This is a genomic window from Mycolicibacterium houstonense (assembly GCF_900078665.2).
In the GTDB taxonomy this organism is placed as follows: domain Bacteria; phylum Actinomycetota; class Actinomycetes; order Mycobacteriales; family Mycobacteriaceae; genus Mycobacterium; species Mycobacterium houstonense.
Genome location: NZ_LT546207.1, coordinates 1710691 through 1765589 on the forward strand (window position 1 = coordinate 1710691; position 54899 = coordinate 1765589).

Consider the following 54899-nt stretch of genomic DNA (forward strand, 5'->3'; position numbering starts at 1 on the left):
GGCCGGTCGCGCCGGGTCCCGACGGCCCGGTCGTCGCACCGCCGTCGTTCAGCGGGCCTCTGGCTCAGCCGCCCGCCGTCGCCGATTTCGCGACGCCCTACCGCGACCTGTCCACCGATGCCCTGCTCGGGCAGCGCAAGAACCCGCCCACCTCGGGCTGGCGCAAGGCCCTGTACGTGGCGTCGTTCAAGCAGATCAACGTCGGCGAGAGTCCCAAGATCACGCACCACAACAGCCTGGTGTCCGAGGTGAGCCAGCCGTTGCAGGGGTGCTATCGGATCGCGCTGATGTCGCTGAAGGGCGGCGTCGGCAAGACCACGATCACCGCGACGCTGGGTGCCACCTTCGCCTCGATCCGTGGGGACCGGGTGGTGGCGGTGGACGCGAACCCGGACCGGGGCACGCTCAGCCAGAAGGTGCCGCTGGAGACGGCGGCGACGGTGCGGCACCTGCTGCGCGACGCCGAGGGCATCGAGCGCTACAGCGACGTGCGGGCCTATACGTCACAGGGGCCCAGCCGGCTGGAGGTGCTGGCGTCCGAGAGCGATCCGGCGGTGTCGGAGGCGTTCAGCTCCGACGATTACCTGCGGGCACTCGAGGTGCTCGAGCGGTTCTACAGCCTGGTGCTCACGGACTGCGGGACGGGGCTGATGCACTCGGCGATGTCGGCGGTGCTGTCCAAGGCCGACGTGCTGGTGGTGATCAGCTCGGGTTCGGTCGACGGGGCCCGCAGCGCGTCGGCAACGCTGGACTGGCTCGACGCCCACGGCCATCAGGACCTGGTGCGCAATTCCATCGCGGTGATCAACGCGGTCCGGCCACGGTCGGGAAAGGTCGACCTGTCGAAGGTCGTCGATCACTTCTCCCGGCGTTGCCGTGCGGTCCGGCTGGTGCCGTTCGACCCGCATCTGGAGGAGGGCGCCGAGATCAGCCTTGACCGGCTCAAGCCCGGTACCCGCGAGGCGCTCATCGAATTGGCGGCCGTCGTGGCGTCGGACTTCGCCGGGGCACGCCGGTCGGGGACCCGCGCCTGAGCTGACTAGGGGCGGGGATTGTCGCCGTGCCCGAGGCGACGCAGGAAATCCGGGTCGTCGTCGGGGCCGATCACCCGGGTCCTGGGTTGACTGCCCCCGGCACGTGTCAGCCGCCAGCCGATGTACACCAGGGTTGCCGCGACGATGAACAGGAGAAGATACGCCACTCGAGAAACCTCCTTGATCCGAATATACGCGCCGTCGGTAGGCTCGGAGCGTGTCAGGAAGTGGTTCGACCTCCCGCATGGTCACCGATGTCGCGGTCTATCTCGTCGCCCGGCTGGTGCTCGTCGCCGTGCTGACCGCGGCGATCTACGGCGTGGGGCATCTGGTGACCGGAGATTTCCCGGTCGTGGTGGCGTTGTTGTTCGCGATCGTGATCGCGCTGCCGGTTGGGATCTGGTTGTTCCGGCCGTTGCGTGAGCGGGCGACGGCCTCGATCGCGCAGGTCGACGAGCGGCGGCGCAAGGACCGTGAACAGCTGCAGGCGCGGCTGCGTGGTGACGAACCGCCGAAAGCTCAATAGCGGCAACAGATCCGGGCCCGCGGCTAGCGGACGAAGGCGGAACCCTTCTCCTGGTCCAGGTACGTCTCGGACTTGTTCTTGAGGAAGAACACGTACACGAGCAGCGACAGCGCGATACACACCGTGACGTAGGTGATGAACAGCGGCACCTGATCACGTTCCTTGAGCGCCTGATAAATCACCGGTGCGGTACCGCCGAATATCGAATTGGCCAGGGCGTAGCCAACTCCCACGCCGAGGGCGCGCACGTGTGACGGGAACAGTTCGGATTTCACCAGGGCGTTGATCGAGGTGTAGCCGGTCAGGATCACGTAGCCGACGGCCACCAGCAGGAACGACAGGATCGGCGAATGTGTCTGGGGCAGATAGGTGAACAGGACGTAGGTGTAGAGCACGCCGCCGATACCGAACCAGATCAGCAGGGGTTTGCGGCCCACCTTGTCGCTGATCATGCCGCCGACCGGCTGGATCGACATCAGGAAGATCAGCCCGATCAGGTTGACCCAGGTGGCGGTCATCGCCTGGTCCTTGTAGGTGGACTTGACGATGGCCGGTGCGTTGACGCTGTAGGCGTAGAAGGCCAGGGTGCCGCCCATGGTGATCAGGAAGCACAGCAGCAGGGGCTTCGGGTACCGGGTGAGCAGTTCGCGCAGCGAGCCGGAGCTCTTGTCGGTGCCGGCCTTGACCGCGTCGAGTTGTTCCTCGGACAGTGATTCGTCCATGGTCCGCCGCAGCCAGAACACCACGATCGCGGCCACACCGCCGATGGCGAAGCCGATGCGCCAACCGAATTCGTGAACCTGCTCGGTGCTGAACGCCGTGAGAATGATCAGCAGGGTGAACTGCGCCAGCACGTGACCGCCCACGAGCGTCACGTACTGGAATGAAGAGAAGAAGCCGCGGCGTTCCCGGGTGGCGGCCTCGGACATGTAGGTGGCCGAGGTGCCGTATTCGCCGCCGGTGGCGAAGCCCTGGACCAGCCGGCACAGGATCAGGATGATCGGCGCCGCGACGCCGATGGTTTCGCGCGAGGGCACGAGGGCGATCACCAACGAACACGCCGCCATCAGCGAGACGCTGACGGTCAGCGCGGCGCGGCGGCCGCGCCGGTCGGCGAACCGGCCGAAGAACCACGAACCGATCGGGCGGGTGAGGAACGTGATCGCGAAGATCGCGTACACGTAGACCGTGGCGTTCTTGTCGGCCTTGTCGAAGAACTGCGCTTCGAAGTACGTGGCGAACACCGTGTAGACGTAGACGTCGTACCACTCGACGAGGTTGCCCGACGAGCCCCGGATGGTGTTCCAGATGGCCCGGCGGGTTTCGGCGGGGCCCGATGGTGCGGGCTGATGCGCCTCGGTCGACGTGGTCATGCGCGTCCCCCAGATGGTCGGCGTGGTTGGCCGACGGCCACGTTAGTGCAATCCCGGTGGTGCCGGGGCGAGCTTCGAGGGCCCGATGAGTCGCTGGAATGTCAACTTTGCTTGACGCAAACCGGATGTCAAGTTACCTTGACAGAGTGAGCGATGTGAGTGAGCTGATCGCCGACGGCGTCAGCAGCCCGGACCCGGCGGTCGGCCTGCGGGCGGTCCGTGCCCTGCAGCGGTTACAGGAGCGGCTGGAGGCCATCCACGTTGCGAACGCCCGTGAGCAGGGGTGGAGCTGGCAGGCGATCGCCGATGCCCTGGAGGTCAGCCGCCAGGCGGTTCATCAGAAGCACAACCGGAAGGGATGACATGTTCGAACGGTTCAGTCGTCAGGCGCGCGTCGCGGTGGTACTCGCCCAGGAGGAGGCGCGCGAACTACAGGCCAACGACATTCGTCCGGAACACATTCTGGTCGGCGTGCTGCAGAGCTCGGGCCGCGAATTGTCGGCCCTGCTGGCCGGTTTCGGTCTGACTTCAGAGGTGGTCCGTGCCGAGCTGGTGGCCGCCGACGCGCCCGGTGACGAGTCGTTCGACGGCGATGCCGAGGCATTGCAGTCGATCGGGATCGATCTGCGTGCGGTGCGGGCCAACGTCGACCACACCTTCGGCGCGGGCGCTTTCGACAACGCGCTGCGCAGCACCGGCCGGCGCCGCAGGCGTCGCGGGCACCTGCCCTTCACCAAACCGGCCAAGAAGGTGCTCGAGCTGGCGCTGCGGGAATCGTTGGCGCACAAGGACGGCTACATCGGATGCGAGCACATCCTGCTGGGAATCCTGCGCGGCGGAGACGACCGCGCGGTCGGCCTGATCACCGAGCACGTGGGCGCCCACCAGTTGCGCGACGGCGTTATCGGGCTCTTGGACGACGCCGCGTAGCCGCACCCTCACCGATTTCCACGTCTGGGTCGTGGGTGCCGACGAACCGCAACCCGCAGGTAGAAACCGGCGGGAGGTTGCCCCGCGGACGCGGGCTCGGCTCAGCCCAGGAACAAGGCCGCCGATACCGCGATCGACCACACCAGCATGGCCAGCCCGGTGTCGCGCAGCACGGGAATCAGCTGGGCGCCGGTGCTGCCGTCGCGCACCGGCCGCAGGGCGCGCCACGCCGNTGGCCACGACGGTCATCGTATGAGCTGACCCGGTGCCGAGCCGCGTCGACTCTTACACTGAGCCTCATGAAGGAGCAGCTCAGCAGGACCGAAATCGGCAAGGACGTGCTGCAGGAATCCGTCGAGGCAGTGGCCTCCACGGTCGGGCAGGTCACGTCGATCATCACCACGGCGGTCAAGGACGTCGCGACGGCGATCGGTGGCCTGGCCACCGATGTCTTCGAGATCGCCGACGGTGCCCGTAAGGCCAACGAGGACTTCGACGACTTCGACGACGACCTCGATGTCGATGTCGACGTCCCGGCGGAGGCCGTGAAACCGGACGAGGCTGAATAGCACTGCATGCTCGGCGTCATCGGCGGTAGCGGTTTCTATTCGTTCTTCGGGCCCGAGGCCCGCACCATCGGCCTGGACACCCCGTACGGGGCTCCGAGTGCGCCCATCACGGTCGGCACCGTCGGCGGGCAGGAGGTGGCCTTCCTGCCCCGGCACGGGGTCAGCCACGAGTACTCGCCGCACACGGTCCCGTACCGGGCCAACATGTGGGCGCTGCGTTCCCTCGGGGTGCGGCGCATCTTCGCGCCGTGTGCGGTGGGCAGTCTGACCACCGACCTGGGGCCGGGGTCGATCGTGGTGCCCGATCAGCTCGTGGACCGCACCCGCGGCCGCGCGGACACCTACTTCGATTCCGGAGGCATCCACGTCAGCTTCGCCGATCCGTACTGCCCGGCGCTGCGGTCCGTCGCCGCCGGGCTGCCCGGCGTGGTGGACGGCGCCACAATGGTGGTGATCCAGGGGCCGCGGTTCTCCACCCGGGCCGAGAGCCGGTGGTTCGCCGGCCAGGGTTTCACGCTGGTCAACATGACGGGCTACCCGGAGGCGGTGCTGGCCCGCGAGCTCGAGATGTGTTATGCGTCAATCGCTTTGGTGACGGATCTGGATGCCGGTATCGAGGCCGGGTCCGGGGTGACGACGGTGGACGTGATGGCCGAGTTCGAGCGCAACCTGGTGCCGTTCAAGAAGCTGGTCCGCGAGGCTTTGGAAGGGGTAGCGTCGGTCGATGCCCGGACGTGTACGCACTGCCTGGCGCACGACGGGGTGAAGCTGCCGTTCGCACTGCCGTGATCGGTCGACCACTTGACACCCGTCAAGTTGAGGGGTCAATACTGACGGGGTGAAACCCGCGATCTGTGAGCAGTTCGGTATCGACTTTCCGCTCTTCGCCTTCAGTCACTGCCGTGACGTGGTGGCCGCCGTCACCAACGCCGGCGGTTTCGGTGTGCTGGGTGCCACCGCCTATACCCCGGAGCAGCTGGACCAGGAGCTGTCCTGGATCGACGAACAGGTCGGGGGCAAGCCCTACGGCGCCGACATCATCGTGCCCGCGAAGTTCGAGGGCAAGGGCGAGAAGCTGTCCCGGGGAGAGCTCACCGACCGCATCCCCGCCGAGTACCGCGAGTTCGTGGCGCGACTGTTGGCCGATCACGGCATCGAGCCGGAGGCCAAGCAGCGGTTCGGCGGATCCTCGTTGTCCGGTGACACCGGCCGGGAGCTGCTGGACGTGGCGATGAACCATCCGATCAAGTTGATCGCCAACGCCCTCGGGGTGCCGCCGGATTACATGATCGAGGCCGGCCGCGAGCGGGGCGTCCCGGTCGCGGCCCTGGTGGGTGCCCGCGAGCACGCCCTCAAACAGGTGCATGCCGGGGTGGATCTGATCATCGCGCAGGGCACCGAGGCCGGCGGACACTGCGGTGAGGTGTCGACGCTGGTTCTCGTCCCGGAGGTGCTGGAGACGCTGGAGCAGGCGGGCAGCGACATTCCGGTGCTGGCCGCAGGCGGCATCGTGACCGGCCGGCAGATGGCCGCCGCGGTGGCGATGGGTGCGGCCGGGGCCTGGACCGGTTCGGTGTGGCTGACCACCGAGGAGGCCGAGACCGCGCCGCACACCGTGCAGAAGATGCTGGCGGCGACCTCGCGGGACACCGTGCGCTCGACCGGACGGACCGGCAAGCCGGCCCGTCAGCTGCGCTCGGAATGGACCGACGCGTGGCAGCCGAATCCCGGTGGCCACCAGACACTTCCGTTGCCGCTGCAGAACATGCTGGCCGAGCCGGTCATCCGTCGCGTGGATGTTCTTGCCGCCCAGGGACATCCGGGTGCGCAGGCCCTGGCCACCTACTTCGTCGGCCAGGGCGTGGGCTTGATGAACAAGGTCAAGCCGGCCCGCGAGGTGGTCCGCGAGTTCATCGAGGACTACCTGGCGGCCACCGAGCGGTTGAGCAACTCGCTACCGGACTGACGCGCTCGCGTCAGTGCCAGTTCCACACCGACATGTCGTTGGGCGGGTAGTTCATGCAGACGTCGGTGGTGTTGGCCGCCACGCCCTTGTTGTTGAAGAACAGCTTGGCCCAGTTCGGCCAGCGCCACGACATGTTCTCGAAGAAGGCGTTGGTGGCCATGTTCTCCGAGTACTGGCGGCGGCCGGCGTAGTCCATCGAGAAGAACCAGTGGATGCGGTCCTGGGCGCCCTGCTGGTCGGCGACCGGCTTGTTGTTGTAGTCGATCATGTACCGCTCGTAGTACACCGGTTCGACGTCGCGGGCGGCGGCCATGATCTGCTCGGCCGTGCACGGGGTCTTCAGGATCCGGTTGGGGATCGGGTAGTCGTCGGTGGCATCGGCGTTTGCGATGCCGGCGCCGGCCAGTGCTCCGGCCACCGCGCACCCGGCCAGGCCGGTGCGGATCAGTTTTTTGAGATTCTTGCGCTTCACCCTCGCTCCAAAGTCGTTCAGTGCGCGGCTTGTTCGTAGACGAACCGCTGATCGGGGCAGTAGTAGTTGATGGCGGTACCCAGGAACTGCCACGACTGGGCGTCGGTGCTGTCCTTGTCCAGCTGCTTCTTGACGAACTTCACCGAGTCCTGGGCGGTGTGGTCGACCCCGTTGTGCAATCGCTTGCACATGATCTTGCCGATCCAGGCGTTGTAGTCCTTCTGCCCGTAGATCCCGAACGTGTGCAACTCATGGGCGAAGTTGGTGTCGGGATCCCGATCGTAAGACGGATCGGCGTAGGCCGGTGCGGACAGGGCGACACTGGTTGCGGCGCAGAACGATAGGCCGATCAGCAGGCGTCTCATCAGGTCAAGGCCTCCTCGGGATCGCGCTGGATGGGTTTGGGCCAGGGCTGCGGCAGCGGGCGCTGGCGGACTCGTTGTGGCCACCAGAACCAGCGTCCGAGCAGTGTGGCGATGGACGGGGTCATCAGCGACCGGACCACCAGGGTGTCGAACAACAGGCCCAGGCCGATGGTCGTGCCGACCTGGCCGATCACGATCAGGCTGCTGACCGCCATCGATCCCATGGTGAAGGCGAACACCAAGCCTGCGGAGGTGACCACGGCACCGGTGCCGACCATGGCCCGGATGATCCCGGTCTTCAGCCCGGCGTGAATCTCTTCCTTTATTCGCGCGACGAGCAGCAGGTTGTAGTCCGCGCCGACGGCCAGCAGGACGATGATCGACATCGGCATCACCATCCAGTGCAACGGGATACCCACGATGTGTTGCCACAGCAGCACCGACAGCCCGAAGGCCGAGGCAAGACTCAGCACCACGGTGCCGACGATCACTGCCGAGGCCACCACGGCACGGGTGAGCACCAACATGATGATGAAGATCAGGATCAGTGCCGCCGCCCCGACGATGATCAGGTCGTAATCGGCGCCCTTCTGCATGTCGTGGTACGTCGCCGAGCTGCCGCCGAGGTAGATCTTGGCCCCCTCGAACGGCGTCCCCTTGATGGCGTCGGCCGCCGCGACCTTGAGCGGTTCGATGCGTGCGGTGCCCTCCGGGGTCAGCGGGTCACCCTGGTGAATGATGGTGAACCGCACCGCATGTCCGTCCGGAGACATGAACAGCTTGAGGCCGCGCTGGAAATCGTCGGTCTCGAACGCCTCGGGCGGCAGGTAGAACGAATCGTCGTTCTTGGCGGTGTCGAATGCCTCGCTCATGGCGGTGGCGGTGTTCTGCATCGCCATCGTCTGGTCCTGTTGGGCCTTCTGCACCTGATACTGGTTCAGCAGTATCTGCTTCTGGTTCTTCATGGTTTGGATCTGCGCAGGCAATACGGCGACCATGCGGGGCATCAGGTCGGCCATGCGCTGCATCTCGGGAACCAGTTCCTGGAAGTCGTCGGACATCGTGTTGATGCCGTCGAGGCTTTCGAAGATCGACCGCATGGACCAGCAGACCGGGATGTCGAAGCAGTGCGGTTCCCAGTAGAAGTAGTTGCGGATCGGCCGGAAGAAATCATCGAAATCTGCCAGGTGATCCCGTACTTCGGACATGTCGCCGGACGTCTTCTTCATCTTGTCGGCCATGCTCTGCGACACCGCGGCCAGTTCGGTCTGGATGTTCATCATCTCGGTCATCGAGTCGATGCTGGTCTGCAGATCGTTGGCCTGCTTGAGGATGTTGTCGAGATTGGTCTGCAGGTAGTCGTTGTTCATCAACTGGGTCGTGCCGCTCTGGCCCAGCGTGTACGGGATCGTCGAGTGCTTGATCGGATCACCGTCGGGACGGGTGATGGTCTGCACCTGGGCGATGCCGTGCACGTTCTTGAGGGCCTTGGCGATCTTGTCGATGACCAGGAAATCGGCCGGGTTCCGCAGATCACGGTCGGACTCGATCATCATCAGGTCCGGGTTCATCTTGGCCTGCGAGAAGTGCCGGAATGCGGCGTCGTATCCGACGTTCGTCCCGACGTCTTCGGGCAGGAAGATGCGGTCGTTGTAGGTGGTGTGGTAGCCGGGCAGGGCGAGCAGGCCGACCAACGCGGCGACGATGGCGCACACCAGGATTCCGCCGGGCCACCGCACGGTGGCGGTGCCGACGCGGTGCCATCCGCGGGACTTGGAGTGCCGCTTGGGCTCGAGGATCTTGCCGAACCGGCTGAACACCGAGATGACGGCAGGCCCGAGAGTCAGGGCCATGGCGACCACCATCGTCATGCCGATCGCCAGGGGGATGCCCATGGTCTGGAAGTACGGCAGGCGGGTGAAGTGCAGGCAGAACGTCGCGCCTGCGATGGTCAGACCCGACGCGAGCACGACATGGGCCGTGCCGTGGAACATGTCGTAGTAGGCCGCTTCCTTGTCCTCGCCGGATCTTCGCGCTTCCTGATATCGGCCGATCAGGAAGATCGCGTAGTCGGTGGCCGCGGCGATGGCCAAGGTCACCAGCATGTTGGTCGCGAACGTCGTGAGACCGAAGAAGTTGTGATAGCCCAGCAACGAGACAAGCCCACGGGCGCCGGACAATTCGAGTACGACCATGACCAGCACGATCAGCGTGGTGATGATCGATCGGTAGACACCGAGCAGCATCACCGCGATGACGCCGAAGGTCACGAACTCGATCATCTTCATGCTCTCGTCACCGACGATGTTCTGGTCGGTGCTGGAGGCCGCTGATCCTGTTACGTAGGCCTTGACGCCATCGGGTGCGGGGCTTTCGGTGGCGATGCGCCGCACCGCCTCGACCGACTCGTTGGCCAGCGTCTCGCCCTGGTCGCCGGCGATGTAGACCTGCACGTAGGCGGCCTTGCCGTCGCGGCTCTGCGCGCCCTTGGCGGTCAGGGTGTCGCCCCAGAAGTCCTGCACATGCTGCACGTGGGTGGTGTCAGCGCGCAGGTCACGGACCATCTGGTCGTAGAACATGTGCGCCTCGAGGCCCAACGGCTTGTCGCCTTCGAGCACGACCATCACCGAGCTGCTGGTGTCGTACTCCTGGAACTTCTTGCCGACCTCTTTGATGGCGATCATCGAGGGCGCGTCGTTGGGACTCATCGACACCGCGCGCATCTTGCCGACGACCTCGAGCTGCGGGACGACGGTGTTGAGCAGTGCGACGATCACGATCCACGCCAGAATGATCGGCAGGGCGAACGCCCGGATGAATCGCGGGATCAGTGGGCGCGGGGGTGCCGCGTGGCGCCCGGTGGCGATGGCGTCGGTCGGGGTCTCGTCGGTCTGGGTTTCTTCCCTGGGGCTGCTCATGCTGCCTTCACAAAGCAGAAGGTTTGTGCGTTCAATCCAGTAGCCGTTCTCTCTTCTTTGACCTTGTCATCGACCGTGACCCGGCACCCGATGCTGTCGCCGTCGCCCTGGGCCATGATGTTCGGCTGAACCGACGGCAACGTGGTCTGCAATGTCAAAGTCCATGGCAGCGGCACAGTTCCGGTGCGCTGAGGCCGGCCTTCGAGGTCCATGTAGTTGATGACCGCGGTGTTGCCCGACCCGAAGATCTCGTACTTCACGAACTTGGGGTTGAAGTCCTCGGCGTTATCCGACGTGGTGTCGGTGATGAGGACCGGATGCGCGCCGAAGACCTGGCGCACGTTCATCACGATCAGGACGCCGGCTCCCATGGCGACGACGATCAGTACGGGGAGCCATATTCGCTGCAGCGCCTTGATCATTCGGGCCGTCCCGTAGCCAGGACCGCGGTGGACGTAACGCTGACGGCTGTCATTGTGAGCCTCCCCGACGTTCGATGCGTTCGCGACGACCTGGCTGTTAGGCGGCCTACGCAGTTCGAGGGGTAAGTTAACCTAATAAGTGGATAAGATCAATCCACTTATGACGCCGCTCACTTAGGCTGGGAGATATGACCGAGGAGACTCGCCCCGCGCTGCGCAAGGACGCCGAGCGCAACCGGCAGCGTGTCCTCGAGGCCGCGCGGGAACTGTTTGCCGAGAAGGGCCTGGAGGCGACGCTCAATGACGTGGCGCGGCACGCCAATGTCGGGGTGGGCACGGTCTACCGCCGGTTCGCCACGAAGGAAGAGCTGATCGCGGCCATCTTCGTGGACGGCATGGAGCAGCTCACCGCGCTGGCGGAAACTGCGCTGCAACATGAAAATTCATGGCAGGGTTTCGCGTGGTACGTCGAGCGCATGTGCGAGATCACCGCGACGGACCGCGGCTTGCGGGAAATCGCGTTCAGCAAGGCTTATGGGTGCGACCGGGTCAAGGCCTGCCAGGAGAAGCTCGTCCCCGTGCTGACCAAGGTCGTCGAGCGGGCTCAGGGCGACGGTTATCTGCGGCCCGAAGTGTCGTCGACGGATATGCCCCTGTTGGGCCTGTTGGCCGGCACGGTGAGCGAGTTCGCCGGCAATGTCGACGCCGAGCTCTGGCGCCGCTACGTCGCCCTCCTGTTGGAGGGCATGCGGTCGCGCGACGACCAGTCGCCCATTCCGGTGGACGCGCTCGACAAGGACGCGCTCGACACCGCGATGAATGCGTGGGAGCCCGCCGGGCCGCCTCGGTGAGACACGCTCGCCGGTGTGCCGGACGTTTCGGAATCGCCTGTGTGGGCACAATATCGGCGTGGGCATCAACCGTGACTCAGACGTGGGCTCGAATCAGCTGTTCGGCGGCGTGGATCTGGCCCGGCGGATCGAGAAGGCCGAGGCGGACCTGATCGTCGCGGCGACGCGAGCCGCCCGGAACCGGGGCGCCGAAGGGTTGGTGCTGCCCGTCGCCGGAGGGTTCGCCTGCTTCGCCGAGACCGGTTCGCCGATGAACAAGGTCGTCGGCCTCGGCTTCGACGGGCTGCCCGACGAGGCGGTGCTGGGGGAGGTCGAGCGGGCGTTGGCCGCTCGGGGCAGTGATGCCCGGGTCGAGCTGTCCAACCTGGCCGACCCCGAGATCGCTGCCGTGTTGTCCGGCCGGGGCTATCGCCTCCTCGAGTTCGAGAACGTGCTGGGCCGGCCCGTCGGCATCGATCCGCCGGTGGAAACGGACGTGCAGGTGCGACCCGCCGACGATCTCGCCGCCTGGGTGGCGGTCCTGGTGGATGGCTTCGGCCATCCCGACGGTGAGGGCCTGGCCGCCCACGAGGAATTCCCCGCCGATATTCTCGAACGCGCTGAGCGGGACATGGAAAAGGCCGGTGCCACAGCATATGTCGCGCTCTACGACGGCGCCGTGGCCGGCGGGGGCAGCATGCGGATCGCCGACGGGATCGCCCAGTTGGCCGGGGCGGCGACGGCACCGGCCTACCGGCGCCGCGGGGTCCAGGCAGCGTTGCTGGCGGCCCGGCTGCGCGAGGCCGCCGACGCCGGATGTGACATCGCGGTGGTGACGACGGCGCCCGGATCCAGATCGCAGCGCAACGTTCAGCGGCGCGGGTTCCAGTTGCTCTACACCCGAGCTGTTCTGGTGAAACCGACTTCAACTTGACGGTTGGCGCCGGGCAGTTGAGCTCTGGGCGGGAAGTGCCCGCTTGAGGATCTTGCCGGTGGGGTTGCGCGGCAATGCCTCGAGAAAGACCACGTCTCTGGGGACTTTGAAACGGGCGAGATTCGCCTTGACGTGGTCGCGGAGGTGTTCGGCGGTGAGATTTGCCCCGGGTGCGGGCACGACATAGGCGCGCAGTCGCTGTCCGTAACTGTCGTCGTCGACGCCGATGACAGCGGCTTCGACCACATCAGGGTGGGCGCTGATGGTCTCCTCTACTTCGGCAGGGTAGATGTTCTCCCCGCCGGAGACGATCATGTCGTCATCGCGGCCGTCGATGAACAAGAGGCCGTCCGAATCCAGGTAGCCGACATCGCCACTGGACATGAGTCCGTTGATGGTCTGTTTGTTGCGTCCGTCGGTGTATCCCCGGAACTGGAACGAATTCGCGACGAAGATGCGCCCGGTTTCATTCGGACCCAGCAGTTCGCCGTTGTCCCCGCGGATCTCCACGCGCGCACCACGAACGACAGAGCCGACGCTGCCGGGCTCCCGCTGCAGTTCGTCGGGCGTGGCGATGGTCGCGTACGCCACTTCGGTGGAGCCATAGAGGTTGTAGATCACGGGTCCGAAGGCCTCCATCGCCTCTCTACACAGCGATGCGCCGAGCTGCGAGCCGGCTACGAAGATGATGCGCAGGTGCGAAAGATCGTGTGTTCGGAGAGGGTTCGGGTCAGCGTCGAGCATTCGCCGGAGCATGATCGGGGCAATGATCATCGCGGTTGCGCGGTGCTCGACGAGGCTGGTCAGTGTGGCGCGGGCGTCGAAACGGCGGCGGATGATCAAGGTGGATCCGAGCATCATCGCGAGTATCGCGTGCGTGAATCCGAGGGCGTGGAACATCGGTACACAACATTCGGTGACTTCCCGGCCGCGGAACGGCACTTTGTTCAGCAGGCCGCCGATAGGGCTCAATGACCGTGGGTCGGGCCGCTGTGCGCCTTTCGGGGTGCCGGTGGTGCCGCTGGTCAGGATGACAACGCTGGCGTGTTTGTCGGGTGCGGGCACGCTACCCGGGTCGCCGGATTCGATGAGAGCATCGAGCGTGTCTGGTCGGCCATCGTCTGCCCAGGTCCGCCACCTGCCGAAGGCGAATCGGTCGAGGACGTCAACACTGTCGCTGTACTCGTCGTCGTGTACGAGCAGGTCGACCTTTTCCCGCTCGGCGACGGCGGCGAGCTGCGGACCGGCGAAATCGTAGTTGAGTAGCACAATCCGGACACCGCATTTGGCCGCGGCGAACACGGAATCCAGTAACCCGCGGTGGTTACGGCACATGATGCCGACACAGTGTTCGGAGCTGAGCCCTTGCGATCTCCACGCGTTGGCGATGGCATTGGATCGCCTGTCCATCTCGGTGTAGGTCAGCGGGCCGCGTTCGTCGATGAGCGCGTTTCGTTCGCCGTGCCGCAGGGCGGACACGGTGGCGATGGCACCGGTGGTGCCGTAACTGCGAAGGGCGTTCACGGCGCTGACGGCGGCACGCGGCGGTATCGGACCGAGGATGCCGGCCTGCAGGCACGCGAAGAGAGCTCGCGATTCGTCGACTGCCCGGATAGCTATGTCAGACAGCGTCATCGAGGCTCCCGCTCAGTCGCTGGTGGTACCGCGCCCGGGCGGCCGGGTCGGCTTGGGTAAAGGCGGAGTCGAGTCCGACGAGGCGATCGAGTCGCCAGCTCAGAGAATTCGGCAGCAGGTTCCTGACCGCGACGACAGTCTCGAGGGACCGTGGCACGGACACCCGCGTTCGTTCCACTGTCACGGCAGCCCTGATCGCGTGTGCCACGTCGTCCGGCTCGACAGCTGCGACGCGCTCCATCCACCGAGGATAGTGCGCACCTCCAGACAGCTCGGTGCGAACGACACCGGGCAGCACCACGCAGACATGGATACCACTGCCGGAGAACTCTTTTGCCAGTGATTCGGTGAGCGTCACCACGGCGGCCTTGGTCGCCGTATACGTGGCGATCGCCGGAGCCCCGAACAGCCCGGCGAGTGAGGCGACGTTGACGATGCTGCCGCCCTGCCCCTGCTGCCGGAAGCGGTTGGCCGCAAGCCGTGTCCCGGTGATCACGCCGCGCAGGTTGATGGCGATCAGCCGATCCGTCATCGCTTCGTCTTCATCGAGGAATGCGCCCGTCGGCATGATACCGGCGTTGTTGACCAGGACGTCGAGTCCGCCCATCGCGACACGGGCGGCATCGAGGAAGTCTGCGAACGATGCGGGGTCGGTGACATCCAGCGGCAGCCCTGTCACCGAGGAACCGAGCTGTGCGGCAACCTCACCGCAATGGTCGCCGTCGAGGTCTCCTATCGCGACGTCGGCTCCCACGGCTTGGAATATCGCTGCGGTGGCACGTCCGATCCCGCGGGCGCCACCGGTGATGGCGACTTTTCGTGGATTCATGTGGTGCGCCTTTCATCTCATGCCGACATGGTGCCCCGGACAACCCGGACCAGATTCTGCAGAGCCGCGAAAACCAAGTCAGGAGCGTCGAGTTGGGGGCAGTGGCCGGCGTTGTCGAGCACGTTCAGTTGTGCTCCGTCGATCGCGGTCGCGAGTCGGCGTGACGCCGCCAGCGACACAATGGGGTCGACGCGGCCGTGCACCACCGTGGTCGGGCATCTCACCACAGGGACGACGCGGACCGAGTTCACCTCGGTGACGATTTCTCGGGCGAGCGCCAAGATGTGCCTGCGTTGGGCCGGCAGCTGAAGCTGGTCGGTCAGCAGGTGGATCATCGCCGGGTCGACCGCCGCCTGCTTGTCTCCGTAGAGGCCGTACCTGGCGATTCTGTCCGACAGATGACGCAGCACCGGCGCCGGGGCGGGAGCAGCACCAAGCCAGCCCAAGCGTCGGCCGGCCGCGCAGGCAAGCACCCGGCCCGCGGGAGTCCAGCCGAAACCAGCGGCATTCACCGGCATCACCGCTCCGACTCGGTCGTCGCCGGATCTGGCGGCCGCACGCACGGCCAGCAATCCGCCGAGTGAGTTGCCCACGACCACTGCCGAGGAAGGAATGCCATGCCGGTCGACCATCTCCTCGACAAATCGGTCAAGCTGCGGTAGCCGCGGACCCGGGTGAAACGGGTCTGCGGCACCGAAACCAGGCAGGTCTGCTGCCACCGCGGGGATACCGGCCGCTGTGCAGCGTTGCAGGATTGCCTGCCACGAATCTGCAGGATGCGCAAAGCCGTGCAACAGGATGACTTTTGGGCCGTCTCCGGTGACCGAAAGTTCTCGTGTCTCATATCCCGCATAGGCGGCCCTGCCTACCGTCACCATCGTCCTAAGCCCCGATACCCCAGTCGTCGAAGTGGCCGGGTAGTTCGTCGAGTACCCAAGGACCGTCAACCTCGACCGTCTCCTCGATCGTCCAGCCTCGCAGTCGCGACACTGCGCCGCCCTGCACCGCGAGCACCTGACCGGTCAGCGGGCATTTCTCGCTCGCCAGGTAGGCCATGATCGGGGCGATGTTCGCCGGGCTGAAGGCATCGAACTCACCCTCGGGAACCTCTTCGGCGAAGATCGCGCCCATTCCCGGGGTGGCCAGCGTCAGTCGGGTGCGTGCCACCGGTGCAATGGCATTGACCCGCACGCCGTAGCGCCCGAGCTCCTCCGCGGCCACCAGGGTCAGGGCGGCGATGCCGGCCTTGGCCGCACCATAGTTGGACTGTCCGGCGAGTACCGAGAACGTCCCGGATGCCGAGGCGGTGTTGATCACCGCGGCGTTGGGCTGGTCACCGGCCTTGGACTGGGCCTTCCAGTGGACGGCCGCGTGGTGCAGCGTGTTGAAATGCCCCTTGAGGTGCACGGCGATGACGGCGTCGAACTGGTTCTCGTCCAGCCCGGCGATAAAGCCGTCCCGCAGGATCCCGGCGTTGTTCACCAGGATGTCCAGGCCACCGAACTCCGAGACTGCCTGATCGACAAGTTCTTTAGCCCCGGTCCAGTCGGCGACGCTGCCGGTATTGGCCACCGCGTGGCCGCCACCGGCTCTGATCTCGTCGACGACAGCCTGCGCCGGTCCGCTGTCGGTACCGCTGCCGTCGTTGGCTCCGCCGGCATCGTTGACAACGACGCTTGCTCCTTCCGATGCGAGCAGGAGGGCGTGCTCACGCCCGATCCCACGCCCGGCGCCGGTGACGACCGCCACCCGATTATCGAAGCGCCCCATCTCAACTGACCAATCCGGCGAGGTTGTCCAGCGATGCCTCGAGTTCCTTCTTGGAGGCTCGTTCGATGGCACCACCGATTGCGCCGACCATCATCTGGCTGATGAACTCGGCCTCGATGCTGACCAGTGAGGCGTCGCCCTTGGGCTCGACCGTCGCGGTCAGGCTGACCTTGGCGCCGGCCATGCCATTGCCCGATACGGTGAATGACGTTGGGGGATCGTACTTGTCGACAGTCTGAGTGATGGTGTTGGCCATCCCCATGATGGTCAGCACCGCCGTCATCTGAGCGCCCTGAGCCATTTCGGCCGGGGGCTCGTCCTTCCAACGCGTGTGCAGGGTGTTCCATTCCTCGTTGCGCCGTGGGTCGGCGAGTACCGCCCAGACCTTCTCCGGTGGTGCGGCGATCTCCTTGGACGCTGTCGTACGTGCCATGTTGGTTCTCCTTATCTTGTGGGTTTCAGCGGTTGGCGGGCCGGTATGCGGTGACCACCGCCGAACCGCCGAGGCCGATGTTGTGTTGCAGCGCGACCTTCGCGCCGGGCACCTGGCGCTGCTCGGCCTCGCCGCGCAACTGCCAGGTGAGTTCACTGCACTGCGCCAGTCCGGTGGCGCCGAGCGGATGTCCTTTCGAGATGAGGCCGCCCGACGGGTTGACCACCCACCGTCCGCCGTATGTGGTGTCGTCGGCGTCGACGAGCTTGTGACCGCTACCGACGTCACACAACCCCAGTGCTTCGTACGTCAGCAGTTCGTTGGGCGCGAAGCAGTCATGCAGCTCGATGACGTCGACGTCGTCGGGACCAAACTGCGCCTGCTCGTAAACGCGCTGAGCGGCAATGCGGCTCATATCCGCACCGACCAGTGTGGCCAAGCTGCCGGAATCGAAGGTTCCGGCGACATCGGTGACCAGTGCCTGGCCCACGATCTCGACGGCACGGTGGCCGAGACCATGGTCATCGACGAACCGCTCACTGGCCAGGATCACCGCGGCCGACCCGTCCGAGGTCGGTGAGCACATCGGCCTGGTCAGTCCTGCTGCGGGATAGACCATCTTGTCGGACTTGATCTGCTCTTCCGAGTACGGTTCCCGGAACTGCGCGTAGGGATTGTTGACCGAGTGCCTGTGGTTTTTCGCCGCGATCTTCACGAAGTGGTCCGGAGTCGATCCGAACTTCTCGTTGTGTTCCAGACCGGCCGCGCCGAACATCCATGGGGCGGGCGGAAAATAGATCTCGTGCAGCTCGGCCATCGCCATGAGATGGCGCTGCATGGGCTGTTCGCGATCCTGATATCCGTCGGTGCCGAGTGACCCGGGGTTCATCTTCTCGAAACCCAGGGCCAGGGTGCAGTCGGCAAGGCCGCCCCGGATCGCCTGTGCGGCAAGGAACAAAGCGCTGGATCCGGTCGAGCAATTGCTGTTGACATTGAAAATCGGGATGGCGGTCAGGCCGAGTTCGTAGACCGCGCGATGGCCTGACGTCGACTCGCCGTAGCAGTATCCGGCGTAGGCCTGCTCGACCAGGTCGTAGGGAATGCCCGCATCGGTCAGCGCCTTGTTTCCTGACTCGTTGGCCATGGCCGGATAGTCCCAATCGGCCTTGCGGCCCGGCTTTTCGAACTTCGTCATACCCACGCCGATGACGAACACTTTGTTGCTCACGCGAACTCTGCCCTTCCGTCGGTGATCACGTACTTGCCCGGCTTCTCGTCGCCGGCGGTTTCGAACGCGTAGTGCTCGCCGTGGCGCCACACCGAGGTGGTGATCGTTTCCTTCGGGAGGGCGGGCTTGGACAGGCGTACTGCCAGTCGTTTCAGTCGGCTCGGATCGTCGGGGCTCACGGTGGTCAGCAACGCATGCGATATGAAGGCGATCGTGCACAGCCCGTGGATGATGATCCCGGGAAGGCCCATAGCCCTGGCGAAGTCGTCGTCGAGGTGGATAGGCATTGGATCGCCGGCGGGTTCGGCGTACCGGAATGTCTGGTCCTCGTCGAACTGCTGCACCGCAACGAAGTCCGGCGGGCGGGGCCGCGGCACTTCGGGGAATCCGTGCTCCGGACTGGAATCTCCTACGGTGCCGTCAAATTCGCCGCCCCGGAAGAACCCGACGAAGTATTGCTCGTTGACCAGATCGCCACGGTCGCTGCGGGTCTCGACCAGAGTGGTCACGACGACACCGGACTGCTTGCCGGTGACCCCGATCGGTTTGGCTCGGACGGTGAGCAGTTCGCCCGGCTCGATCGGGCGGTGCAGACGAAAATCATGCTCCCCGTGCAGGAGTCGCATCATCAGATCGTCTGGGACCACCGCCAGCGTCGCGTCGGCCATCATCGCGGTGACCGGAACGACCGCGAACACCGGCGGCGCGTAGGTGCCGTCCAGGTGGGCGGCAATCGGATCGTTGGTCGCCTCGGCGTACGCGATGGTGCGCTCGGCTTCGACTTTGAATTCCTGTTCTTCGCCCCATCGGCCGAGGCGGTCCAGGTTGAACCCTTCAGGTGCTGACATGCCGACGACGTTATGGACGGCGGACAACGTTTCCGATGACCGAACTACTCGGATCAATTGACCCAAACGCGCACGGCTATCGTTCCAGACGTGACCGGAATACCGGCGAACACTGTCCAGCACACGGTGCCGATCGGCCGCATCCAGGCGTTCGTCCGGTTTGCGCTGGCCAATGGCTGGGATGTCGCCGCGATCATGCACCGTGCCGGAATCTCACCGATGCTGTTGGCCGAAGGCCGCTCCCGGGTCACGGTCGATCAGGCCGCGATCTTCGTGCGTGAGCTGTGGCGGATCACCGATGACGAACTGCTCGGCTTCGGCGCCACCCCGGTGCCGCGCGGTACGTTCCGCCTGGTCTGCCACGCGCTGATCGGCAGCGCAGCCGACCTGCGTGAGGGTTTGCAGCGCTTCGTGGAGTTCAACGACGCGCTGCCCGGTACTCCGCCCATGCACGTCGCGTTCGGTCCCGGGGAGACGACGCTGTCGATCGATCTGAGTGTGGTCGACGGCCCCGTCGACGTTCTCGTCGACACGCTGTTGGCGATTGCGCACAGGTTCCTCGGGTGGTCGATCAATGCGGCACTACCGCTGCGCCGGGTCGAAGTGCCGTACCGCCAACCGGACGGCATCGACGACTACGATCTGGTTTTCGGCGCCCCGGTGGTCTTCTCTGCACCGGTGCCCGCGTTGGTGATCGACAGCAAGATCCTCAGTGCGCCGATCGTGCGCACTCAGGAGGAGGTCGAGGCGTTCGTCCGCAATGCTCCGGCGGATTTCCTGGTCCAACGCGATTACGCCACGTCACTGGCCGACCGGGTGCGGCGCATGCTCCAGCGTGGGCTCAATGGTCCGGGGCCGACCACCGACAACATCGCTCAAGCGCTGGCGCTGAGCCCGCAGAGTGTGCGCCGCAAATTGCGCGAGGAGGGCACCTCGATCCGGGAGCTGCGCGAGACGGTGCTGCGCGACGCCGCGATCGCCGGCCTGGCCCGCGGCGATGAGTCCATCGCGGAGCTGTCCGCGAGGTTGGGTTTTTCCGAGCCGAGTGCGTTCACACGGGCCTTCCGCCGGTGGACGGGCAGCGCGCCGCGGTCATACCAGCCCCGGTAGCGCGTTTCGGTCAAGCCTCGTGATCGCTGCGGTCATGTTTGTGCTGCCGGGCGGGCCATAGCGTCCCTGTTCATGGCACAACAACATCGTTCCCCGTGGATGGACAAGGACCTCGACGCGCTCGCCGACCTGGCCCGGCGCTTCTTCGAATCCGAATGCGCACCGCATGAGGCTCGTTGGGCCGAACAGCAACACGTCGACCGTGAGGTCTGGGTGCGGGCCGGCGAACTCGGGTTGCTCTGCATGAGCATTCCCGAGGAATACGGCGGGGGCGGTGGCACTTTCGCGCATGACGCGGTGGTGTCGATCGAACAGGTCCGTGCTCTCGCACCCAGCTTCGGGGGCATGTTGCACAGCGGCATCATCTCCCACTACATCAACTCCTATGGCACGGAGGATCAGAAGCAGCAGTGGCTGCCCAAGATGGCCACCGGCGAACTCATCACGGCGATCGCCATGACAGAACCGGGCACCGGGTCCGATCTGCAGGCCATCAAGACCAAGGTGGTCAAACACGGCGACAACTACCGGATCAGCGGTGCCAAGACCTTCATTTCGAACGGGCTGCTCGCTGATCTGGTCATCGTCGCAGCCAAGACCGACCCGGAGAGCACCGGCGTGGACAGCGTCTCGCTCGTCGCCGTCGAGACCGATCGGCCAGGGTTTCGTCGTGGCCGAAACCTGCACAAGATCGGCCAACATGGCCAGGACACCTGCGAATTGTTCTTCGACGATGTCGAGGTACCGCAGACGAACCTGATCGGGGACACTGAGGGCCTCGGGTTCATCCAGCTGATGCAGCAGTTGGCGCAGGAGCGGCTCTTCCTGGCGATCGCGGCCGCCGCATCGATCGAGAAAGCGGTCGACCTCACGGTCGAGTACACCAAGGACCGGGAAGCGTTCGGGCGTCCGGTGTTCGGCTTCCAGAACAGCCAGTTCGAGCTCGCCGAATGCGACACGATCAAATCCGTGGCGTGGGCCTTCCTCGATGACTGCATCACCAAGCATCTTGCCGGCGAACTCGACATCCCCACGGCCGCCAAGGCCAAGTGGTGGCTCACCGAACAGCAGTGCCAGGTGATCGACAGGTGCATGCAGCTCTTCGGCGGCTACGGCTACATGGCTGAATATCCCATCGCGCGGATGTACGCCGATGCCCGCATCCAGAAGGTGTACGGCGGTACCAACGAGATCATGAAGACGATCATCGCGAAGGCACTGTGATGGCAGGACCACTCACCGGACTGCGGGTCGTCGAGATTGCCGGGCTCGCGCCCGCACCGTTCGGCTGCATGATTCTCGCCGATCTCGGAGCCGAAGTATTGCGTGTCGACCGTGCCACCGCCTCCGATGGACTGACGCCGCCGGCCGGGCCGCTGGATCGCGGCAAATACAGTCTGGCCCTTGACCTGAAGAAGCCGAGTGACCGCGACCGGCTGTACGCGATCACGGACAACGCCGACGTCTTCGTCGAAGGATTCCGGCCTGGCGTCGCCGAACGCCTGGGAATCGGCCCCGCCGACATCCGGGACCGCAATCCGCGCATCGTGTATGCGCGGATGACCGGCTGGGGACAGGACGGTCCGCTGGCCCACACCGCCGGGCACGACATCAACTACATCGCCCTGTCCGGTGTCCTCGATCTGATCGGACGTGCCGACCAACGCCCCATCCCACCTGGCAACATCATCGGCGACTTCGCCGGTGGCGGAATGCTTCTGGCCCTCGGTGTGATCGCCGCGCTGTACGAGCGGGAACGATCCGGCATCGGACAGGTCATCGACGCGGCAATGGTCGACGGTGCGGCCCTCTACACGGCGTTCATGCACGGTCTGCATGCCAACGGCCTCTGGAATCAACCGCGGGGCCGCAACATGCTCGACGGCGGTGCACCGTTCTACGACACCTATGAATGCGCAGACGGGCGCCACGTCGCGGTTGGCTGTGTCGAGTACCCGTTCTATCTGCAGATGCTCGAGCGTCTCGGGATCAACGACCCCGATCTACCGTTCCAGCTCGACACCACCGGATGGGCAGAGCTCAGGCAGCGAATCGGCGCGAAGTTCAAGGAGCGCACCCGCGATGAGTGGGCCCACCACTTTGCCGACTCCGATGCGTGCGTCACGCCGGTCCTCCCGCCCTGGGAGGCCCACGAACATCCACACAATCGGTCACGGGACGCCTACCTCGACATCGACGGCATCCGCCAACCTGCGCCGGCGCCGCGATTCAGCCGGACACCGGCCGCCGTTCCCGAACCGCTGTCACCTGAGCCGGCTGACGTTGAACGGCTTCTCCATAGCTGGGACCGCGAACCCCCTGGTCAGTAGAGCATCTTCCGCAGGTTGTCCTCGCGGTAGTACTCGTCGAGCTGCTGTTCGCTCAGGTCGGGTTTGAACGCCTTGGCCAGCTGCGCGACCGAGGGGACCGCGGTGGGGTTCCACGTTTCCGGCTTCCATGCGTCCGACCGCAGGAACGCCTTGGCGCAGTGGAAGAACACCTCTTCGATGGCGACCTCCAGTGCCAGGATCGGCCGCTTGCCGTCGACCACGAGTGCGTCGAAATAGTCCGCGTCCGACAGGATTCGGGCGGTCCCGTTGATCCGCAGCGTGTCGCCGCGGCCGGGGATGAGGAACACGGTGCCGACGTGCGGCTGCTGCAACACGTTGAGGTAACCGTCGACGCGCTTGTTGCCCGGGCGTTCCGGGATGGCGATCGTGGTGTCGTCGATCACGTGGACGAACCCCGGCGGGTCACCCTTGGGCGAGACGTCGACTCGGCCGTCGCTGTCGGTGGTGGCCACGAAACACAGCGGGGAAGCCGCCAGCCAGTCCTGCTGTACCGGGGACAGCCGGGCCGTCACCTTGTTGGCGACGTACTTGTTCGGCTCTCCGACGATGGCACGCAGTTGCTCCACGGTGGTGACTTCTTGACCCATGCCTCCATGATGCCCAACCCGCAGGCGTGCCCGCATCCGCTTTCTGGTGCGTCTTGCCGACGGCGCAGCCTCAGCCCGCGTATCGGACGGCCAGCTCGCGGCGGTCGAGCTTGCCGATGCCGCGGCGCGGCAACTCCTCGACGATGTGCACCTCCCGCGGCGCCGCGGTGGCATCCAGGGTCTGGGCCACCCAGGCCCGTAGTTCGGCCACATCGGGGGCCGGCGAATCCGGGGCCAGAACGAGGGCGGCCACCACCCGCTGCCCGAGCCGTTCGTCGGGGACCCCGAACACCGCGCACTCGGCGATCGCCGGATGGCTCGCCAACGCCGATTCCACCAGCTGGGGGAGCACCGTCAGCCCGCCGGTGCTGACCGCGTCGTCGACGCGTCCCAGCACCCGCAACACGCCCGAATCATCCATCGTGCCAAGGTCATCGGTGCGGAACCAGCCCGGGTCGGCGAACGGGTCCGGCGTGACCGGGTTGCGGTATCCCTTCGCCACGGTGGCACCGCCCAGCACGATCCGCGAATCGTCGATGCGTACCTTCACTCCGTCTAGGGCGACGCCGTCGTACACGCATCCGCCCGCGGTCTCGCTCATGCCGTAGGTGCGTACCACGTTCACCCCGGCGGCCCGTGCGCGTTCGGCGACTCCGGCCGGCATCGGCCCGCCGCCGATCAGCACGGCGTCCAGGTCGGCCAGCGCCGCGGCGGCATCCGGGTCGCGCAAGGACTTGTCCAGCTGGACCGCCACCAGCGAGGCGTAGCGCCGACCAGCGCCCAAATCGGCTACCGCAGAGGGCAACTCGTGCGGATCGAACGACGCCGGGAGGCTGACGGGTGTGGTGCCGGCCAGTGCGCTGCGCACCAGGACCTGCAGGCCGGCGATGTGGTACGCGGGCAGGGCCAGCAGCCAGCGACCGGTACCGCCCAACCGCGCATGGGTGGATTCGGCGCTGGCCCGCAACGCGTCCGCGGTCAACATCGCGCCCTTGGGCCGGCCCGTGGTGCCCGAGGTCGAGACCACCACCGCGACGTCGTCGTCGACCTCCTCTCCGGTGCGCAAAGTGCTTGTCAACAGCGAACTTTGGCGTTCGTCATCGGCAGGCACCGGCAGAATCGCCGACTCGTGGCCGGTCAGGAGACCGTCGAGGATCGTCAGGAGATCGTCGGTGGCGGAACCGACGGGGACGGGGCGCAGGACGGCTATTGCTGGCTCCCTGGTTCATCGGGGGTATCCCCGTCGCCGGCTTCCTCGCCGTCGCGCGGATCGTCGAGTGGCCAGCCCTTGGCCGCCAAGCGCTCACGCACCCGCTCGACATCCTCGGCGCGGGGGAGTTCGTCGGTGATCTGGGTGATCAGGACCCCGATGTCGATGTGATCGAAGTCACCGCGTTCGATGAGATCTCGTGCGACGGCCTTGACTTCGTCGTTGGTCAGCCGACGGGTCAGCAGCGCCAACAGTGGCACCCGGTCCGGCCCCGGCACTCCTTCGGGGTACCCGGCGTTCAGCCAGGCCGCGATCTTGGCGAGAAATGCGTTCACTGCGTCTACTCCTGATGGTGCACCCGAGTGAGGTTCCCGGTCATGCGACGGTGACCTGGAAGACGGCATCGATGGTAATGCTGTCCGCCGACTCTGGCCCGCAGTGAACTTATCGGCCGCGCAGGGATCGGCAAATGGTCCTGGCCAACAATGTGGGTTGCCAAGATGAACACTGGATGAACTCATCCGCAGCGTATCCGAATTGCCTGTTCACAGGGGTGGTTTCGGCTGGTCAAAATCGCCTGCGGTCCGACAGAATTACCGCCATGAGCGCTGAGCTGATCGTCCTGGTGCTGTTGATAGCAACGGCACTGGCTTTTGACTTCACAAACGGCTTTCACGACACCGGCAACGCCATGGCCACCTCGATCGCCACCCGCGCTCTCAAGCCCAAGACGGCGGTGCTGCTGGCCGGTGTGCTGAACCTGGTCGGCGCGTTCCTCTCGGTGGAGGTCGCCATCACGGTCACGAGCTCGGTGCTCAAGATCCAGGATTCCAAGTCTGGGGCGTTGATCCCGTCGATCGACCCCTCCACCGGGCTGACGATCATCTTCGCCGGTCTGATCGGCGGCATCCTGTGGAACCTGCTGACGTGGCTGTTCGGCATCCCGTCGAGTTCCTCGCACGCACTGTTCGGCGGACTGATCGGCGCCGGCCTGGCCGCGATCGGCCTGGCCGGGGTGAACTGGTCCGGCGTCACCCAGAAGGTGCTCATCCCCGCGGTCGCCGCTCCGGTGATCGCGTGCCTGGTGGCCGCCTGCGGAACCTGGCTGGTCTACCGGATCACCCGCAACGTCGCGCAGAAGCGTCGCGAGGCCGGCTTCCGCTGGGGGCAGATCGCCACCGCATCGCTCGTCGCGCTCTCGCACGGAACCAACGACGCGCAGAAGACCATGGGCGTCATCGCGCTCGCGCTGATCACCACCGGCCACCTCAGCGGGGACGTCAAGAACAACGGTCTGCCGTTCTGGATCATCGCCTCCTGCGCCTTGGCCATCGGCCTGGGCACCTACATCGGTGGCTGGCGGGTCATCCGCACCCTGGGCAAGGGCCTCGTCGAGATCGAGTCCCCGCAGGGCCTGGCCGCCGAGGCGTCGTCGGCCGCGATCATCCTGAGCTCCAGCGCCGCCGGCATGGCCCTGTCCACCACCCACGTCGCGACCGGCTCGATCCTGGGCAGCGGTGTCGGCAAGCCCGGCGCCGAGGTGCGCTGGGCGGTCGCCGGCCGCATGGCCGTGGCCTGGCTGATCACCCTGCCGGCCGCAGGCCTGGTGGGCGCCCTGGCGTTCTGGCTGTCGCACGGTATCGAGGCACTGACCTCCTCGGCGCTGGCCGGTGACGGGGTGATCTTCCTGCTGCTGGTCGGCCTGTCCGCCTACATGTGGTGGCGCGCCCAGCAGCAGAAGGTGGACCACAGCAACGTCAACGCCGATTGGGACCACTCCACCAACTCGGTGGTGCCCGCCGAACTGCGCGAGGCGACCAAGCCCGGCGCCGACAACCCCGACAACAAGCCCAACAAGGCCGCGGTCTGACCACGTTCAGCGGACACAAGGAATCGCAATGACTTATCTGGAAGCCATTTTCAAGGTGCTCGTGGTCGGATTGATCCTCGGCGCCGGTCTGCCCGCGGTGTTCGCCGCCGGACTGGTGGCGTACTCGAACGGCAGTGGCGGCACCAACGCCGACGGCACCACCCATGCCCCCAACCCGGCGCTGAAGTTTCTCGGCATGGCGCTGTTCGTGTTGGTGGCGTTCGTGATCCTGGTGGCCATCGCGTGGATCACGCGGACGACGATCATCCACCACACCGGCGTCGACCTGTTCCCGTTCCTGCCCAAGAAGTGAGTTTGACCGCGTGACCGAATCGACGAGCTTCCTGGACAACGTGCTGAGCTGGCTGCGTGCCGGCTACCCCGAAGGCGTGCCGCACACCGACCAGTTCGCCCTGCTGGCGCTGCTGACCCGGTCGCTGACCGAGGACGAGGTGGTCCAGGCCACCCACAACATCCTGCGGTCGAGCACCGGGGACAGCCCGGTCACCGATGACGAGATCCGGGCCGCGGTGCAGGACATCATCGACAAGGAACCCAACCCCGAGGAGATCCATCAGGTCGCCGCGCGACTGGCCTCGGTGGGCTGGCCCCTGGCCACCCCGGCGCGCTGAGGTTGGAACCCGGCTGTTGACTTTGAACCCACGCACACCGCTACTCGCACAAGTGCAGCGTCAGTTCTAAGTCAACGCATGTCCCGGCGCAGCGGGTGCGTCTCGGGTACCTGCACGAAAATCAGGGTGATGCCGTCGGGGTCGGTCACGTGCATCTCGTGCAGCCCCCACGGTTCCTGCGTCGCGGCCCGGGCGATCGCCACCCCGCGGCTTTCGAGTTCGGCCTGGGTGGCGTAGACGTCACGCACCTGCAGCCACAGTGCTCCGGGGAATGTCCCGGATTCGGTGGGGCTGTGATGGCCCGCCAGCTCGATCAGCGACTGCCCGGCGTAAAAGACTGTGCCTGCACCGTATTCACGGGCGATGGCCAGGCCGATCCCGTCCCGGTAGAACTCCACCGACTTCGGGTAATCGACCGGCCGGATCAGCATCCGGCTGGCCAGGATCTCCATAGCCCTTGTCTACCACCGTCGGGTCGCCGCGCGAATCCGCGACACGGGTCAGCGCCGTGATTGGTTCAGGTACGCGCTCAGTGTCCGATTTGCCAGGGCGTCATCGAGGCCGAGCTCGAAGCGAGGTTTGTCCGCGTCGGTCGACCAGGCGTGGTGGTCTTCCAGCAATGAGACGGTGCCGAGCACCAGACGCTCGGCGGCAGCCGCGATGTCATCGGAGTGAGAAGTGTCGCCCGAAAGGCCGAGGCAGCGCAGGAAATCCTCCCGATAACCCTGTGGTGCAACAGGAAATGACACGGCGGCGTCGAGGGCCGCCCGCGCGCTGGTTATCGGATCGGCCGGATGGCCGGGATTGACCACTGCCAGCACCGAGGGGCACAGCTGTGCGGCCGCCCGGGCGGCCAGCCGGACGCCCAACTCGTCACCCGCTCTGCGGGCATTGCGCAGCTTGCCAAGGTCGGAGAAGAAGTCCTCCAGTTCGGGGTCGCCGGCAGGACGGTGGAGCCCGGTGCCGCCATACCGCTCCGCCTCCTGCGGATCCTCCGCCCACAGCAAGCGGAACACCTCAAGTACTGCGAAGCCAAACGACCATTCCGCCGGTTCCTCGGCCTCATCCCACCACACGTCGTGAGGATGAACCGCTACCGAAACATGATGCAAGCGACCACCTTCGCCGTCGAACCATGCGGCATAACTGCTTTCGTCGGTGCCACTCACCAAGACATCCAGGTCGATATCGCTGTACGGTCCGGCGTCGCCGCGGACCAGGCTGCCCTTGAGGAGGATGGCCCGGGTGCCTGGGTAGTCGCGTCGAATGCGAACGACCGCGCGCCCGACGACGGCCTCGATTGCCGGATCGTACGAAGCGTGCTCGGGCATGGGCCTCCCCATCAGGAGCTCTCTATCTCACGGCAGAACCGGTGCATGCCGTCGTCGTCGAGGCCCTCGTGGCGCCAGCCGATCGCGGAGAAGAAACTGAACGCGGCGGGATTGTCCACGTCGACGTACGCGATCCAACACTTCGCCGCGGGATGCCCAGCCCAGGCCAGCGTCGCGGTGACAGCCTCCCGCCCGATGCCGGAACGCCGAAGTCGCGGGTTGACCGCGAGATCGGTGATCGTATGCTCATCGCTCGATCGATCCCACACACATCCCACCAGTGCCGCTGGTTGGCCTTCGTTGTCCTCGACGACGAGTTCCACGCCGCCGTGGTCGGAGAGAACATGCTCCAGCCACTCGTCATCGATCGGCCCCAACTGGTCATCAAGCTCGGCGTCGCGGAACCACTCAGATATCCAATGCCAATCGGAGCGCACCATCGGCCGGACGTGAAACCGTTTCTCGAACAACGCCGCGAGATGCGGCAGCGCAACACGTGTCGCCGTGGTCAGCGGCTCGGGGAGTCGGCGAAGGGGGAACCAACCCCACTCGGCGTGCTTGTCGGGCTCGACGATCCTCGGTTCCCCGCTGAACTGCCGCGCCAGGTAGACCGGAGCCACCCAGTGTTCGGGCTTGACGGGGTCGATCTGATCGACGACACACAGCAGCTCGACGGTTTCCAGTTCGATGCCGAGTTCTTCGCCAATCTCGCGAACCACCGCCGCCTGGACCGGCTCCAGCCAGTCCACTTTCCCGCCAGGGAGTCCCCAGTGGCCGGCCTCCGGGTCACAACGACGCCGAACCAGCAGCAGGGCACCGTCTCGCATGATCGCCGCCCCGCAGCCCAACCGTGGTTCCTGGGTCATTCGGTATCTGTATCTCCATCACGTGCGGTGCGGAAAAGGGTGCCCAAATCTCGTGCCGCACCGAAGTATTCACAAACGCCGCGGACTTGCCAACCGATTTTCGCGTACCCGCAATGGTCACCCGGGCTGCCCCGGCATCCGGCGGGCCCGGTCGCTGGCCCGTAATCCGATGGCGAAGGCGGCCTGGTCCTCGAAACTCATCGGATTGCGCCCGGTGATCTCGTGGATACGACTCAACCGGTGACGCACGGTATTGGTGTGCAGGAACAGTTCGCGGGCGGTGTCGATGAGGGAGCCGTTGGTGGCCAGGAAGGCCCGAAGCGTCCGCACGTGCTGGGTGCCCCGATCGTGGTCCAGGCGCTCGAGCGGGTCGATGAGCTGATTCTTGAACGGGGCCAACCGGTTCAGCGGCAAGCCCTCGAGCAGGCTGTCGAAGGTGCTCAGTTGATCGGGTCCGATGCTTCCGCCGTGCTGCTGCGCCAGGTCGAGGGCGATACGGGCTTGGGTGATCGCCGCGCCCAGCTCGGCCAGCGGTGTGGCCGCGGCGTGCCCCGAGGGCAGCGAGAGCTCGGTGACGGCCTGAGCGCGGGCACCGGCCTCGACGACCAGACATACCTCGGGCGCGTCGCCGACCAGGGCGTCGGGAAACGCCATCGACAGCACGGCGCCCGCCCCGGCCGGCCAGGCCGAGCAGGTCAGCTCCGGTGAGCTCAAACCCGCCCAGTCCAGCAGTTGATTGAGCGCATCGGGCAGCAGCATGCGTCGCTCGATCAGTGACAACAGCTGCCCGACCCGTTCGCGGGTCAGCGCGGATTCGATGTCGCGATCGCCTTGGGCGGCCTGGGCGAATCGCGCGATCAGCTCCAGCACAGCGCTTTCGGGCGGGTCCCCGCTGCCCACCCAGGTCAGGGCGCCCAACCCGTCGACGACGGTGGTGGCACCGGTCTCCTCGGATGTTCCGGCGGGATCCAGCAGCAGGTAGCCGCCCAGCACCTCGCCGGCCCGGTCCAGCAGCTGCCGTACCGACTCGCGCCGTCGTTGTGACGAAAGTAGTTCGGGCATCAGCGAATTGGTGGCTCGTGCGACCAGGATCTCGCCGCCGACCTGGAAGTCGGCGACGTAGCGGCTCACCGACGAGAACGGCACGTTGGGTGGGGCGACGAGGATCGGCAGGCCGTCTCGGCCGGCCGCGGCGATCAGCGCGTCGGGGACGGTGTCGTGCACATCGCCGATGCCGAAGCACAGCCCGGCGGCCCCGGCCCGGGTCAACGATTCGACGAAGGCCGCGCAGTCCTGAGCGGTCTGCAGACTGATGCCGACCGTGCAGACCAGTTCGCCACCCCGCAGGTACCGCGACGGGTCCCGTAGTTCGGTGGTGTGCACCCAGTTGATCCGGCGGTCCAGGTCACCCGTGGGTTCGTCGGGGGTGAGCAACCCGCGATGGGATTCGAGGAGATCGCGCAGTGTCGGTATGACGTCGCTGCGGTCCGACATGGGCTGAGCGTAACGCCGTCGTCACACCCATGGCGGCCGGCATTGTCGGATCCTCCAATGCCGGCGTGGTCCAACAGTGGGTTTGCAGCGTGTTCGGCGGGATCGCTTGGCGGTTGCACCACCCCGGCGTGATAGTTCCTGCAACCACGTGAGAGGGAGCACACGATGACTGCATCGCCGATCTCGTTACCCGCGCATGACAGCGACGGGCCCCAGGTTCTACGGCGTGAATTCTCGCTGTGGTCGGCCTTTGCCTTTGCTTTCGCCTTCATCTCGCCGATCGTCGCGCTCTACGGAATCTTCGGTCTGGCGCTGGCCGCGGCCGGCCCCAGCTTCTGGTGGGGCTTCGGATTGGTGTTCGGCGGCCAGCTGCTGGTGGCCCTGGTCTTCGCGATGCTGGTGTCCCGGTGGCCGTTGGAGGGTTCCATATATCAATGGTCGCGGCGGCTGCTCGGCACGACCTACGGCTGGTTCGCCGGCTGGGTGTACATGTGGACGCTGGTGATCGCGATGGCGACCGTGGCGCTCGGTGCCGCCGGGTTCGTGGCCAACATCGCCGGGGTCGAATCTCCATCGGGCGGCTTGCGGGCCGTCATCGCACTGGTGATCCTGCTCGGCGGCACGGCGATCAATCTGATCGGCCGCGGCGCGCTCAAGGTGTTCATGACCGCCAGCATCGTGGCCGAGGTCATCGGTTCGATCGGGCTGGGCACCTGGCTGCTGCTGTTCCACCGCAACAACCCGTTGTCGGTGCTGTTCGACGGCGCCGGCCCCGGGGTGGACACCTGGAGCTACCTGAGCGGCCCGTTCCTGATCGCGGTGGCGTTCATCGGCTTCTCGTTCGTCGGGTTCGAAAGCGCCGGCGCCATTGCCGAAGAGGTGCACGAGCCGCGGCGCGATCTGCCCAAGGCCGTGCTCTTCTCGCTGGGGTTCATCGCGCTGGTGGTGGCCTATTCGAGCTTGGCGATCATCCTGGCGATCCCGGACCTCGATGCCGTGGTGTCCGGTTCGGTGGCCGACCCGGTGTACGAAACCCTTACGGCCGCACTGGGACACGGCATCGCCAAACCGGTCGAGGTGCTGTTCGTGATCGGCTTCCTGGCCAGCTTCCTGGCCCTGCAGACCTCCGCGTCCCGCGTGATCTGGGCCTACGCCCGTGACGGTGCGCTGCCGGCCGCGGCCGTGCTGGCCCGGTTGCGCGGCAAGGCCCGGATCCCGGTGGTGGCGATCCTGGTCACCACGGTGGTCGGCGGGGCACTGTTCCTGCTGTCCATCGTGGCCGGCGACATCTATTCGCTCATGGTCAATTTCACCGCAGGCGGCTTCTATCTGGCCTTCCTGTTCCCGTTGATCGGCTTCGCGGTGGTGCTGGCCCGCCGCGGCTGGAATGACGGCGCGTTCAGCCTGGGCCGGGCCACGGTTCCGGTCGCCGCGGTGGCCGTGGTGTGGGCGGTTCTGCAGACCCTCAACATCGCCTGGCCCAGGCCGGTTTTCGAGCAGCGCTACCTGGACTGGTCGGTGTGGATCGGAGTCGCGGTGCTGGGGGTGATCGGCCTCGGGATCCTGCTCAGTGTGCGCGACCGGATCGTGAGCGTGGCGGTGATCGACGACGCCGAGATCCTCGACGAGCGCGCCGACGCCAAGGCGGTGGCCGATGACTGAGGCACCGGTGGCGGTCGTGACCGGCGGCGCCAGCGGGATCGGCGCCGCAGTGGTCACCGCGTTGCGCGAGCGCGGCTATGCCGTCGGGACCCTCGACCTGTCCGGGGAAACGCGGGCCGACCATGCCGTGGCGGCCGATGTTTCCGACGGCGCCGCGGTGGCCGGCGCGGTCACCGAGATCCGCGCGGAACTCGGGCCGATCACCGCGCTGGTGACCTCTGCCGGTCACTACGAGATGGCTCCGGTCAGCCAGATCAGCACCCAGGCCTGGCACCGCATGCTGCGGGTCCATGTGGGCGGGCTGTTCCACGCCGCCCGGGCCTGCCTGCCCGACATGGTCGAGCGGGGCTCCGGCGCGGTGGTCGCGGTGGCCAGTGAGCTGGCAGTCGGTGGCGGTGACGGTGACGCTCACTACGCGGCGGCCAAGGGCGCCATCCTCGGGGTGGTGCGCAGCCTGGCCGCCGAGGTGGCCGATCGCGGTGTGCGGGTCAATGCGGTGGCGCCGGGCCCGACCGATACCCCGCTGCTGGCCGACGATTCTCCTTGGCGCGCAGCCGATTACCTGGACACCCTGCCGTTGCGGCGGCTGGTCACCCCGGCCGAGGTGGCGCGTTGTGTGCAATACCTGGTGTGCGACGCCACGTTCAGTACCGGAGATGTTGTCAACGTCAACGCGGGAGCGGTGATATGAGTTCGCTGTCGGGCCGGGTCGCCTTGGTCACCGGGGCCGCTCAAGGTATGGGCGCGGCGCACGCGCGCCGGCTGGCCGCCGCAGGAGCGACGGTGGCGGTCAACGATATTCGCGGTGGCGCCGCACTGGAGGAGCTGGCCACCGAGATCGGTGGTGTGGCCGTCCCCGGCGACGTCAGTGACCCGCGTGCCTGCGCTCAGATCGCCGACAAGGTGGTGGCCGGGGCGGGCCGGCTCGACGTACTGGTCGCCAATCACGCGTACATGACCATGGCGCCGCTGCTGGAGCACGACGAGGCGGACTGGTGGCGGGTCATCGACACCAACCTGGGTGGCACCTTTCACCTGGTGCAGGCGGTGTTGCCGCACATGCGCCGCAACCGTGGGGGCCGGATCGTGGTGCTCGCCAGCGAATGGGGTGTCACCGGCTGGCCGGAGGCCACGGCCTATGCGGCGTCCAAGGCGGGGCTCATCTCGCTGGTCAAGACCCTGGGCCGGGAGCTGGCGCCGGAGGGCATCATCGTCAACGCCGTCGCGCCCGGGGTGACCGATACCCCGCAGTTGCAGGTCGACGCCGACGCTGCCGGGGTCACGCTGTCGGCCATGCACGCGCGTTATGCCGAGTCGATTCCGTTGGGCCGCATCGGTTCTGTCAATGAGATCGCGGCGGCGGTGCAGTTCCTGGCCGATTTCGACATGTCGGCCGTGGTCGGACAGGTGGTCTCCTGCAACGGCGGGGCCACCCGGACGAGAGTGTGAAGTGATGACGGAAGGGAATCAGGTGACGGGCCAGCCGTATGTGCGGTCGGAGACGGGCAACGTCGGTCAGATCGATGCGATGGCGGTGCCGCGGTACGCCGGCATCGCCACGTTCGCTCGGCTGCCGCAGCGTCACGAGGTCTCCGACTACGACATCGCGGTGGTCGGGGTGCCGTTCGATACCGGCGTCACCTACCGGCCGGGTGCCCGGTTCGGCCCGGCCGCCATCAGGCAGGCCTCACGTCTGCTCAAGCCGTATCACCCGGCGTTGGACGTGAGCCCGTTCGCGCAGGCGCAAGTGGTCGACGCCGGCGACATCGCGGCCAATCCGTTCGACATCGAGGCGGCGGTGGACCAGATCCGGGAGGGCATCGCCGGCCTGCTGACCACACCGCGGCAGCGGGTGGTGCTGCTCGGCGGAGACCACACCATCGCCCTGCCTGCCCTGCAGGCGATGCATGCGGTGCACGGCCCGGTGGCGCTGGTGCATTTCGATGCCCACCTCGACACCTGGGACACCTACTTCGGCGCGCCCTGCACGCACGGCACCCCGTTCCGCCGGGCCTCCGAGCAGGGCCTGATCGTCAAGGGTCACTCCGCGCACATCGGAATCCGCGGCTCGCTCTACGACCGCGCCGACCTGCTCGACGACGAGTCGCTGGGCTTCACCGTGGTGCACTGCCGCGATATCGACCGCATCGGTGTGGACGGTGTGATCGACCGGATTCGCGAGCGGGTGGGCGATCATCCGGTGTACGTGTCGATCGACATCGACGTGCTGGACCCGGCATTCGCGCCGGGCACGGGAACCCCCGAGATCGGCGGCATGACCAGCCGCGAGCTGGTGGCGGTGTTGCGGGCCATGCGCGGGCTGCCGATTGTCGGTGCGGACGTGGTGGAGGTCGCCCCGGCCTACGACAGCGGTGACGTCACCGCCGTCGCGGCGGCCAATCTGGCCTACGAGCTGGTTACGCTGATGGCTGACGATGACTGAATTCCATTGGCCGGAAGGCAAAACCGCGGCCGCCGCGTTCACCTTCGACGTCGATGCCGAATCGGCGGTGTTGTGGGGCAATGACCACGCCGCGGCGCGGATGAGCGTGATGTCGCACCAGGCGTACGGACCGCTGGTGGGAATTCCCCGGATCCTGGATCTACTGGAGCGCCACCAGATTCCGTCGACGTTCTTCGTCCCCGGTCATACCGCACACCGGTACCCCGAGGCGGTGCGGGCGATCGTGGCGGCCGGGCACGAGATCGCCCATCACGGTTACCTGCACGAGCAGCCCACCGCGCTGACGCTCCAGGAGGAGGTCGACGCGCTGGACCGCGGGCTGGAGGCGTTGGCCGAGGTGGCCGGGGTCCGGCCGGTCGGCTACCGCGCGCCGATGTGGGACCTGTCCTGGCATACCCCGTCGCTGTTGGCCGAACGGGGATTTCTGTACGACTCCAGCCTGATGGACGCCGATACCCCTTACGAGCTGGCGGTCGGCGACTCCTCGCTGGTGGAGATTCCGATCCAGTGGGCGCTCGACGACTGGGAGCAGTACTGCTACCTGCCCGACATCTCCGGATCCGGTCTGATCGAAAGCCCGCGCAAGGCCCGCGAGATCTGGCAGCTGGAGTTCGACGCGCTGCGCCGCGCCGGGGCCTGCTGGGTGCTGACCAACCACCCGTTCCTGAGCGGACGGGCTTCGCGGGCAGCCGAACTCGACGATCTGATGCGATACGTGCGCGACCATACCGATGTCTGGACCACGAACCTCGCGGCGATCGCCGAGCATGTCCGCACGCTTGGGCTGCGGCCGCGCAGCATCACCAAGCCGTGATCAGACCGGTTGCACCCGTTGCCGTTTCATCACCGCGTCGACCAACGCGGGGGCCACGGTGTTGATGGCCTTGGCGGTCACCGCCATCCGCGGCGCGATCTGTACCGGCCGGGTGCGCACCGCGGTCAGCATCCAGTCCGCGGCCTCGCCGGCCGTCAGCCCGGGCAGGCCGTCGTACGCGCGGGTCGGGGCGATCATCGGGGTCTTCACCAGCGGGTAGTACAGCGTCGTGGAATGCACGCCCACGGTGGCCCATTCGGTTTCGATGACCCGGCTGACCGCGCTGAGGGCGGCCTTGGAGGCGTTGTACACCGCGAACAACGGTGAGGATTCGTTCATCACGCCCCACGTGGAGACGTTGATGATGTGCCCGTCGCGGCGGTCGCGCATACCGGGGGCCAGGCCGCGGATGAGCCGCAGCGGGGCGTAGTAGTTGAGCGTCATGGTGCGCTCGACGTCGTGCCAGCGTTCCAGCGATTCGGCCAGCGGGCGTCGAATCGAGCGACCGGCATTGTTGATCAGGATGTCGACGCCGCCCAGGTCGGCCTCGACGCGGGCCACCAACTCGTCCACGGCATCCATGTCCGACAGGTCCACCGCGTGGGCACGGGCGTCGCCGCCCTTGGCGGTGATCCGCTCGACCAGGTCGTCGAGCAGCTCCCGACGGCGGGCCACCACGATCACGGTGGCGCCCTTCGCGGCGAACTTCTCGGCTGCGGCCTCGCCGATGCCCGACGAGGCCCCTGTCAGCAGGATGCGCTTGCCGGCGACGTCGATGTCACCACGGGCCTGAAGCCGCTCGGTCAGCGGCGGACGCATGCTGGTCAGCAACAGCTGTTCGGACAGCCGGCGCAGCGGGCTCTTGCTCATGGGCCGAGTTTAGGAGGCCTAGCTTCCGCGATGACTTGTGGGCGGCTGCCGAGTCGGTACCGGTATGACCATCACCGGCACGCTCGACCACCGCTTCAGCGAGGCAACCGAACCAACCGGATGGCGGGCCGCCGCCGGCGCGCTCGATGCGGCCCAGCTGTACTGGCTCACCACTGTCCGCGGTGACGGTCGGCCACACGTCACGCCGTTGGTGGGGGTCTGGGTCGACGATGCGTTCGTGTTCTGCACCGGGCCGGCCGAACAGAAGGCCCGCAATCTGCAGACCTCGGCGGCCGTCGTCGTCACCACCGGAACCAACACGTGGAACGCGGGACTCGACGTCGTGGTCGAGGGCACCGCCGCGCGGGTCACCGGGCGGGACCGGTTGACCGCGCTGGCCGACGCCTACCGGGCCAAGTACGGCGGCGACTGGGATTTCGACTGCGACGACGAGGTTTTCGACCCGGCCGGCGAGGCCGCGATCGTGTATCGGGTGCGCCCGGCGAAGGTGATCGCCTTCGCGAAGTCACCGCACGGCCAGACCACCTTCCGTTTCTGGTGATTTCGGTGCGTCTGGTAACGCCTACCGTTACCAAACGCACCCAAATCACTCAGAAGTAGCGCGGGAACGCGCTCCAGTCCGGATCGCGCTTCTGCAGGAACGCGTCGCGGCCCTCGACGGCCTCGTCGGTCATGTACGCCAGGCGGGTCGCCTCCCCGGCGAACACCTGCTGACCCACCAGACCGTCATCGATCAGGTTGAACGAGAACTTGAGCATCCGGATCGCCTGGGGCGACTTGCCGTTGATCTCGGCAGCCCACTGCAGCCCGACCGTCTCCAGTTCACCGTGGTCGACGACCTCGTTCACCGCGCCCATCTGGTACATGGTCTCGGCGTCGTAGGCCCGCCCCAGGAAGAAGATCTCGCGGGCGAACTTCTGCCCGGTCTGGCGGGCCAGGTAGGCACTGCCGAACCCGCCGTCGAAGCTGCCGACGTCGGCGTCGGTCTGCTTGAACCGGGCGTGCTGGCGGCTGGCCAGGGTCAGGTCGCAGGTGACGTGCAGGCTGTGTCCGCCGCCGGCCGCCCAGCCGTTGACCAGGCAGATCACCACCTTGGGCATGAACCGGATCAGCCGCTGCACCTCGAGGATGTGCAACCGTCCGGCCCGCGCCGGATCGACCGTCTCGGCGGTTTCCCCTGCCGCGTACTGGTAGCCGGAGCGGCCGCGGATGCGCTGATCCCCGCCCGAGCAGAACGCCCAACCACCGTCCTTGGCCGACGGGCCGTTGCCGGTCAGCAACACCACCCCGACGTCCGGCGACATCCGGGCGTGGTCGAGGACGCGGTACAGCTCGTCGACCGTGTGTGGCCGGAATGCGTTGCGCACCTCGGGCCGGTCGAATGCGACTCGCACCGTGGGCTGCTTGGCGCCGTCGGCGACATGGCGGTGATAGGTGATGTCGGTCAGGTCGTCGAAGCCGGGCACCGGCTCCCAGACGGTCGGGTCGAACGGGTTGTCTGCGCTCACCTGCTCGACTGTAGAGCGGCGGAGGGGTGAGGTTTCACCGGTACCGTCGCGGGGTACAAAACGTGGCGCGATGATGCGTACCGCGCATCACCAGATCAGAGGGAGAGACTGCGTTGACCACGATGCAGAAGTCGGCGGGTGTGTTGTTCTCGGGGTTGGTTGCGGGATTGGTGCTGGCCGGGTGCTCACCCGCGGTCACCGGTGGTGACACCAAGTGCAAGGACTTCATCGGGCAGGACGAGAAGACGCAGAACGAGGCGGTGGCCAAGATGCTGAAGGACGAGAAGGGCACCGACGCGGCACAGCTGGAGATCACCGGTACCCGGTTGGCGGTGCAGACGTTCTGTCAGACGATGGGCAAGCAGGACTCCAAGATCAAGGAGGCCCCGCACCTCTGGCCTCGCTCAGATGGGGTCCAGCCGGAACACCGGGCAGCGCCCGGCGAGGGCTTCGAACTCGTCGGGATTGGGCCCGGTGACCAGGCCGGCGTTGCGCATGAATCCCACTCCGGTGGGAACCAGGATCGGGAATTCACGTAGCAGCGGCCGTGCCTGGTCGGCGGGGATCTCCACCATCCGGACCCGCTGATCCCGGCGGCCCTGGTGGATGGTGGCCTCGCCGGCCGCGCGGGCGTTGGCCGCCCAGTCACCGCCGGGCAGGCCGCCGACGATGTAGCGGTGGCCGTCGACGGTCATCGGGGTGACCGGGGTCGATCGGAGTTTCCCGGTCTTGCGGCCCGGCAGGGTCAGCACCACCGGCCCCTTGTCGCCGCCGACGCCGAGCTTGTTGAGCCCGATCATCACCTTGTTGACGTATTTCAGCCACCACGGTGGCCGGATGCGCTCGTCAGCCATGGCCCCAGCCTAGGTGTCGATGCCGATACCGCCCAGGGCTGCGATCAGCCCCTCGGGCCGGTCAGTGGTGGGCAGTGGGTCGACAAGGGCGAATCGGCAACCCACCGCCTTCGCGCCGCCGTCGGCCTCCTCACTGTCGCCGACCATCAGGGCGTCCTCGGCAGGCACGCCCAGGCGCCGTAGCGCGGTGGTGAAGATCGTCGGGTCAGGCTTGACCGCGCCGACTTCGAAGGACAGAACGTACTCGTCGACGTGGTCTGCTGCGCCGATCGCCGCGAAGGCCGGACGGACGTCGAAGGCGATGTTGGACACCACGGCCGTCTGGATGCCTTGTGTTCTCAGGCTTTTGAGCACCCGTGCGGTGTCCGGGTAGGCGCTCCAGCTGCCCGGGTCGATCACGCGGTCATACAGCGATTCGGCGTGGTGGTCGGCGAGGCCGGATTCGCGAAGCACGTGCAGGTAGGCCTCGCGGTGCAGGTGTGGGGCGAGGTCGCGGTTGGCCCAGGCGCGGTATTGCTCGTCGGTCATTGCCACCGACCGCCCGGTCGGGGCGGTGAGCCGACGCATCAACTCCGCCTGCACATGGCCGTCGACCTCGCGTTCGTCGACGGCCATCCCCGCAAACCAGCTGTCCTGTTCCTCTAGGCGGAACAGGGTCCCGGAGAAGTCGAACAACACGGCCCTCACCATGTCTGCCATCGTGCCACGACGCCGGCCGGTGTCAGGTCCGTTCGCGGATTGCCTTGTCGGTCAGCACCTCTCGCTCGCGCTCGTTGTCGGCCATGGCGGCGGCCCGGTCGAACTGCTCGGCGGCCTCGGCGTGGCGGCCCAGGCGCGACAACAGTTCGCCGCGCACGCTGGGCAGCAGGTAGGAGCCGTCCAGGCCCTCGATGCCGTCGACGATCGTCAATGCCTCCTGCGGCCCGGTGCGCATCGCGACCGCCACCGCCCGGTTGAGTCGGACCACCGGGGACGGCGCGATCTGCAGCAGCGCGTCATAGATCGTGACGATGCGGCCCCAGTCGGTGTCCGCGGCGGTGGCCGCGACGGCGTGGCATTCGGCAAGCGCGGCCTGCAGCGCGTACGGACCCCAACCACGTTGCCCGCGCGCGTCGTCGGCGCGCTGAAGGGCGGCGATTCCGCGCTGAATCTGGGCACGGTCCCATCGGGCCCGGTTCTGGTCCTCCAACAGGATGGGGCGGCCCTCGGCGTCGGTGCGCGCCGCGAAGCGTGAGGACTGGAACTCCATCAACGCCACCAGGCCGTGCACCTCGGGTTCATCGAGGACCAGTGCGGCCAGCACCCGGCCCAATCGCAACGCCTCGGTGCACAACTCGTCGCGGATCCAGCGGTGACCGAACGACGCGGAATAGCCCTCGTTGTAGATCAGGTAGATCACCGACAGGACGGCGGACAGTCGCTGTGGATACTCGTCACGAGGTGGCACTTCGAACGGCGGGTTGGCTTGTGCCAGCGTCTTTTTGGCGCGGGTGATGCGCGCTGCCGCGGTGGGCGTCGAAATCAGGAACGCCCGCGCGATCTCCTCGGTGCTCAACCCGCCGACCATGCGCAACGTCAACGCGATCTGCGCCTCTCGGGACAACACCGGGTGGGCGGCGATGAAGACCAGCCGCAGCACGTCGTCGTCGATCCGGTCGGGATCCCAGGCCTCGTCGACATGTTCGGCCAGCTCCCGCGCCAGCACCGCGTACTTGGCGTCGAGGTTGTCCGCGCGGCGCCACTGGTCGATGGCCTTGCGTTTGGCCACCGTGGTCAGCCACGCGCCGGGATTACGTGGCACTCCCGACTGCGGCCATTGAGTCAGCGCGTCGAGCAGGGCTTCCTGCGCGAGATCCTCGGCAACGCCGACATCACCGACGGTGCGGGTCAGGGTGGCCAGAATCTTGGCCGCCTCCATCCGCCACACCGCGTCGAGAGTCTTGCGGATGTCGGCAGGCGTCGTGTCGGCAGGCGTCGGGGGAGTTTCTGCCACGCCGCCATTGTGCCGACCGCCGACCGTCACGCTGGAGTGGCGCTCGAGCCCGAGCGCCACTCCAGCGTGACAACGTGCGCCACAGCCGCGGCCAGAGCCCCAGCCCCAGCCCCAACCACGGCTGCAGTCAGCAGAATCTCAGCCGATCGCGCGGGCCGCGCCCTCCCAGAACTGGGCCCGGACGGCCTTCTTGTCGGGCTTGCCGAGTGCGGTCACGGGCACGGAGTCGACCACGATCACCTGCTTGGGCGATTGCACCGAGCCCTTGCGGTCCTTCACGGCGGCCTGGATCTCGGCGGTCACCTTGGCGACGGCCTCGTCGTCGTCGGCGGCATCGGGACGCAGCACGATCACGGCGGTGACGGCCTCGCCCCACTTCTCGTCGGGAGTGCCGATGACGCACACCTGCGCGACCGAGGGATGCTCGGCGACAACGTCTTCCACCTCACGCGGGAACACGTTGAAGCCGCCGGTGACGATCATGTCCTTGACCCGGTCGACGATGAACCAGTACCCGTCCTCGTCCTCGCGGGCCATGTCGCCGGTGCGCAGCCAGCCGTCCTTGAAGGTGTCGGCGGTGGCATCCGGCAGCTTCCAGTAACCGCCCGCCAGCAGCGGACCCGACACGCAGATCTCGCCGACCTCGCCCTGCGGCACCGGGTTGCCCTCGGGATCCAGCAGCGCGGTCCGCGCGAACAGGGTGGGCCGGCCGCAGGAGGTCAGCCGCTTCTCGTCGTGGTCCTTCTTGCCGAGGTACGAGATCACCATGGGTGCCTCGGACTGGCCGTAGTACTGCGCGAAGATCGGCCCGAAGCGCTTGAGTGCCTCGGCCAGCCGCACCGGGTTCATCGCCGAGGCCCCGTAGTACACGGTCTCCAGCGACGACAGGTCGCGGGTGTGGGAATCCGGGTGGTCCATCAGCGCGTAGATCATCGACGGCACCAGCATGGTCGCGGTGATGCGACGCTCCTCGATCACCCGCAGCACCTCGGCCGGGTCGAACTTGGGCAGCACGATCATCTCGCCGCCCTTGACGATCGTCGGGACGAAGAACGCCGCGCCGGCATGCGAGAGCGGCGTGCACATCAGGAAGCGGGGGTTCTCCGGCCACTCCCATTCGGCGAGCTGGATCGTGGTCATGGTGGTGATGGACCGCACGGTGCCCATCACGCCCTTGGGCTTGCCGGTGGTTCCTCCGGTGTAGGTGAGCCCACCGATGTGGTCCGGCGGCAGCTCGGCGGCGACGAGCGGCACCGGCGCGTACTTGGCGGCCTCGGCCACCAGATCCTTGGCGACGCCCTCCAGCGCGGCGGGGACCGGCCCGATGGTCAGCACCTGCCGCAGCGACGGCACCTTCTCCAGCAATCCCTGGGCCCGCTCCACGAACGCGGGGGTGGGATCGATGATCAGCGTGGTCACCTCGGCGTCCGACAGCACGTAGGCGTGATCGTCCAGCGAACCGAGAGGGTGTAGTGCCGTGCGCCGGTACCCCTGGGTCTGTCCGGCGCCGATAATCATCAGCACCTCGGGGCGATTCAGCGACAGCAGGCCGACGCCTTCGCCGGTGCCGGCGCCGAGCGCCTCGAAGGCCTGAATGTACTGGCTGATGCGTTCCGCGAGCTCGCCACCGGTCAGTGTGGTGTCGCCGAGGAACAGCACGGGCTTGTCCTTGTTGCGCTTGAGCGCGCCGACCGTGAGGTGGCCGGAATGGATGGGATGGTGCAGCAGCGCATCACTCATGGGGTCCAGATTAGAACGTGTTCCAGAAATTGCGGAGCCGATCCCCGATGTCGGCGGTAACACCGGGGAACCTCGGTTCGAAAAGCAGGTAGCGCTCTACTCGCGTTCTCGCTGGTGGAGCTGCTTAAAGTCACACATGTAGGGGGTGGGAGCCAGTCCCCGGCGGGTTAGGGACCGCCGGGGACTGTGCTCCAAAAGCCGCCGCAGAGCGCGTCAGCGGCCGGCGGCCTCGCGGGCCTGCTTGGCGATCTTCTCGGCCAGATCGGCCTTCCACTGGATCTCCTTCTGAATCCACTCGTTGTCCTGCGGAAACTCCTCGGTTTCGCTGACCCGGCGGACCTCCAGCTTCACGCCACGCCCCAACGGGCACTTGCGGGCCCACTGCTTGGCCTCCTCTTTGGAGGACACCTCGAGCATCCAGAACCCGTTGAACAACTCCTTGGCCTCGGTGTAGGGCCCATCGGTGACGACCGGGGGATCGGCGTTGAAATCGACCACGAAGCCCTCGTCGGGGTCGGTCAATCCCTCGCCGGCCAGCAGCACACCGGCCTTGATCAGCTCTTCGTTGAAGCGGCCCATCTGCGCGATGATCTCGTTGAAGTCCACGTCCTGCTCGGACATCGCGATCTCGGCTTCGGGGGTGGACCGCATGATCAGCATGTAGCGCGACATTTCTGTGTCTCCTTCTGGTGTCGGGAAGGGGCCCGTCCATTGTGGTTCAAGTGGCCCTCACCACCACGTCGAACGGGACCGGGCCGAAATCGACATGGGCCGCGAACTTTTTTGAAAATTTTTCGTATCGGCCGGCCACGCAGTCCTTAAGCACCCCCGATAGAAGTGGAATTCATGATCAACGGGACGCAGCCGAAGCTGTGGCAGGTGGCCGGTGCGCTGGCGGTGGCGGTCGTGTCGGTGGGCGGCATCTTCGCGATGACGAGGGCGACGGGCCGGCCCATGGTCAGCATCGGGCCGGTGGTCGCTTACGCGACGGTGCAGGACCACGCTGCCGTCCTGGTCGCCTACGGACGCTCCGGCGGGACGATCGGGCCGCCGTTCGGTTCGAACGACACCTGGCAGGAGCGGGTCGCCGCGATCGCACTGGACGATGGTGAGCTGCTGTGGGACATCCAGTTGCACGACACCGAAGGGTGGGAGCGTGGCGTGCTCGCGGTGTCCGGCGGCCTGGCCTACATCGCGACCGACGAGGGCCTGTCCGTGCTCAGGGCCGACGACGGCAGCATCGTCGTCGGCGATCTCGGTGACGATTACGTCGAGTCCTTCAACGGCTACAACGTCGACCCGCGCATCAATGCCGTTGTCGCGCTGACCGATTCCGGACAGGTCGATGCCGTGCCCCTGGGAACCACGGACATCGCCACCGTGCCCGGCGACATCGCCGACGGCTGGCGCGCCACGCTGATCCCCGATTCCTCCCCGACCGGCGACTCGGATTTCGGCACCAACCAGGTGGACCCCGCGGCGATGCCCACCGGAATGGCGCTGCCCGATGGCGACCTCATCACCGTGCCCAAGCCATACCAGTCGCCCGATCAGCAACTATTGCGCGAGGGCAAGCCGCTGGCCCGCCTCGACGGCCTGATCCGGCCCGAGTTGGTCTACGAGGTGGTGCGCACACCGGCCGCACTGGCCACGCCCCGGCAGCTCGCGGAGGGCACCGCGACGTTCAACCATCACCATTCGGCGGCCGTCCCGCTCGGGGTCGAGCACGGGGTGGTGCTGGTGGACGGTGAACCGGCCGACAATTCGGGCGGTGAGGAACTCCGGCTGTTCGACGTCGACACCGGCGAGACCCTCGCGAGCATCGGCGGCATCGACGGGTATGTGCGGGCCACCGCGACGCCGAACGGGTCGATCCTGGTGATCGCCGCCGCCGAGGGCACCGGTTTGGATGACGACCGGGTCATCGTCATACACACCGACGGCCGGACCACGATGACCCAGATCGGCGACACGGATTTCTGGGGACGCACCCGAGCAAACGTCGCGACGCTCTAGCATCCGAGCATGACCAGCCCGATCCAGCCAGCTGATCTCGTCCTCTACGGCCCCATCCTGACGGTCGACGATGCGCAGCCGACCGCCGAGGCGCTCGCGGTGTCCGCTGGTCGCATCGTCGCCGTCGGGGCCCGCTCTGAGGTGGCCGGTCTGATCGGGCCCGAGACCGACGTGCGCGAGGTCGACGGCTGCGTCATGCCGGGTTTCGTTGAGGCACACGGGCATCCGCTGATGGAGGCGGTGGCGTTGTCGGGCCGCATCGTCGACATCCGACCAGTGACCCTGCCCACCGCGCAGCAGGTGCTCGGCGCGATCCACGCCGAGGTGGCGCGGCGTGGCGCCGAAGGTGCGTTCCTCAACGGCTGGGATCCCTTGCTGCAGAACGGATTGCCCGAACCGACGCTGGCCTGGCTGGACGGCGTCGCACCGGACAGCCCGCTGGTGATCGTGCACAACTCGGGGCACAAGGCGTACTTCAACACCGCCGCAGCCCGCCGCGCCGGGCTGTCCAGGGACACTCCGGATCCCAAGGGCGCCAAGTACGGCCGTGACGCCGACGGTGAGCTCGACGGCACGGCAGTGGAAACCGGGGCGGTGTTCCCGCTGTTGGGCGATGCCATCTCGGTCAGTGACTATCCGGCGATGCTGGTGGCCGAATGCGCCCGGCTCAACCGGGCCGGGTTGACCACCTGCTCGGAAATGGCGTTCGATCCGATGTTCCGGCCGCTGTTGGCGCAACTGCACGACCAGTTGACGGTGCGGTTGCGTACCTACGAGATGTCCACGGCGGCGCTGCACACCGATGCCAGCCCGTTCGACGGGGACGACACCGTACGTCAGGTCGGCATCAAGATCTGGGTCGATGGGTCGCCGTGGGTCGGCAACATCGACCTGACGTTCCCGTACCTGGACACCGATGCCACCCGCACCATCGGGGTGGTGCCCGGCTCCTGCGGCCACGCCAACTACACGAAGGAGCAGCTGGCCGAGATCGTCGGCACGTTCTTCCCGCAGGGCTGGCAGATGGCCTGTCACGTCCACGGTGACGCCGGCGTGGACACCATCCTCGACGTCTACGAGGAGGCGCTGCGCGCGTACCCGCGCGACGATCATCGCCTGCGGCTCGAACACGTCGGTGCCATCACCCCCGCGCAGTTGCAGCGGGCGCATGGCCTCGGGGTCACCTGCAGTCTGTTCGTCGATCAGATCCACTACTGGGGCGACATCATCGTCGACGGGTTGTTCGGCCCCGAGCGTGGCGAGCAGTGGATGCCGGCGGGTTCGGCGGTGGCCACCGGCATGCGGATCTCGCTGCACAACGATCCGCCGGTGACGCCGGAGGAGCCGCTGCGCAACATCAGCGTGGCCGTCACGCGGACCGCTCCCAGCGGACGGGTGATGGCGCCCGAGGAACGGTTGACGGTCGAGCAGGCGATCCGGGCGCAGACCATCGACGCGGCCTGGCAGTTGTTCGCCGACAACGTGATCGGCTCGCTGGAGGTCGGCAAGTACGCCGATCTGGTCATCGTGTCGGCAGACCCGCGCGACACGGCCCCGGAGAGCATTGCCGACCTGGACGTTCAGGCCACGTTCCTGGCCGGGCGGCAGGTTTACCCGAAAGCCGGTTGACGGTCGGCGCACCATGGCACGCTCTGGACATGTCCGATTTGCCGAATCCCGAGTTCCTCGACGAGCGCGTCGCCCACTGGGCCGCGGCCAAGCCTGACGAGGAGGCGGTCACCTATCTGAGCCGCACCTGGACCTGGTCGCAGTGGTACGACCGGATCCGGCGGCTGGCCGGGGCATTGCGTGCGTGGGGCGTCGGACGTGGGGACGTGGTCGCGTTCCTGGACAAGAACCACCCGGCCTGTGTGGAACTGACGCTTGCGGCCGCCATGCTCGGTGCGGGCAACGCGATCGTCAACTTCCGGCTGGCCGCCGACGAGTTGGACTACGTGCTCAACGATTGCGGCGCCAAGGTGCTCGTGGTGGGTGAGGAGCTCCGGCCGGGTATCGACGCGATCGCCGACCGGCTCACCGCCGTCGAGCACATCGTCACGGTCACCCCGGAGGGTGCCGACGGGGACGAGTACGAGGCGTTGCTTGCCGGGGCGTCGCCCGTCGACCGCTCACCTGACGTGCGGCCCGATGACACGTGCATCATCATGTACTCCTCGGGGACCACGGGCCGGCCCAAGGGCATCGCGCTGACCCATGCCAATGTCATCGCGCACACCATCAATGCGTTCGAGGGCTGGACGTTGGGTGAGCAGGACAAGAGCCTGGTGGCCATGCCCCTGTTCCATGTGGGCGGGACGTCGTACATGCAGTGGGGTCTGCACCACGGTGCGCCGACCTACATGACCCGCGAGGTGGACGGGATGGCGCTGGCGGGGGGAATCCTGGCCGGGGCGAACCGGACCTTCCTCGTTCCTGCGGTGCTGGCCAAGGTGTTTGACACCGGGGAAGATGCGGTGAAGCTGTTCGGTGCTCTCAAGACCTACGCCTACGGCGCGTCCCCGATGCCGTTGCCGTTGTTGCGGTCTGCGCTGAAGGCTTGGCCGGAAACGGAATTCATCCAGGTGTACGGGCTGACGGAGGTGAGTGGGGCGATCAGCCGGCTGGGGCCCGAGGATCACCGCGGGGCGAGTGAAGAACGGTTGATGAGTGCGGGCACCGTGGTGCCCGGTTCCGAGGTCAAGGTGGTCGACCCGGACACGGGTGTCGAGGTGCCGGTGGGGGAGCAGGGTGAATTGTGGTTCCGCTCACCGCAATTGATGAAGGGCTATCTCAACCGGCCGGACGCGACGGCCGAGGCGATCACGCCGGAGGGCTGGTTCCGCACCGGCGACATCGGCCGTGTCGACGACGGTGGCTACATCTTCGTGGAGGATCGCCTGAAGGACATGATCATTTCCGGTGGGGAGAACATCTATTCGATCGAGGTGGAGCGGGTTCTGGCCGAGCATCCAGCGGTCACCGAGGTCGCAGTGATCGGTGTGCCCGACGAGAAGTGGGGTGAATCGGTGAAAGCTGTTGTGACACTGGATGGTGACGTGTCCGATCAGGAATTGATCGCATTCGCGCGGGAACGGCTGGCCGGTTACAAGTGTCCCAAGTCGATCGACGTCGTCGACGAACTTCCCCGCAATCCCACCGGAAAAATCCTCAAGAAGGATCTGCGTAAGCCGTACTGGGAAGGCCGTGACCGCGCCACCGTGTAGGAACCAATCCGCTCGAACTCTGTATTTCCTGTTCCGAACGGAGTATTTTCGCCCCATACGTGTGCGCGAGATGTGGGGTGCAGCCATGGTGCACGGACGTACATTTTCGAAAATAGCTCGGAGCCGTCGCGGAACTGCGCTTCTGACAGTCCTGACGATGATGCTCACCCTCGGTCTCCTCGGACCACCCCCTAGTGCGAACGCGTGGTCTCGAGCCGGGTTGCCGGTCGAGATGCTGTCGGTGCCGTCGGCGTCGATGGGCCGCGAGATCAAGGTGCAGTTCCAGGGCGGCGGGCCGCACGCGTTGTACCTGCTGGACGGGTTGCGTGCGCGCGAGGACTTCAACGGCTGGGACATCGAGACGCCGGCCTTCGAGTGGTTCTACCAATCGGGGCTGTCGGTGGTCATGCCGGTCGGTGGCATGTCGAGCTTCTACACCGACTGGTATCAGCCAGCCACGGGCAATGGCGGGACGTGGACCTACAAGTGGGAAACGTTCCTGACCAGTGAACTTCCGCAGTGGTTGGCCGCCAACAAGGATGTCTCCGGGTCCGGCAATGCCGTCGTCGGGCTGTCGATGTCGGGCAATTCGGCGATGATCCTGGCCGCCTACTACCCCGGGCAGTTCATCTACGCGGGGTCGCTGTCGGCGTTCCTGAATCCGTCGGCCGGCCCGTGGCCCGGGCTGATCGGGCTCGCGATGGGCGACTCCGGCGGCTTCAGCCCCGGACCTATGTGGGGCCCGCCCGGCGATCCGGCCTGGGCGCGCAACGATCCCACGGTGCAGGTGGGGCGGTTGGTGGCGAACAACACCCGCATCTGGGTGTATTGCGGTTCGGGAACCCCGGGTGAACTGGGCGGCGGCGACCTGCCCTCGACCTTCCTCGAAGGCACTGCGCTGCAGAGCAACCTGAACTTCCGTGACCAGTACATCGCGGCCGGCGGCAACAATGCGGTGTTCAATTTCCCGCCGACCGGTACTCATACCTGGGGCTATTGGGGCGCGCAGTTGCAGGCGATGAAGCCTGACATCCAACGGGTGCTGGGAGCCGGTTAGGCATCATTGACTCTGTGCCCGCGCTTGACGATGTCCTGGACCGCCTCCACGTCGTCGCCCTGCCCATGCGGGTTCGCTTCCGCGGCATCACTATTCGTGAGGTGGCACTGATCGACGGCCCGGCCGGCTGGGGTGAATTCGGTGCCTTCCCCGAATACGAACCCCCGGAAGCCGCCGCATGGCTGGCCGCCGGGATCGAGGCCGCGTATCAGCCGGCGCCGTCCGTGTACCGGGACCTCATCCCGATCAACGCGACCGTGCCCGCGGTGTCGGCGGCTCAGGTGCCAGGAGTGCTGGCGCGTTTTCCCGGCGCGCGCACGGCCAAGGTCAAGGTCGCCGAACCGGGGCAGACGCTGGCTGACGATGTTGCGCGTGTCAACGCGGTTCGGGCGCAGATCCCGGTGGTGCGGGTGGACGCCAACGGCGGCTGGACCGTCGCCGAGGCCGCGGCCGCGGCGAAGGCACTGACCGCCGACGGGCCGCTGGAGTATCTCGAACAGCCCTGCGGGACGGTCGAGGAGTTGGCCGAGCTCCGTGGCCTGGTGGATGTGCCGATCGCCGCCGACGAGTCGATCCGCAAGGCGACCGATCCACTGCGGGTGGTGCGGGCCGGTGCGGCTGACGTCGCGGTGCTGAAGGTGGCCCCGCTAGGTGGGGTTTCGCGGATGCTCGACATCGCCGCGCAGATCGACATGCCGATCGTGGTGTCCAGCGCGTTGGATTCCGCGGTGGGGCTGGCCCGTGGCCTGCTGGCCGCCGCCGCACTGCCCGAGCTACGGCACGCCTGCGGGCTGGGCACGGGGGGCTTCTTCGTGGAGGACGTCGCCGACGTGCCCGCGCCGGTCGACGGGTATTTGCCGGTCGGGCCGGTGGCGCCCGACCCGGCGCGGTTGTCGGCGCTGGCGGCGTCAGCGCCGCGACGGCAGTGGTGGATCGACCGGGTGCGGGCGTGCCACGCGCTGATATTGGAGTAGATCCGCCGCTCAAGCGGCGCCTGGGGTCGTGCGCTGCGGACCTCGCGCCACATGTGTCACATCGGTACCGCCGGAGTGGGCGAGGTGTGTGCTGGAAACGTGATATCGCCGGTGATATCGGGTTTCGAGGTCGGTTGTGTCTTCGAGACGGAGCGGGTTTCGGCGCGGGGAGCGTGGGCCACATGTGTCACATGAGCACCGCGGGAGTTGGTGGGGTGTGTGCTGGAAAGGTGATATCGCCGGTGATATCGGGTTTCGAAGTCGGTCATGCCTTCGAGAGCGGCTGCCGAGGCGGCCTAATAGAGATCAGCCAGCGATATCGCCGGACGGCCCGAGAGTTTATGAATCATCCACTGGTTCAACGACACTCCCTGTTCGGCGGCCTCGACGGTCAGCTTGGCATGCAGAGTCGGTGGAAGCCGCACCAGAACCCTGCCGGTGTAGTGATGATCGGTCAGCGACGCCGGCGGAGTCTCATCTGCGGCCCGGATAAGCGCCAACTCCTCGGTTACCTTCTTCTCGACGGCAGCGATCGCGTCGTGCGCTGTGTCGCCGTTTGCCGACAGATTCGGAAACTCAAGACATAACCCGAGGTACCAGCGGTCATGGGGCATCCATTGAGCGCGGTAGGTGTACTCCGTCATGCCGTGGATCATGGCCCCGCAGTCCGACAATCCAGCCGATGTCCTAATTTGTGGGGTACGTGGCGTAGACGCCATCGCGGCCGTCGCGAACACTGAAGACGTGAGGCGATCGGTGGTGATCCTGGGCTACGCCGGGGTGCAGGCGCTCGACGTGGTGGGGCCGTTCGACGTCTTCGCCACCGCGACGATGTGCCTGGCCGGCCAGGGGCGGCCGGACGACGGTTACGCCGTCACGCTCGCCTCGATCGACGGCGAACCCCTCACCACGCTCACCGGCCTGGAATTCGTCGCCGCCACGCCGCCCGACCCCAACGGCCCGATCGATACCGTCGTCATCCCCGGCGGCGTCGGTGCCGAAACGGCACGGTCCGATGCGGCCGTCGTCGACTGGATCAGCACCGCCGCGCGCCACGCCCGCCGTGTCGTCAGCGTCTGTACCGGCGCCTTCCTGGCCGCGCAGGCCGGATTGCTCGACGGCTGCCCCGCCACCACGCACTGGGCCTTCGCCGGGCGGATGGCCGATGAGTTCCCCTTGGTGGCAGTCGATCCCGAGCCGATCTTTGTGAGAAGCTCCGAGCGGGTGTGGACCGCGGCCGGGGTGACCGCCGGAATCGACCTGGCCCTGTCGCTGGTCGAGGACGACTACGGCACCGAGGTGGCCCAGATGGTCGCCCGTTACCTGGTGCTCTATCTGCGCCGGCCGGGCGGTCAGACCCAGTTCGCCGCGCCGGTCTGGATGCCGCGGGCCAAGCGTGCCCCGATCCGCGAGGTGCAGGAGACCATCGAGGCCGAACCGGGTGGNTGTGTCACATCGGTACCGCCGGAGTGGGCGAGGTGTGTGCTGGAAACGTGATATCGCCGGTGATATCGGGTTTCGAGGTCGGTTGTGTCTTCGAGACGGAGCGGGTTTCGGCGCGGGGAGCGTGGGCCACATGTGTCACATGAGCACCGCGGGAGTTGGTGGGGTGTGTGCTGGAAAGGTGATATCGCCGGTGATATCGGGTTTCGAAGTCGGTCATGCCTTCGAGAGCGGCTGCCGAGGCGGCCTAATAGAGATCAGCCAGCGATATCGCCGGACGGCCCGAGAGTTTATGAATCATCCACTGGTTCAACGACACTCCCTGTTCGGCGGCCTCGACGGTCAGCTTGGCATGCAGAGTCGGTGGAAGCCGCACCAGAACCCTGCCGGTGTAGTGATGATCGGTCAGCGACGCCGGCGGAGTCTCATCTGCGGCCCGGATAAGCGCCAACTCCTCGGTTACCTTCTTCTCGACGGCAGCGATCGCGTCGTGCGCTGTGTCGCCGTTTGCCGACAGATTCGGAAACTCAAGACATAACCCGAGGTACCAGCGGTCATGGGGCATCCATTGAGCGCGGTAGGTGTACTCCGTCATGCCGTGGATCATGGCCCCGCAGTCCGACAATCCAGCCGATGTCCTAATTTGTGGGGTACGTGGCGTAGACGCCATCGCGGCCGTCGCGAACACTGAAGACGTGAGGCGATCGGTGGTGATCCTGGGCTACGCCGGGGTGCAGGCGCTCGACGTGGTGGGGCCGTTCGACGTCTTCGCCACCGCGACGATGTGCCTGGCCGGCCAGGGGCGGCCGGACGACGGTTACGCCGTCACGCTCGCCTCGATCGACGGCGAACCCCTCACCACGCTCACCGGCCTGGAATTCGTCGCCGCCACGCCGCCCGACCCCAACGGCCCGATCGATACCGTCGTCATCCCCGGCGGCGTCGGTGCCGAAACGGCACGGTCCGATGCGGCCGTCGTCGACTGGATCAGCACCGCCGCGCGCCACGCCCGCCGTGTCGTCAGCGTCTGTACCGGCGCCTTCCTGGCCGCGCAGGCCGGATTGCTCGACGGCTGCCCCGCCACCACGCACTGGGCCTTCGCCGGGCGGATGGCCGATGAGTTCCCCTTGGTGGCAGTCGATCCCGAGCCGATCTTTGTGAGAAGCTCCGAGCGGGTGTGGACCGCGGCCGGGGTGACCGCCGGAATCGACCTGGCCCTGTCGCTGGTCGAGGACGACTACGGCACCGAGGTGGCCCAGATGGTCGCCCGTTACCTGGTGCTCTATCTGCGCCGGCCGGGCGGTCAGACCCAGTTCGCCGCGCCGGTCTGGATGCCGCGGGCCAAGCGTGCCCCGATCCGCGAGGTGCAGGAGACCATCGAGGCCGAACCGGGTGGTGCACACAGCATTTCCGAGCTGGCCCGACGCGCGAAGATGAGCCCACGGCATTTCACCCGGGTGTTCACCGACGAGGTCGGCGAGGCGCCCGGCGCCTATGTCGAACGCATCCGCACCGATGCGGCTCGACGCCAACTCGAGGAATCCGACGATACCGTCACCGTCATCGCCGCCCGCTGTGGGTTCGGCACCGCCGAGACCATGCGGCGCAACTTCGTCCGGCGCCTGGGCATCTCACCTGACCAATATCGAAAAACCTTCGCCTGAAAGGGAACACCATGCAGATCGCCATCGTCCTGTACCCGGGTTTCACCGCGCTCGACTTCATCGGGCCCTACGAGATCCTGCACCGGTTGCCCGACACCGAGGTCAGGTTCGTCTGGCACGAGCCCGGCCCGATCACCGCGGATTCCGGTGTCCTGGTCGTCGGTGCCACCCATTCGTTCACCGAAACGCCGTCGCCCGACCTGATTCTGGTTCCCGGTGGGCCGACGACCGTCGAGCATGCGCGTGACGAGTTGGTGCTCGCCTGGTTGCGACAGGCCCACCAGACGGCCGAATGGACGACGTCGGTGTGCTCGGGGTCGTTGCTGCTGGCCGCCGCGGGCATCCTGGACGGCCGGCGCGCCACATCGCATTGGCTGGTGTTGCCCGCCCTCAAGACCTTCGGGGTCACGGCGGTGGGGGATCAGCGCATCGTCGACGCCGGGGATCAGATCGTGACGGCCGCCGGGGTGTCCGCGGGTATCGACCTGGCGATGTGGCTGGCGGGACAGATCGCCGGCGAGTCGAAGGCCCAGGCCATCCAGCTCGGCATCGAATACGACCCCCCACCGCCGCTCGATTCGGGGCACGTTCCAAGGCGTCTGCGGCGACNGCGTGAGCGCTCAGACAGCCGGAGCGCCTGAAGTAGGGTCGGCCGGGTGAACCTGGCTTATGACGACCGAGGCAAGGGCGATCCGGTGCTGTTCATCGCCGGCCGTGGCGGAGCCGGCCGGACCTGGCACCTGCATCAGGTGCCGGCGCTGCAGCGGGCCGGCTACCGCGTCATCACCTTCGACAATCGCGGGATCGGCGCCACCGAGAACGCCGAGGGGTTCGGCACCGAGCAGATGGTGGCCGACACCGCCGAGCTGATCGAGAAGCTCGGCGCCGCTCCCGTGCACGTGGTGGGCGTGTCGATGGGCTCGTTCATCGCCCAGGAACTGATGCTCGCCCGTCCGGAGTTGGTGCGGTCGGCGGTGTTGATGGCCACCCGCGGCCGCCACGACCGGGCGCGGGAGTTCTTCCGCACCGCCGAGCGTGACCTTGCCGCCTCGGGCGTGCAGCTGCCGCCGACGTTCGACGCCAAGCTCCGGATGATGGAGAGCTTCTCGCCCAAGACCCTGAACGACGACCGTCTGGTGCGCGACTGGAGCGAGATGTTCACCATGTGGCCCACCAAGCAGACGCCGGGGCTGCTCGCCCAGTCCGACGCCGCACCGCAGGGCAACCGGCTCCCGGCGTACCAGGCCATCACCACCCCGGTGCTGGTCATCGGGTTCGCCGACGACGTCGTGCTGCCGCCGCACCTGGGGCGTGAGGTGGCCGACGCGATCCCCGGCGCCCGCTACCTGGAGATCGCCGACACCGGTCACCTTGGCTTCATCGAGCGGCCGGAGGCCGTCAACGCCGCTCTGCTCGAATTCCTCGGCGAGCAGCACTGACACATAAGGTGAAGAGGTGAACCCCTCGACGGCACAGGCGCGCGTAGTCGTCGACGAACTGATCCGCGGCGGTGTCCGCGATGTCGTGCTGTGCCCGGGATCGCGGAACGCGCCGCTGGCCTTCGCACTGTCCGATGCCGACCGCGCCGGCCGGATTCGCCTGCACGTCCGCATCGATGAGCGCACGGCCGGTTATCTGGCCATCGGGCTTGCCGTCGCAGAACGTGCGCCGGTGTGTATCGCGATGACCTCGGGCACCGCGGTGGCCAACCTCGGACCCGCCGTGGTCGAGGCCAACTATGCCCGGGTGCCGCTGATCGTGTTGAGCGCCAACCGGCCCTACGAGCTGCTGGGCACGGGCGCCAACCAGACGTTTGAGCAGTTGGGTTATTTCGGAACCCAGGTGCGGGCCAACATCAGCCTCGGGCTGGCCCCCGATCTGTCCGGCACGCATCCGGGCGAGCTCGAGTCCCTCAATGCCCAGTGGCGGTCGGCCACCTGCCGGGTGCTGGTGGCGGCCACCGGGTCGCGCAGCGCCAATGCCGGGCCGGTGCAGTTCGACATCCCATTGCGGGAGCCGCTGGTTCCCGACAGCGCACACGGGGACACGTCGTTGCCGGGGT

59 protein-coding genes and 4 pseudogenes (1 of these 63 running past the window's edge) are annotated in these 54899 nt (G+C 66.8%); 32 read left to right on the top strand and 31 right to left on the bottom strand.

Annotation, left to right across the window (positions count from 1 at the left end):
* On the top strand, positions 1-1034 hold a 1034-nt coding region (locus tag BN4332_RS08655), incomplete at its 5' end, for a MinD/ParA family ATP-binding protein (protein WP_066898072.1).
* 5 nt (positions 1035-1039) lie between these two features.
* Here BN4332_RS08655 and BN4332_RS08660 read toward each other — a convergent pair.
* Positions 1040-1201, bottom strand: coding sequence for a hypothetical protein (locus tag BN4332_RS08660; RefSeq protein ID WP_096866865.1), 162 nt, complete (start codon positions 1199-1201; stop codon positions 1040-1042).
* 77 nt (positions 1202-1278) lie between these two features.
* On the opposite strand from BN4332_RS08660, the gene BN4332_RS08665 reads away from it, so the two are divergent.
* Positions 1279-1560 carry a DUF4229 domain-containing protein gene (locus BN4332_RS08665; RefSeq protein WP_066898073.1) on the top strand — a complete coding sequence of 94 codons (282 nt, stop codon included), beginning with the start codon at positions 1279-1281 and terminating at the stop codon, positions 1558-1560.
* Positions 1561-1583: 23 nt separating this feature from the next.
* On the opposite strand, the gene BN4332_RS08670 is transcribed toward BN4332_RS08665, so the two are convergent.
* Entirely contained in the window at positions 1584-2933 is a 1350-nt protein-coding gene (locus tag BN4332_RS08670; RefSeq protein WP_066898074.1) for an MFS transporter, read from the bottom strand.
* A 125-nt stretch (positions 2934-3058) separates the two neighbouring features.
* Here BN4332_RS08670 and BN4332_RS08675 point away from each other — a divergent pair, with 125 nt between their 5' ends.
* Together BN4332_RS08675 and BN4332_RS08680 are read left to right on the top strand one after the other, a co-directional pair.
* Positions 3059-3295, top strand: coding sequence for a helix-turn-helix domain-containing protein (locus tag BN4332_RS08675; RefSeq protein ID WP_276079274.1), 237 nt, complete (start codon positions 3059-3061; stop codon positions 3293-3295).
* A gap of 1 nt (position 3296) precedes the next feature.
* Complete coding sequence (locus tag BN4332_RS08680; protein ID WP_066898076.1) at positions 3297-3863, top strand: Clp protease N-terminal domain-containing protein; 567 nt, start codon at positions 3297-3299, stop codon at positions 3861-3863.
* Between the two features lie 101 nt (positions 3864-3964).
* Here BN4332_RS08680 and BN4332_RS08685 read toward each other — a convergent pair.
* A pseudogene (locus BN4332_RS08685) lies at positions 3965-4099 on the bottom strand (1,4-dihydroxy-2-naphthoate polyprenyltransferase); the annotation flags it as partial.
* Between the two features lie 63 nt (positions 4100-4162).
* Between BN4332_RS08685 and BN4332_RS08690 the strand changes: the two are divergent.
* Genes BN4332_RS08690 through BN4332_RS08700 form a run of 3 tightly spaced genes read left to right on the top strand, consistent with a single transcriptional unit; the run spans position 4163 to position 6398 of the window.
* Positions 4163-4432, top strand: coding sequence for a hypothetical protein (locus tag BN4332_RS08690; RefSeq protein WP_066898077.1), 270 nt, complete (start codon positions 4163-4165; stop codon positions 4430-4432).
* Between the two features lie 6 nt (positions 4433-4438).
* Entirely contained in the window at positions 4439-5221 is a 783-nt protein-coding gene (locus BN4332_RS08695) for an S-methyl-5'-thioadenosine phosphorylase (RefSeq protein ID WP_066898078.1), read from the top strand.
* 49 nt (positions 5222-5270) lie between these two features.
* The gene (locus BN4332_RS08700; RefSeq protein ID WP_066898079.1) at positions 5271-6398 is read left to right on the top strand and encodes a nitronate monooxygenase; all 1128 of its coding nucleotides are present in this window, start codon (positions 5271-5273) and stop codon (positions 6396-6398) included.
* A 10-nt stretch (positions 6399-6408) separates the two neighbouring features.
* Here BN4332_RS08700 and BN4332_RS08705 read toward each other — a convergent pair whose 3' ends face one another.
* Genes BN4332_RS08705 through BN4332_RS08720 form a run of 4 tightly spaced genes read right to left on the bottom strand, consistent with a single transcriptional unit; the run spans position 6409 to position 10575 of the window.
* Positions 6409-6870 carry a DUF5078 domain-containing protein gene (locus BN4332_RS08705; RefSeq protein WP_066898080.1) on the bottom strand — a complete coding sequence of 154 codons (462 nt, stop codon included), beginning with the start codon at positions 6868-6870 and terminating at the stop codon, positions 6409-6411.
* Between the two features lie 17 nt (positions 6871-6887).
* The gene (locus BN4332_RS08710; protein ID WP_066898081.1) at positions 6888-7235 is read right to left on the bottom strand and encodes a DUF732 domain-containing protein; all 348 of its coding nucleotides are present in this window, start codon (positions 7233-7235) and stop codon (positions 6888-6890) included.
* Positions 7235-10153 (bottom strand): MMPL/RND family transporter, encoded by a 2919-nt coding sequence (locus BN4332_RS08715; protein ID WP_066898082.1) that lies wholly within the window; start codon positions 10151-10153, stop codon positions 7235-7237. The genes BN4332_RS08710 and BN4332_RS08715 overlap by 1 nt, the downstream gene beginning before the upstream one ends.
* Complete coding sequence (locus BN4332_RS08720; protein WP_066898083.1) at positions 10150-10575, bottom strand: MmpS family transport accessory protein; 426 nt, start codon at positions 10573-10575, stop codon at positions 10150-10152. Before BN4332_RS08720 ends, BN4332_RS08715 begins: the two co-directional genes overlap by 4 nt.
* 188 nt (positions 10576-10763) lie before the next feature.
* Here BN4332_RS08720 and BN4332_RS08725 point away from each other — a divergent pair, with 188 nt between their 5' ends.
* Positions 10764-11426 (top strand): TetR/AcrR family transcriptional regulator, encoded by a 663-nt coding sequence (locus BN4332_RS08725; RefSeq protein ID WP_066898084.1) that lies wholly within the window; start codon positions 10764-10766, stop codon positions 11424-11426.
* Positions 11427-11484: 58 nt separating this feature from the next.
* A complete protein-coding gene (locus tag BN4332_RS08730) occupies positions 11485-12339 on the top strand; it encodes a GNAT family N-acetyltransferase (RefSeq protein ID WP_066898085.1) in 855 nt (284 codons plus the stop codon).
* Here the strand turns inward: BN4332_RS08730 and BN4332_RS08735 are convergent.
* Genes BN4332_RS08735 through BN4332_RS08765 form a run of 7 tightly spaced genes read right to left on the bottom strand, consistent with a single transcriptional unit; the run spans position 12331 to position 19082 of the window.
* Entirely contained in the window at positions 12331-13974 is a 1644-nt protein-coding gene (locus tag BN4332_RS08735; RefSeq protein ID WP_066898086.1) for an acyl-CoA synthetase, read from the bottom strand. The genes BN4332_RS08730 and BN4332_RS08735 overlap by 9 nt on opposite strands.
* Positions 13961-14803, bottom strand: coding sequence for an SDR family oxidoreductase (locus tag BN4332_RS08740; protein ID WP_066898087.1), 843 nt, complete (start codon positions 14801-14803; stop codon positions 13961-13963). Before BN4332_RS08740 ends, BN4332_RS08735 begins: the two co-directional genes overlap by 14 nt.
* A gap of 17 nt (positions 14804-14820) precedes the next feature.
* Positions 14821-15678 (bottom strand): alpha/beta fold hydrolase, encoded by an 858-nt coding sequence (locus BN4332_RS08745; protein WP_160110825.1) that lies wholly within the window; start codon positions 15676-15678, stop codon positions 14821-14823.
* 7 nt (positions 15679-15685) lie between these two features.
* A complete protein-coding gene (locus tag BN4332_RS08750; RefSeq protein WP_066898089.1) occupies positions 15686-16573 on the bottom strand; it encodes an SDR family oxidoreductase in 888 nt (295 codons plus the stop codon).
* Between the two features lies 1 nt (position 16574).
* On the bottom strand, positions 16575-17006 hold the full coding sequence (locus BN4332_RS08755) for a type II toxin-antitoxin system Rv0910 family toxin (RefSeq protein ID WP_066898090.1): 432 nt from the start codon (positions 17004-17006) through the stop codon (positions 16575-16577).
* A 25-nt stretch (positions 17007-17031) separates the two neighbouring features.
* Positions 17032-18234 (bottom strand): lipid-transfer protein, encoded by a 1203-nt coding sequence (locus BN4332_RS08760; RefSeq protein WP_074133016.1) that lies wholly within the window; start codon positions 18232-18234, stop codon positions 17032-17034.
* On the bottom strand, positions 18231-19082 hold the full coding sequence (locus BN4332_RS08765) for a MaoC/PaaZ C-terminal domain-containing protein (protein ID WP_066898091.1): 852 nt from the start codon (positions 19080-19082) through the stop codon (positions 18231-18233). Before BN4332_RS08765 ends, BN4332_RS08760 begins: the two co-directional genes overlap by 4 nt.
* A 90-nt stretch (positions 19083-19172) precedes the next feature.
* Here BN4332_RS08765 and BN4332_RS08770 point away from each other — a divergent pair, with 90 nt between their 5' ends.
* The 3 genes from BN4332_RS08770 to BN4332_RS08780 all read left to right on the top strand — a co-directional run bounded on the left by BN4332_RS08770 (position 19173) and on the right by BN4332_RS08780 (position 22522).
* Positions 19173-20192, top strand: coding sequence for an AraC family transcriptional regulator (locus BN4332_RS08770; protein ID WP_066898092.1), 1020 nt, complete (start codon positions 19173-19175; stop codon positions 20190-20192).
* Positions 20193-20264: 72 nt separating this feature from the next.
* Positions 20265-21416, top strand: a complete 1152-nt coding sequence (locus BN4332_RS08775) for an acyl-CoA dehydrogenase family protein (RefSeq protein ID WP_066898093.1) — start codon at positions 20265-20267, stop codon at positions 21414-21416.
* Entirely contained in the window at positions 21416-22522 is a 1107-nt protein-coding gene (locus tag BN4332_RS08780) for a CaiB/BaiF CoA transferase family protein (protein ID WP_066898182.1), read from the top strand. Before BN4332_RS08775 ends, BN4332_RS08780 begins: the two co-directional genes overlap by 1 nt.
* Here BN4332_RS08780 and BN4332_RS08785 read toward each other — a convergent pair.
* The 3 genes from BN4332_RS08785 to BN4332_RS08795 all read right to left on the bottom strand — a co-directional run bounded on the left by BN4332_RS08785 (position 22516) and on the right by BN4332_RS08795 (position 24675).
* The gene (locus BN4332_RS08785) at positions 22516-23130 is read right to left on the bottom strand and encodes a pyridoxamine 5'-phosphate oxidase family protein (RefSeq protein WP_084459215.1); all 615 of its coding nucleotides are present in this window, start codon (positions 23128-23130) and stop codon (positions 22516-22518) included. The genes BN4332_RS08780 and BN4332_RS08785 overlap by 7 nt on opposite strands.
* Before the next feature lie 70 nt (positions 23131-23200).
* Positions 23201-24292, bottom strand: coding sequence for an o-succinylbenzoate--CoA ligase (menE, locus tag BN4332_RS08790; protein ID WP_235654252.1), 1092 nt, complete (start codon positions 24290-24292; stop codon positions 23201-23203).
* Between the two features lie 44 nt (positions 24293-24336).
* Positions 24337-24675, bottom strand: a complete 339-nt coding sequence (locus tag BN4332_RS08795; RefSeq protein WP_066898096.1) for a DUF3349 domain-containing protein — start codon at positions 24673-24675, stop codon at positions 24337-24339.
* A gap of 266 nt (positions 24676-24941) precedes the next feature.
* Here BN4332_RS08795 and BN4332_RS08800 point away from each other — a divergent pair, with 266 nt between their 5' ends.
* From BN4332_RS08800 to BN4332_RS08810, 3 genes are read left to right on the top strand one after another with little or no spacing between them, the layout of a single operon-like run.
* Positions 24942-26210 (top strand): inorganic phosphate transporter, encoded by a 1269-nt coding sequence (locus BN4332_RS08800; protein WP_066898097.1) that lies wholly within the window; start codon positions 24942-24944, stop codon positions 26208-26210.
* Positions 26211-26238: 28 nt separating this feature from the next.
* On the top strand, positions 26239-26523 hold the full coding sequence (locus tag BN4332_RS08805; RefSeq protein WP_066898098.1) for a hypothetical protein: 285 nt from the start codon (positions 26239-26241) through the stop codon (positions 26521-26523).
* Positions 26524-26533: 10 nt separating this feature from the next.
* Positions 26534-26842, top strand: a complete 309-nt coding sequence (locus BN4332_RS08810; protein ID WP_066898099.1) for a DUF3349 domain-containing protein — start codon at positions 26534-26536, stop codon at positions 26840-26842.
* 71 nt (positions 26843-26913) lie between these two features.
* Here BN4332_RS08810 and BN4332_RS08815 read toward each other — a convergent pair whose 3' ends face one another.
* From BN4332_RS08815 to BN4332_RS08835, 4 genes are all read right to left on the bottom strand, one after another.
* Entirely contained in the window at positions 26914-27294 is a 381-nt protein-coding gene (locus BN4332_RS08815; protein ID WP_066898100.1) for a VOC family protein, read from the bottom strand.
* A 48-nt stretch (positions 27295-27342) separates the two neighbouring features.
* Entirely contained in the window at positions 27343-28173 is an 831-nt protein-coding gene (locus BN4332_RS08820) for a nucleotidyltransferase domain-containing protein (protein ID WP_066898101.1), read from the bottom strand.
* A gap of 11 nt (positions 28174-28184) precedes the next feature.
* Positions 28185-29039, bottom strand: coding sequence for a GNAT family N-acetyltransferase (locus BN4332_RS34200; protein WP_235654051.1), 855 nt, complete (start codon positions 29037-29039; stop codon positions 28185-28187).
* Positions 29040-29156: 117 nt separating this feature from the next.
* On the bottom strand, positions 29157-30533 hold the full coding sequence (locus tag BN4332_RS08835) for a PucR family transcriptional regulator (protein WP_066898102.1): 1377 nt from the start codon (positions 30531-30533) through the stop codon (positions 29157-29159).
* Positions 30534-30698: 165 nt separating this feature from the next.
* Between BN4332_RS08835 and BN4332_RS08840 the strand changes: the two genes are divergently transcribed.
* The 5 genes from BN4332_RS08840 to BN4332_RS08860 are packed head-to-tail and all read left to right on the top strand — an operon-like array spanning position 30699 to position 35473.
* On the top strand, positions 30699-32195 hold the full coding sequence (locus tag BN4332_RS08840) for an amino acid permease (protein WP_066898103.1): 1497 nt from the start codon (positions 30699-30701) through the stop codon (positions 32193-32195).
* A complete protein-coding gene (locus tag BN4332_RS08845; RefSeq protein ID WP_066898104.1) occupies positions 32188-32886 on the top strand; it encodes an SDR family NAD(P)-dependent oxidoreductase in 699 nt (232 codons plus the stop codon). The genes BN4332_RS08840 and BN4332_RS08845 overlap by 8 nt, the downstream gene beginning before the upstream one ends.
* A complete protein-coding gene (locus BN4332_RS08850) occupies positions 32883-33644 on the top strand; it encodes an SDR family NAD(P)-dependent oxidoreductase (RefSeq protein WP_066898105.1) in 762 nt (253 codons plus the stop codon). Before BN4332_RS08845 ends, BN4332_RS08850 begins: the two co-directional genes overlap by 4 nt.
* A 4-nt stretch (positions 33645-33648) precedes the next feature.
* Entirely contained in the window at positions 33649-34638 is a 990-nt protein-coding gene (gene speB / locus BN4332_RS08855; RefSeq protein ID WP_066898184.1) for an agmatinase, read from the top strand.
* A complete protein-coding gene (locus BN4332_RS08860) occupies positions 34631-35473 on the top strand; it encodes a polysaccharide deacetylase family protein (RefSeq protein WP_066898106.1) in 843 nt (280 codons plus the stop codon). Before speB ends, BN4332_RS08860 begins: the two co-directional genes overlap by 8 nt.
* On the opposite strand, the gene BN4332_RS08865 is transcribed toward BN4332_RS08860, so the two are convergent.
* On the bottom strand, positions 35474-36343 hold the full coding sequence (locus BN4332_RS08865) for an SDR family oxidoreductase (RefSeq protein WP_066898107.1): 870 nt from the start codon (positions 36341-36343) through the stop codon (positions 35474-35476). It lies immediately after the preceding gene.
* A 64-nt stretch (positions 36344-36407) separates the two neighbouring features.
* Here BN4332_RS08865 and BN4332_RS08870 point away from each other — a divergent pair, with 64 nt between their 5' ends.
* Positions 36408-36905 (top strand): pyridoxamine 5'-phosphate oxidase family protein, encoded by a 498-nt coding sequence (locus tag BN4332_RS08870; protein ID WP_066898108.1) that lies wholly within the window; start codon positions 36408-36410, stop codon positions 36903-36905.
* A gap of 49 nt (positions 36906-36954) precedes the next feature.
* On the opposite strand, the gene BN4332_RS08875 is transcribed toward BN4332_RS08870, so the two are convergent.
* Positions 36955-37872, bottom strand: coding sequence for a 1,4-dihydroxy-2-naphthoyl-CoA synthase (locus BN4332_RS08875; protein ID WP_066898109.1), 918 nt, complete (start codon positions 37870-37872; stop codon positions 36955-36957).
* Positions 37873-37906: 34 nt separating this feature from the next.
* On the bottom strand, positions 37907-38101 hold the full coding sequence (locus tag BN4332_RS33665; protein WP_220096855.1) for a hypothetical protein: 195 nt from the start codon (positions 38099-38101) through the stop codon (positions 37907-37909).
* Here BN4332_RS33665 and BN4332_RS34205 point away from each other — a divergent pair.
* A pseudogene (locus tag BN4332_RS34205) lies at positions 38013-38267 on the top strand (hypothetical protein); the annotation flags it as partial. The gene BN4332_RS33665 and the pseudogene BN4332_RS34205 overlap by 89 nt on opposite strands.
* Positions 38268-38276: 9 nt before the next feature.
* Here the strand turns inward: BN4332_RS34205 and BN4332_RS08885 are convergent.
* From BN4332_RS08885 to BN4332_RS08905, 5 genes are all read right to left on the bottom strand, one after another.
* Positions 38277-38726 carry a nitroreductase/quinone reductase family protein gene (locus tag BN4332_RS08885; protein WP_066898111.1) on the bottom strand — a complete coding sequence of 150 codons (450 nt, stop codon included), beginning with the start codon at positions 38724-38726 and terminating at the stop codon, positions 38277-38279.
* Between the two features lie 9 nt (positions 38727-38735).
* Positions 38736-39425, bottom strand: a complete 690-nt coding sequence (locus tag BN4332_RS08890; protein WP_066898112.1) for an HAD family hydrolase — start codon at positions 39423-39425, stop codon at positions 38736-38738.
* Positions 39426-39447: 22 nt separating this feature from the next.
* Complete coding sequence (locus tag BN4332_RS08895) at positions 39448-40644, bottom strand: RNA polymerase sigma factor (protein ID WP_066898185.1); 1197 nt, start codon at positions 40642-40644, stop codon at positions 39448-39450.
* A gap of 213 nt (positions 40645-40857) precedes the next feature.
* The gene (gene fadD8, locus BN4332_RS08900) at positions 40858-42459 is read right to left on the bottom strand and encodes a fatty-acid--CoA ligase FadD8 (RefSeq protein WP_066898113.1); all 1602 of its coding nucleotides are present in this window, start codon (positions 42457-42459) and stop codon (positions 40858-40860) included.
* A gap of 213 nt (positions 42460-42672) precedes the next feature.
* Positions 42673-43131, bottom strand: a complete 459-nt coding sequence (locus BN4332_RS08905) for a YciI family protein (RefSeq protein ID WP_066898114.1) — start codon at positions 43129-43131, stop codon at positions 42673-42675.
* A 174-nt stretch (positions 43132-43305) separates the two neighbouring features.
* Between BN4332_RS08905 and BN4332_RS33195 the strand changes: the two genes are divergently transcribed.
* The 5 genes from BN4332_RS33195 (at position 43306) to BN4332_RS08930 (ending at position 49730) form a co-directional block, all read left to right on the top strand.
* The gene (locus BN4332_RS33195; protein ID WP_066898186.1) at positions 43306-44475 is read left to right on the top strand and encodes a PA2928 family protein; all 1170 of its coding nucleotides are present in this window, start codon (positions 43306-43308) and stop codon (positions 44473-44475) included.
* 9 nt (positions 44476-44484) lie between these two features.
* Positions 44485-46104, top strand: a complete 1620-nt coding sequence (locus tag BN4332_RS08915) for an amidohydrolase (RefSeq protein ID WP_066898115.1) — start codon at positions 44485-44487, stop codon at positions 46102-46104.
* A 29-nt stretch (positions 46105-46133) separates the two neighbouring features.
* The gene (locus BN4332_RS08920; protein ID WP_066898116.1) at positions 46134-47699 is read left to right on the top strand and encodes a long-chain-fatty-acid--CoA ligase; all 1566 of its coding nucleotides are present in this window, start codon (positions 46134-46136) and stop codon (positions 47697-47699) included.
* Positions 47700-47856: 157 nt separating this feature from the next.
* On the top strand, positions 47857-48756 hold the full coding sequence (locus BN4332_RS08925; RefSeq protein ID WP_235654052.1) for an esterase family protein: 900 nt from the start codon (positions 47857-47859) through the stop codon (positions 48754-48756).
* Positions 48757-48758: 2 nt separating this feature from the next.
* Positions 48759-49730, top strand: coding sequence for an o-succinylbenzoate synthase (locus BN4332_RS08930; RefSeq protein ID WP_066898117.1), 972 nt, complete (start codon positions 48759-48761; stop codon positions 49728-49730).
* A 296-nt stretch (positions 49731-50026) separates the two neighbouring features.
* Here BN4332_RS08930 and BN4332_RS08935 read toward each other — a convergent pair whose 3' ends face one another.
* Positions 50027-50374, bottom strand: coding sequence for a type II toxin-antitoxin system HicB family antitoxin (locus tag BN4332_RS08935; protein WP_074133022.1), 348 nt, complete (start codon positions 50372-50374; stop codon positions 50027-50029).
* A gap of 100 nt (positions 50375-50474) precedes the next feature.
* Here BN4332_RS08935 and BN4332_RS08940 point away from each other — a divergent pair.
* Positions 50475-51173 (top strand): annotated as a pseudogene (locus tag BN4332_RS08940) (GlxA family transcriptional regulator); the annotation flags it as partial.
* 247 nt (positions 51174-51420) lie between these two features.
* Here BN4332_RS08940 and BN4332_RS08945 read toward each other — a convergent pair.
* Positions 51421-51768 carry a type II toxin-antitoxin system HicB family antitoxin gene (locus BN4332_RS08945; protein WP_074133022.1) on the bottom strand — a complete coding sequence of 116 codons (348 nt, stop codon included), beginning with the start codon at positions 51766-51768 and terminating at the stop codon, positions 51421-51423.
* Between the two features lie 100 nt (positions 51769-51868).
* Here BN4332_RS08945 and BN4332_RS08950 point away from each other — a divergent pair, with 100 nt between their 5' ends.
* The 4 genes and pseudogenes from BN4332_RS08950 to menD all read left to right on the top strand — a co-directional run.
* Positions 51869-52837: a GlxA family transcriptional regulator gene (locus BN4332_RS08950; protein WP_235654053.1), complete on the top strand. Its 969-nt coding sequence runs from the start codon at positions 51869-51871 to the stop codon at positions 52835-52837.
* Between the two features lie 11 nt (positions 52838-52848).
* Positions 52849-53433, top strand: a pseudogene (locus BN4332_RS08955) (DJ-1/PfpI family protein); the annotation flags it as partial.
* 60 nt (positions 53434-53493) lie between these two features.
* Positions 53494-54276, top strand: a complete 783-nt coding sequence (locus BN4332_RS08960; RefSeq protein WP_066898119.1) for an alpha/beta fold hydrolase — start codon at positions 53494-53496, stop codon at positions 54274-54276.
* A 16-nt stretch (positions 54277-54292) separates the two neighbouring features.
* Positions 54293-54899, top strand: the 5' end (the start) of a protein-coding gene (gene menD, locus BN4332_RS08965; protein ID WP_066898120.1) for a 2-succinyl-5-enolpyruvyl-6-hydroxy-3-cyclohexene-1-carboxylic-acid synthase. The gene runs 1064 nt beyond the window's last position; the window shows 607 of its 1671 coding nt (coding positions 1-607); its start codon is at positions 54293-54295; its stop codon lies off the right edge, out of view.

Bases quoted from the DNA above. Each gene is read 5' to 3' on its own strand.
- BN4332_RS08915 (WP_066898115.1), top strand. From the start codon at position 44,485: ATGACCAGCCCGATCCAGCCAGCTGATCTCGTCCTCTACGGCCCCATC.
- BN4332_RS08755 (WP_066898090.1), bottom strand. From the start codon at position 17,006: ATGGCACGTACGACAGCGTCCAAGGAGATCGCCGCACCACCGGAGAAG.
- BN4332_RS08895 (WP_066898185.1), bottom strand. From the start codon at position 40,644: ATGGAGGCGGCCAAGATTCTGGCCACCCTGACCCGCACCGTCGGTGAT.
- BN4332_RS08870 (WP_066898108.1), top strand. From the start codon at position 36,408: ATGACCATCACCGGCACGCTCGACCACCGCTTCAGCGAGGCAACCGAA.
- BN4332_RS08785 (WP_084459215.1), bottom strand. From the start codon at position 23,130: ATGGGTCAAGAAGTCACCACCGTGGAGCAACTGCGTGCCATCGTCGGA.
- BN4332_RS08925 (WP_235654052.1), top strand. From the start codon at position 47,857: ATGATGCTCACCCTCGGTCTCCTCGGACCACCCCCTAGTGCGAACGCG.
- BN4332_RS08835 (WP_066898102.1), bottom strand. From the start codon at position 30,533: ATGTCGGACCGCAGCGACGTCATACCGACACTGCGCGATCTCCTCGAA.
- BN4332_RS08690 (WP_066898077.1), top strand. From the start codon at position 4,163: ATGAAGGAGCAGCTCAGCAGGACCGAAATCGGCAAGGACGTGCTGCAG.
- BN4332_RS08715 (WP_066898082.1), bottom strand. From the start codon at position 10,153: ATGAGCAGCCCCAGGGAAGAAACCCAGACCGACGAGACCCCGACCGAC.
- BN4332_RS08750 (WP_066898089.1), bottom strand. From the start codon at position 16,573: ATGGGGCGCTTCGATAATCGGGTGGCGGTCGTCACCGGCGCCGGGCGT.
- BN4332_RS08860 (WP_066898106.1), top strand. From the start codon at position 34,631: ATGACTGAATTCCATTGGCCGGAAGGCAAAACCGCGGCCGCCGCGTTC.
- BN4332_RS08695 (WP_066898078.1), top strand. From the start codon at position 4,439: ATGCTCGGCGTCATCGGCGGTAGCGGTTTCTATTCGTTCTTCGGGCCC.
- BN4332_RS08865 (WP_066898107.1), bottom strand. From the start codon at position 36,343: ATGAGCAAGAGCCCGCTGCGCCGGCTGTCCGAACAGCTGTTGCTGACC.
- BN4332_RS08780 (WP_066898182.1), top strand. From the start codon at position 21,416: ATGGCAGGACCACTCACCGGACTGCGGGTCGTCGAGATTGCCGGGCTC.
- BN4332_RS08800 (WP_066898097.1), top strand. From the start codon at position 24,942: ATGAGCGCTGAGCTGATCGTCCTGGTGCTGTTGATAGCAACGGCACTG.
- BN4332_RS08945 (WP_074133022.1), bottom strand. From the start codon at position 51,768: ATGACGGAGTACACCTACCGCGCTCAATGGATGCCCCATGACCGCTGG.
- BN4332_RS08905 (WP_066898114.1), bottom strand. From the start codon at position 43,131: ATGTCGCGCTACATGCTGATCATGCGGTCCACCCCCGAAGCCGAGATC.
- BN4332_RS08850 (WP_066898105.1), top strand. From the start codon at position 32,883: ATGAGTTCGCTGTCGGGCCGGGTCGCCTTGGTCACCGGGGCCGCTCAA.
- BN4332_RS08845 (WP_066898104.1), top strand. From the start codon at position 32,188: ATGACTGAGGCACCGGTGGCGGTCGTGACCGGCGGCGCCAGCGGGATC.
- BN4332_RS08885 (WP_066898111.1), bottom strand. From the start codon at position 38,726: ATGGCTGACGAGCGCATCCGGCCACCGTGGTGGCTGAAATACGTCAAC.
- BN4332_RS08775 (WP_066898093.1), top strand. From the start codon at position 20,265: ATGGCACAACAACATCGTTCCCCGTGGATGGACAAGGACCTCGACGCG.
- BN4332_RS08725 (WP_066898084.1), top strand. From the start codon at position 10,764: ATGACCGAGGAGACTCGCCCCGCGCTGCGCAAGGACGCCGAGCGCAAC.
- BN4332_RS08670 (WP_066898074.1), bottom strand. From the start codon at position 2,933: ATGACCACGTCGACCGAGGCGCATCAGCCCGCACCATCGGGCCCCGCC.
- BN4332_RS08740 (WP_066898087.1), bottom strand. From the start codon at position 14,803: ATGAATCCACGAAAAGTCGCCATCACCGGTGGCGCCCGCGGGATCGGA.
- BN4332_RS08805 (WP_066898098.1), top strand. From the start codon at position 26,239: ATGACTTATCTGGAAGCCATTTTCAAGGTGCTCGTGGTCGGATTGATC.
- BN4332_RS08680 (WP_066898076.1), top strand. From the start codon at position 3,297: ATGTTCGAACGGTTCAGTCGTCAGGCGCGCGTCGCGGTGGTACTCGCC.
- BN4332_RS08735 (WP_066898086.1), bottom strand. From the start codon at position 13,974: ATGACGCTGTCTGACATAGCTATCCGGGCAGTCGACGAATCGCGAGCT.
- BN4332_RS08675 (WP_276079274.1), top strand. From the start codon at position 3,059: ATGTCAAGTTACCTTGACAGAGTGAGCGATGTGAGTGAGCTGATCGCC.
- BN4332_RS08720 (WP_066898083.1), bottom strand. From the start codon at position 10,575: ATGATCAAGGCGCTGCAGCGAATATGGCTCCCCGTACTGATCGTCGTC.
- BN4332_RS08820 (WP_066898101.1), bottom strand. From the start codon at position 28,173: ATGCCCGAGCACGCTTCGTACGATCCGGCAATCGAGGCCGTCGTCGGG.
- BN4332_RS33665 (WP_220096855.1), bottom strand. From the start codon at position 38,101: ATGAAGTCCTTGCACTTGGTGTCACCACCGGTGACCGCGGGTGAGCAC.
- BN4332_RS08765 (WP_066898091.1), bottom strand. From the start codon at position 19,082: ATGTCAGCACCTGAAGGGTTCAACCTGGACCGCCTCGGCCGATGGGGC.
- BN4332_RS08710 (WP_066898081.1), bottom strand. From the start codon at position 7,235: ATGAGACGCCTGCTGATCGGCCTATCGTTCTGCGCCGCAACCAGTGTC.
- BN4332_RS33195 (WP_066898186.1), top strand. From the start codon at position 43,306: ATGATCAACGGGACGCAGCCGAAGCTGTGGCAGGTGGCCGGTGCGCTG.
- BN4332_RS08665 (WP_066898073.1), top strand. From the start codon at position 1,279: ATGGTCACCGATGTCGCGGTCTATCTCGTCGCCCGGCTGGTGCTCGTC.
- BN4332_RS34200 (WP_235654051.1), bottom strand. From the start codon at position 29,039: ATGACCCAGGAACCACGGTTGGGCTGCGGGGCGGCGATCATGCGAGAC.
- BN4332_RS08890 (WP_066898112.1), bottom strand. From the start codon at position 39,425: ATGGCAGACATGGTGAGGGCCGTGTTGTTCGACTTCTCCGGGACCCTG.
- BN4332_RS08920 (WP_066898116.1), top strand. From the start codon at position 46,134: ATGTCCGATTTGCCGAATCCCGAGTTCCTCGACGAGCGCGTCGCCCAC.
- fadD8 (WP_066898113.1), bottom strand. From the start codon at position 42,459: ATGAGTGATGCGCTGCTGCACCATCCCATCCATTCCGGCCACCTCACG.
- BN4332_RS08840 (WP_066898103.1), top strand. From the start codon at position 30,699: ATGACTGCATCGCCGATCTCGTTACCCGCGCATGACAGCGACGGGCCC.
- BN4332_RS08935 (WP_074133022.1), bottom strand. From the start codon at position 50,374: ATGACGGAGTACACCTACCGCGCTCAATGGATGCCCCATGACCGCTGG.
- speB (WP_066898184.1), top strand. From the start codon at position 33,649: ATGACGGAAGGGAATCAGGTGACGGGCCAGCCGTATGTGCGGTCGGAG.
- BN4332_RS08815 (WP_066898100.1), bottom strand. From the start codon at position 27,294: ATGGAGATCCTGGCCAGCCGGATGCTGATCCGGCCGGTCGATTACCCG.